At 62.4% G+C, this 56991-nt stretch carries 54 protein-coding genes (2 of these 54 cut by a window edge); 28 read left to right on the forward strand and 26 right to left on the reverse strand.

Annotated features, from left to right (window positions below; translation table 11 throughout):
* The 4 genes in view from RWK44_RS12495 to RWK44_RS12510 are tightly spaced (each overlapping or abutting the next) and all read left to right on the forward strand, a layout consistent with a single transcriptional unit that may run on beyond the window.
* A protein-coding gene (locus RWK44_RS12495) for an ABC transporter ATP-binding protein (RefSeq protein WP_221988762.1) crosses the window boundary here: on the forward strand, nt 1–359 show its final stretch. The gene continues 697 nt to the left of window position 1, outside the view; the window shows 359 of its 1056 coding nt (coding positions 698–1056); its start codon lies beyond the left edge, outside the window; the stop codon is at nt 357–359.
* Nucleotides 359–1138, forward strand: a complete 780-nt coding sequence (locus RWK44_RS12500) for a glycerophosphodiester phosphodiesterase (RefSeq protein WP_316028850.1) — start codon at nt 359–361, stop codon at nt 1136–1138. Before RWK44_RS12495 ends, RWK44_RS12500 begins: the two co-directional genes overlap by 1 nt.
* Nucleotides 1122–2126 (forward strand): LacI family DNA-binding transcriptional regulator, encoded by a 1005-nt coding sequence (locus RWK44_RS12505; protein WP_025398536.1) that lies wholly within the window; start codon nt 1122–1124, stop codon nt 2124–2126. Before RWK44_RS12500 ends, RWK44_RS12505 begins: the two co-directional genes overlap by 17 nt.
* Nucleotides 2126–2935: an inositol monophosphatase family protein gene (locus RWK44_RS12510; protein ID WP_316028851.1), complete on the forward strand. Its 810-nt coding sequence runs from the start codon at nt 2126–2128 to the stop codon at nt 2933–2935. The genes RWK44_RS12505 and RWK44_RS12510 overlap by 1 nt, the downstream gene beginning before the upstream one ends.
* A 49-nt stretch (nt 2936–2984) precedes the next feature.
* Here RWK44_RS12510 and RWK44_RS12515 read toward each other — a convergent pair whose 3' ends face one another.
* The 11 genes from RWK44_RS12515 to RWK44_RS12565 all read right to left on the reverse strand — a co-directional run bounded on the left by RWK44_RS12515 (nt 2985) and on the right by RWK44_RS12565 (nt 16010).
* Nucleotides 2985–4640: a sensor domain-containing diguanylate cyclase gene (locus tag RWK44_RS12515; protein WP_025398538.1), complete on the reverse strand. Its 1656-nt coding sequence runs from the start codon at nt 4638–4640 to the stop codon at nt 2985–2987.
* A gap of 181 nt (nt 4641–4821) precedes the next feature.
* Nucleotides 4822–5685 (reverse strand): glycerophosphodiester phosphodiesterase, encoded by an 864-nt coding sequence (locus tag RWK44_RS12520; protein ID WP_170269305.1) that lies wholly within the window; start codon nt 5683–5685, stop codon nt 4822–4824.
* Between the two features lie 71 nt (nt 5686–5756).
* On the reverse strand, nt 5757–6851 hold the full coding sequence (locus tag RWK44_RS12525) for an aminotransferase class V-fold PLP-dependent enzyme (protein ID WP_316028852.1): 1095 nt from the start codon (nt 6849–6851) through the stop codon (nt 5757–5759).
* A gap of 11 nt (nt 6852–6862) precedes the next feature.
* Entirely contained in the window at nt 6863–7642 is a 780-nt protein-coding gene (locus RWK44_RS12530; protein WP_316028853.1) for an ABC transporter ATP-binding protein, read from the reverse strand.
* Nucleotides 7639–8433 (reverse strand): ABC transporter ATP-binding protein, encoded by a 795-nt coding sequence (locus tag RWK44_RS12535; protein ID WP_316028854.1) that lies wholly within the window; start codon nt 8431–8433, stop codon nt 7639–7641. Before RWK44_RS12535 ends, RWK44_RS12530 begins: the two co-directional genes overlap by 4 nt.
* Nucleotides 8430–9263, reverse strand: coding sequence for an ABC transporter permease (locus RWK44_RS12540; protein WP_316028855.1), 834 nt, complete (start codon nt 9261–9263; stop codon nt 8430–8432). Before RWK44_RS12540 ends, RWK44_RS12535 begins: the two co-directional genes overlap by 4 nt.
* Nucleotides 9260–10249: an ABC transporter permease gene (locus RWK44_RS12545; protein WP_316028856.1), complete on the reverse strand. Its 990-nt coding sequence runs from the start codon at nt 10247–10249 to the stop codon at nt 9260–9262. Before RWK44_RS12545 ends, RWK44_RS12540 begins: the two co-directional genes overlap by 4 nt.
* 40 nt (nt 10250–10289) lie before the next feature.
* Nucleotides 10290–11912 (reverse strand): ABC transporter substrate-binding protein, encoded by a 1623-nt coding sequence (locus RWK44_RS12550; RefSeq protein ID WP_316028857.1) that lies wholly within the window; start codon nt 11910–11912, stop codon nt 10290–10292.
* Nucleotides 11913–12053: 141 nt separating this feature from the next.
* Complete coding sequence (locus tag RWK44_RS12555; RefSeq protein WP_131665836.1) at nt 12054–13451, reverse strand: LLM class flavin-dependent oxidoreductase; 1398 nt, start codon at nt 13449–13451, stop codon at nt 12054–12056.
* Nucleotides 13452–13467: 16 nt separating this feature from the next.
* Nucleotides 13468–14529: an ABC transporter permease gene (locus RWK44_RS12560; protein WP_316028858.1), complete on the reverse strand. Its 1062-nt coding sequence runs from the start codon at nt 14527–14529 to the stop codon at nt 13468–13470.
* Complete coding sequence (locus tag RWK44_RS12565; RefSeq protein ID WP_316028859.1) at nt 14526–16010, reverse strand: sugar ABC transporter ATP-binding protein; 1485 nt, start codon at nt 16008–16010, stop codon at nt 14526–14528. The genes RWK44_RS12560 and RWK44_RS12565 overlap by 4 nt, the downstream gene beginning before the upstream one ends.
* A 235-nt stretch (nt 16011–16245) precedes the next feature.
* Between RWK44_RS12565 and RWK44_RS12570 the strand changes: the two genes are divergently transcribed.
* Together RWK44_RS12570 and RWK44_RS12575 are read left to right on the forward strand one after the other, a co-directional pair.
* A complete protein-coding gene (locus RWK44_RS12570) occupies nt 16246–17292 on the forward strand; it encodes a substrate-binding domain-containing protein (protein WP_316028860.1) in 1047 nt (348 codons plus the stop codon).
* A 78-nt stretch (nt 17293–17370) separates the two neighbouring features.
* On the forward strand, nt 17371–18579 hold the full coding sequence (locus tag RWK44_RS12575; protein ID WP_168283000.1) for an acyl-CoA dehydrogenase family protein: 1209 nt from the start codon (nt 17371–17373) through the stop codon (nt 18577–18579).
* 79 nt (nt 18580–18658) lie between these two features.
* Here RWK44_RS12575 and RWK44_RS12580 read toward each other — a convergent pair whose 3' ends face one another.
* Nucleotides 18659–19876, reverse strand: a complete 1218-nt coding sequence (locus RWK44_RS12580) for an SfnB family sulfur acquisition oxidoreductase (protein ID WP_316028861.1) — start codon at nt 19874–19876, stop codon at nt 18659–18661.
* A 321-nt stretch (nt 19877–20197) separates the two neighbouring features.
* Between RWK44_RS12580 and RWK44_RS12585 the strand changes: the two genes are divergently transcribed.
* Nucleotides 20198–21532, forward strand: a complete 1335-nt coding sequence (locus RWK44_RS12585) for an LLM class flavin-dependent oxidoreductase (RefSeq protein ID WP_316028862.1) — start codon at nt 20198–20200, stop codon at nt 21530–21532.
* Between the two features lie 66 nt (nt 21533–21598).
* Here the strand turns inward: RWK44_RS12585 and RWK44_RS12590 are convergent, their stop codons facing one another.
* Complete coding sequence (locus tag RWK44_RS12590) at nt 21599–22693, reverse strand: substrate-binding domain-containing protein (RefSeq protein WP_316028863.1); 1095 nt, start codon at nt 22691–22693, stop codon at nt 21599–21601.
* Nucleotides 22694–22909: 216 nt separating this feature from the next.
* Here RWK44_RS12590 and RWK44_RS12595 point away from each other — a divergent pair, with 216 nt between their 5' ends.
* The 16 genes from RWK44_RS12595 to RWK44_RS12670 all read left to right on the forward strand — a co-directional run bounded on the left by RWK44_RS12595 (nt 22910) and on the right by RWK44_RS12670 (nt 38565).
* Complete coding sequence (locus RWK44_RS12595) at nt 22910–23944, forward strand: Gfo/Idh/MocA family protein (RefSeq protein WP_316028864.1); 1035 nt, start codon at nt 22910–22912, stop codon at nt 23942–23944.
* An 11-nt stretch (nt 23945–23955) separates the two neighbouring features.
* Nucleotides 23956–24858: a sugar phosphate isomerase/epimerase family protein gene (locus tag RWK44_RS12600; protein WP_221946728.1), complete on the forward strand. Its 903-nt coding sequence runs from the start codon at nt 23956–23958 to the stop codon at nt 24856–24858.
* 62 nt (nt 24859–24920) lie between these two features.
* The gene (locus tag RWK44_RS12605) at nt 24921–26153 is read left to right on the forward strand and encodes an ABC transporter substrate-binding protein (RefSeq protein WP_221946729.1); all 1233 of its coding nucleotides are present in this window, start codon (nt 24921–24923) and stop codon (nt 26151–26153) included.
* A gap of 261 nt (nt 26154–26414) precedes the next feature.
* Nucleotides 26415–27317, forward strand: coding sequence for a carbohydrate ABC transporter permease (locus RWK44_RS12610; protein ID WP_003552007.1), 903 nt, complete (start codon nt 26415–26417; stop codon nt 27315–27317).
* Nucleotides 27314–28141, forward strand: a complete 828-nt coding sequence (locus RWK44_RS12615; protein WP_131665825.1) for a carbohydrate ABC transporter permease — start codon at nt 27314–27316, stop codon at nt 28139–28141. Before RWK44_RS12610 ends, RWK44_RS12615 begins: the two co-directional genes overlap by 4 nt.
* A complete protein-coding gene (locus tag RWK44_RS12620; RefSeq protein ID WP_222000232.1) occupies nt 28138–29208 on the forward strand; it encodes an ABC transporter ATP-binding protein in 1071 nt (356 codons plus the stop codon). The genes RWK44_RS12615 and RWK44_RS12620 overlap by 4 nt, the downstream gene beginning before the upstream one ends.
* Nucleotides 29209–29462: 254 nt before the next feature.
* Nucleotides 29463–30485 carry a LacI family DNA-binding transcriptional regulator gene (locus tag RWK44_RS12625; protein ID WP_222000233.1) on the forward strand — a complete coding sequence of 341 codons (1023 nt, stop codon included), beginning with the start codon at nt 29463–29465 and terminating at the stop codon, nt 30483–30485.
* 38 nt (nt 30486–30523) lie between these two features.
* Nucleotides 30524–31477: an ABC transporter substrate-binding protein gene (locus RWK44_RS12630; protein WP_168282988.1), complete on the forward strand. Its 954-nt coding sequence runs from the start codon at nt 30524–30526 to the stop codon at nt 31475–31477.
* A complete protein-coding gene (locus RWK44_RS12635; RefSeq protein WP_131665813.1) occupies nt 31474–32295 on the forward strand; it encodes an ATP-binding cassette domain-containing protein in 822 nt (273 codons plus the stop codon). The genes RWK44_RS12630 and RWK44_RS12635 overlap by 4 nt, the downstream gene beginning before the upstream one ends.
* A complete protein-coding gene (locus RWK44_RS12640; protein ID WP_131665812.1) occupies nt 32292–33296 on the forward strand; it encodes an ABC transporter permease in 1005 nt (334 codons plus the stop codon). The genes RWK44_RS12635 and RWK44_RS12640 overlap by 4 nt, the downstream gene beginning before the upstream one ends.
* Nucleotides 33293–34372 carry a phosphotriesterase family protein gene (locus RWK44_RS12645; RefSeq protein WP_168282986.1) on the forward strand — a complete coding sequence of 360 codons (1080 nt, stop codon included), beginning with the start codon at nt 33293–33295 and terminating at the stop codon, nt 34370–34372. Before RWK44_RS12640 ends, RWK44_RS12645 begins: the two co-directional genes overlap by 4 nt.
* A gap of 36 nt (nt 34373–34408) precedes the next feature.
* Nucleotides 34409–35182, forward strand: a complete 774-nt coding sequence (locus RWK44_RS12650) for a glutamine amidotransferase (protein ID WP_131641842.1) — start codon at nt 34409–34411, stop codon at nt 35180–35182.
* 35 nt (nt 35183–35217) lie between these two features.
* On the forward strand, nt 35218–36060 hold the full coding sequence (locus RWK44_RS12655) for a BtpA/SgcQ family protein (protein WP_316028865.1): 843 nt from the start codon (nt 35218–35220) through the stop codon (nt 36058–36060).
* A gap of 2 nt (nt 36061–36062) precedes the next feature.
* Nucleotides 36063–36710: a TenA family protein gene (locus RWK44_RS12660; protein WP_168282984.1), complete on the forward strand. Its 648-nt coding sequence runs from the start codon at nt 36063–36065 to the stop codon at nt 36708–36710.
* A gap of 23 nt (nt 36711–36733) precedes the next feature.
* A complete protein-coding gene (locus RWK44_RS12665) occupies nt 36734–37627 on the forward strand; it encodes a ribokinase (RefSeq protein ID WP_316028866.1) in 894 nt (297 codons plus the stop codon).
* A 104-nt stretch (nt 37628–37731) separates the two neighbouring features.
* Nucleotides 37732–38565: an inositol monophosphatase family protein gene (locus RWK44_RS12670; RefSeq protein ID WP_316028867.1), complete on the forward strand. Its 834-nt coding sequence runs from the start codon at nt 37732–37734 to the stop codon at nt 38563–38565.
* A gap of 150 nt (nt 38566–38715) precedes the next feature.
* Here the strand turns inward: RWK44_RS12670 and RWK44_RS12675 are convergent, their stop codons facing one another.
* The 6 genes from RWK44_RS12675 to RWK44_RS12700 all read right to left on the reverse strand — a co-directional run bounded on the left by RWK44_RS12675 (nt 38716) and on the right by RWK44_RS12700 (nt 45280).
* Nucleotides 38716–39189 (reverse strand): chemotaxis protein CheW, encoded by a 474-nt coding sequence (locus RWK44_RS12675; RefSeq protein WP_131665805.1) that lies wholly within the window; start codon nt 39187–39189, stop codon nt 38716–38718.
* On the reverse strand, nt 39189–40979 hold the full coding sequence (locus RWK44_RS12680) for a methyl-accepting chemotaxis protein (protein ID WP_131665804.1): 1791 nt from the start codon (nt 40977–40979) through the stop codon (nt 39189–39191). The genes RWK44_RS12675 and RWK44_RS12680 overlap by 1 nt, the downstream gene beginning before the upstream one ends.
* Before the next feature lie 319 nt (nt 40980–41298).
* Nucleotides 41299–42387, reverse strand: coding sequence for an ABC transporter ATP-binding protein (locus tag RWK44_RS12685; protein ID WP_316028868.1), 1089 nt, complete (start codon nt 42385–42387; stop codon nt 41299–41301).
* A 33-nt stretch (nt 42388–42420) separates the two neighbouring features.
* A complete protein-coding gene (locus tag RWK44_RS12690) occupies nt 42421–43248 on the reverse strand; it encodes an ABC transporter permease (RefSeq protein ID WP_168272300.1) in 828 nt (275 codons plus the stop codon).
* Complete coding sequence (locus tag RWK44_RS12695; RefSeq protein WP_316028869.1) at nt 43245–44135, reverse strand: ABC transporter permease; 891 nt, start codon at nt 44133–44135, stop codon at nt 43245–43247. Before RWK44_RS12695 ends, RWK44_RS12690 begins: the two co-directional genes overlap by 4 nt.
* Nucleotides 44135–45280, reverse strand: a complete 1146-nt coding sequence (locus RWK44_RS12700; RefSeq protein WP_316028870.1) for an extracellular solute-binding protein — start codon at nt 45278–45280, stop codon at nt 44135–44137. Before RWK44_RS12700 ends, RWK44_RS12695 begins: the two co-directional genes overlap by 1 nt.
* 187 nt (nt 45281–45467) lie before the next feature.
* Here RWK44_RS12700 and msrA point away from each other — a divergent pair, with 187 nt between their 5' ends.
* Complete coding sequence (gene msrA / locus RWK44_RS12705) at nt 45468–45977, forward strand: peptide-methionine (S)-S-oxide reductase MsrA (protein ID WP_316028871.1); 510 nt, start codon at nt 45468–45470, stop codon at nt 45975–45977.
* Between the two features lie 6 nt (nt 45978–45983).
* Here msrA and RWK44_RS12710 read toward each other — a convergent pair whose 3' ends face one another.
* A complete protein-coding gene (locus RWK44_RS12710) occupies nt 45984–46856 on the reverse strand; it encodes a LysR family transcriptional regulator (RefSeq protein WP_316028872.1) in 873 nt (290 codons plus the stop codon).
* A 97-nt stretch (nt 46857–46953) separates the two neighbouring features.
* On the opposite strand from RWK44_RS12710, the gene RWK44_RS12715 reads away from it, so the two are divergent.
* The gene (locus RWK44_RS12715; RefSeq protein WP_168282968.1) at nt 46954–47739 is read left to right on the forward strand and encodes an SDR family oxidoreductase; all 786 of its coding nucleotides are present in this window, start codon (nt 46954–46956) and stop codon (nt 47737–47739) included.
* A gap of 27 nt (nt 47740–47766) precedes the next feature.
* Entirely contained in the window at nt 47767–48465 is a 699-nt protein-coding gene (locus tag RWK44_RS12720; protein ID WP_168273666.1) for a ribonuclease activity regulator RraA, read from the forward strand.
* A 260-nt stretch (nt 48466–48725) separates the two neighbouring features.
* Here RWK44_RS12720 and RWK44_RS12725 read toward each other — a convergent pair whose 3' ends face one another.
* Genes RWK44_RS12725 through RWK44_RS12750 form a run of 6 tightly spaced genes read right to left on the reverse strand, consistent with a single transcriptional unit; the run spans nt 48726 to nt 55958 of the window.
* Nucleotides 48726–50015 (reverse strand): amidohydrolase family protein, encoded by a 1290-nt coding sequence (locus tag RWK44_RS12725; protein WP_131665795.1) that lies wholly within the window; start codon nt 50013–50015, stop codon nt 48726–48728.
* Between the two features lie 26 nt (nt 50016–50041).
* Nucleotides 50042–50986, reverse strand: coding sequence for an ABC transporter permease (locus RWK44_RS12730; protein ID WP_131665794.1), 945 nt, complete (start codon nt 50984–50986; stop codon nt 50042–50044).
* Nucleotides 50983–52032, reverse strand: coding sequence for an ABC transporter permease (locus RWK44_RS12735; RefSeq protein ID WP_222061962.1), 1050 nt, complete (start codon nt 52030–52032; stop codon nt 50983–50985). Before RWK44_RS12735 ends, RWK44_RS12730 begins: the two co-directional genes overlap by 4 nt.
* Nucleotides 52022–53554 carry an ABC transporter ATP-binding protein gene (locus RWK44_RS12740; RefSeq protein ID WP_131665792.1) on the reverse strand — a complete coding sequence of 511 codons (1533 nt, stop codon included), beginning with the start codon at nt 53552–53554 and terminating at the stop codon, nt 52022–52024. Before RWK44_RS12740 ends, RWK44_RS12735 begins: the two co-directional genes overlap by 11 nt.
* On the reverse strand, nt 53551–54963 hold the full coding sequence (locus RWK44_RS12745) for an amidase (RefSeq protein WP_316028873.1): 1413 nt from the start codon (nt 54961–54963) through the stop codon (nt 53551–53553). The genes RWK44_RS12740 and RWK44_RS12745 overlap by 4 nt, the downstream gene beginning before the upstream one ends.
* 8 nt (nt 54964–54971) lie before the next feature.
* Nucleotides 54972–55958, reverse strand: coding sequence for a BMP family protein (locus tag RWK44_RS12750; protein WP_131665790.1), 987 nt, complete (start codon nt 55956–55958; stop codon nt 54972–54974).
* Between the two features lie 218 nt (nt 55959–56176).
* Between RWK44_RS12750 and RWK44_RS12755 the strand changes: the two genes are divergently transcribed.
* Nucleotides 56177–56806: a CDP-alcohol phosphatidyltransferase family protein gene (locus tag RWK44_RS12755; RefSeq protein ID WP_221986563.1), complete on the forward strand. Its 630-nt coding sequence runs from the start codon at nt 56177–56179 to the stop codon at nt 56804–56806.
* Nucleotides 56803–56991, forward strand: the 5' end (the start) of a protein-coding gene (locus tag RWK44_RS12760) for a lysophospholipid acyltransferase family protein (protein WP_131665788.1). The gene runs 432 nt beyond the window's last position; 189 of the gene's 621 nt are visible here — the first part of the coding sequence; it begins with the start codon at nt 56803–56805; its stop codon lies beyond the right edge, outside the window. Before RWK44_RS12755 ends, RWK44_RS12760 begins: the two co-directional genes overlap by 4 nt.

Here is a 56991-nt window from a genome sequence, read left to right on the forward strand (position 1 = left end):
TCGGCAATCCGCCGATCACCTTCCTGCGCGGCGTCGTGGACAAGGGCGCCTTCACAATCCCGCAAAGCGAGATCCGTGTGCCGCTGCCGGATACTGTTGGTGCCGCTGACGGCACCAAGCTGATGCTCGGCGTCCGGCCGGAGCATTTTACGCCATCAGGCGATATCGCCGTGCCGGGCAAGGTCACCTTTGCCGAAACGCAGGGCCGCGAAAACCTCTACGACGTGGCTCTTGCCGGCGGACCGCTGCTGCGCTCGATCCAGCCGGTGCGCAGCGATATCCATGTGGGCGACGACGTCCGCTGGGCGATCGACAGCCGCGGCGTGTTCATCTTCGACGAAAATGGCAGGAGGCTCTGATGACCTGCGATTTCTCGGCATTTTTCGAGCGTTACGGCTGGCCATTGGGCAAGGGCCGGCTTCCCTTCTGCATCGGCCATCGCGGCGCCAGCGGCCATGAACGCGAGAACACGATCGCTGCTTTCCGCCGCGCCGCCGAACTCGGCGCGGAAATGTGGGAGCTCGACACGCAGCTGACCAAGGACGGCGTGGTCGTCGTCTCGCATGACGATCACCTCGAGCGCGTCTTCGGCATCGACCGCCGCATTTCCGAAATGACGGCGGCAGAGCTCGCCGGTCTCGACGGCGTCGACGTGCCGAGTTTTTCGGAGGTGGCCGCGCTCGGCCGCGAGACCGGGACCGGTCTCTATGTCGAACTGAAGGCACCTGGGACCGGCATGCGCTGCTGGCAGCACCTTGCCGAGATGAACCAGCGTTTCGCCTGTCTCGGCTCCTTCGACACGGCACAGGTGCGCGAACTTAGCGACGCGGCCTGCGATTTCCCGCTTTCGGTGCTGATCCGGATCAGCCACGATCCGCATGCGCTCGGCGACGAGGCCGGCGCCGATATCCTGCATCTATGCTGGGAGAGGGCAGGCGAACGTCCGCAGGATCTGGTGACCGACGCGCTGATGCGCCGCGCCTTCGATGCGGGCCGCGAGATCGTGCTCTGGCACGAGGAACGGCCGGCCATTCTCGATGACCTCATGAAGCTTCCGGTTCTCGGCATCTGCACGGATCTGCCCGATCTGATGCGGCCATCGGCGGTCAAGGAAAAAGCAGTTGGCAGACAAGGATAAGGGACCGCGCAAGGTAACCTCCTTCGACGTGGCGCGCGTGGCCGGCGTCTCGCGCGCTGCCGTGTCGCGCGCCTTTACGCCGGATGCCAGCGTTTCGCCGAAGACGCGCGAAAAGGTCTACCAAGCCGCCAAGGAACTCGGCTACCGGGTGAACTATCTTGCCCGAAGCCTCACCAACAAACGCTCCGATCTCGTCGGCCTCGTCGCCGCTGGCCTCGACAATCCGTTCCGCACGCTGCAGATCGAAAATCTGGCAAGAGTGCTGCTTGCCCGCAATTTCCGCCCCATCCTGCTCCCGACCTCGCCGGAGGCCGATACCTCGACGGTCATCGGCCAGCTGCTGCACTACGCCGTCTCGGGCGTCATCGTCACCTCGGACGCACCGCCGACCGAGATCTGTGAACAATGCGCAGCCGAGGGCGTGCCGATCGTGCTGATCAACAAGGGCAACGACATTCCCTTCGTCGACCGCATCATCTCCGACGACGACATGGCCGGCCAACTCGCCGCCACCCACCTGATCGACAGCGGCGTGCGAAAGCCCGCCGTGATGGCCGCGCCCGCCATATCCTACACGGCGCGGCGGCGTAGCGAGGCGTTCGTCGCACGCTGCAAACAGCTCAGCGTCGAGCCGGAATTTCTGCATATCAAAATCAACGACTACCGAAGCGGCTATGAAGCGGCCGCCGAACTTGCCGCGTCCGGCATCGACGGACTGTTTTGCGCCAACGACTACATGGCCTGCGGCGTCATCGACCGCGTCATGCAGGGCCGCGGCCGTGATGATGCGCCGCCACTCTCCATCATCGGCCATGACGACATTCCTCAGGCGAGCTGGACCGCTTACGATCTCACGACCATCCGCCAACCCTGCGACGTCCAGGCCGAAAAGACGGTCGACCTGCTGATGAGCCGGATGGCTGAGCCGGAGCTGACGGCGCGTGTCGAATTCACGCCTGTGACACTGATCAGAAGAAGGACCGCCTGATGAATGCCGCATTCGATGCCGCCGCCATCCGCGCACGGGCGGAGGTCGCGATTACCGTTGCCCTCGAGGCCGGACGGGAGACTGCCCGGTTCCGGCGCGACTCGAATTTCGGAACGCTTGCCGTCGAAAACAAGGGATTGCAGGATTTCGTCACCATCGCCGACAAGAATGCCGAGCAGGCGATCCGTGACGGACTGCTCTCGCGTTTTCCGGATGATACTTTCATGGGAGAAGAGAGCGGCGGAAGATCGGGCGAGGGCGGCAGCTGGGTCGTCGATCCGATCGACGGCACGACCAACTATATCAGGGGCTTCCGGCACTGGGGCGTCTCGATCGCCTTCGTCGCCGGCGGCAAGGTGGAGATCGGCGTGGTCTACGACGCCGCCGGAGACAAAGTGTTTCACGCCGTGCGCGGCGGCGGCGCCTTCAAGGACGGGCTTCCGGTGCATGCGGCTGCGACCGCCGATCCGGCCAATGCGCTTGTCATTCTCGGCCATTCCCGCAAGACGAGCTTCGACGACCATCTCGCGCTCTCGCGACGGCTCCACGAACGCGGTATGGATTATCGCCGCATGGGCGCGGCCGCGATCGACCTCGTTCGCGTCGCCGAGGGGTCTGCCGATCTCTACTACGAACGCCACCTCAATGCCTGGGACATGCTCGCTGGCGCGCTGATCGCCGAAGAGGCCGGCGCGATGGTGGCGATGCCGCCGGTCGACAGGCTGCTTGCGCAGGGCGGGCCTGTCATCGCCCACTCGCCAGGGCTTGCCGGCGAATTCGCGTTCATCCTCGACATTGAGGGGCTATAGATACACCGTCCCAGAGACGCGATCCGCCCGAATGGCGAAACTGCGAGCGCTACCCAACAACGCGATTGCGACCGCTCTTTTTCGCCGCATAGAGATTCTGATCGGCGATCGCCAAAATCTCGTTCGGAGACTTGGCAGACAGGGTACCGGCAACACCTATGCTGATCGTAACGTGCAGCCCGTTGCAGATCTCGGACCAATCCCACTGTTCAATGGCCGAACGCAGCTTTTCGCAGACATCGGCCGCACCTCGGGGAGCGCCGGCGAGCAGGACGACGAATTCCTCGCCGCCAAAGCGAACTGCCTGATCGGTAATTCGCAACTGGCTGCGCAATATGGCCCCAATGGTACTCAGGACCCGGTCGCCGATCATGTGAGAGAAGTTGTCGTTGATCGACTTGAAGTGGTCGACATCCAGCATCGCGATGGAATGTGGACGCTTCTCAGACGTCAGTTCCTGAAAGCGGCTGTCGAGATATTTGCGGTTATAGAGCCCGGTCAGCGTGTCCAGATAGACGGCACTGGCAAGGATATCGGTTTGCTCCTGCAATTTCTGATAGGAGGCCTCCAGCGTTTCCGCGCGCTTCGTCTCCGTTTCGGCGACTTCCTTAAACCGCCTGGTTTCATAGTAGATTTCCGCGAGACGTGCGCGCTGCTGGGTTCTCTCGGCGCTATTGCGCAAATAGGCTTGGTGGTATTTTTTATGTGCCGCCAGCGCCGGATCGAACTGTCCCAGCCCCTCATAGGCCTGCGACAGATAAAGATAGATCTGGATACAGGAATCGAAACTGCCGCCGGCGTCGATCAGCTCCACCGCCTCGAGCAGCGGTGACAGGGCTTCTTCGAATTTTCCGGAATTGTTGTAGATCTGGCCCAAGGTGTAGAGATATTGCTGCCTGTCCCTGACATAGCTGTTTTCTTGGAATAACCGGTAGCGGACCATGCACTGGAGCGCCTCGTCATGCTCGCCCAGGTGGCTGTGGAACTCGGCTTTATTGCCGAGACAGATGCGAGCAGCCCAGCTGTCACCGGTTTCAGTTGCGATGTCGAGCGCCTGTTCGGTCAGTTCCAGCGCTCTCACCAGCATCTGGCGTCCTTGTCCCGGCTGGCCTAGCGCCTCCGCGATATATCCGCCTTCCGAATGAGCGCCGCCGAGATTGATCAGCCACCAGCATTCATAGGTCTTGTTGCCGATCGATCTGGCGAGTTCGACGGACCTCTCGCTCATCAAGATGGCCCGGTCGGGCTGCTTGTTGTACCAGAAGATAATTCCAATCACGTTGGTCGCTAGGCTTTGCGCTTTCGGATCTGCTGTCTTGTCGGCCAGATCAAGCGCGCGCGTCGCTTCTTGGATCGCTTCCTCCGGCAAGCCCAATTCCAAGAGCAACCATCCGAAATACGCCCGGGCACAGGATTCTTGTTTGGGCTCCCCGCTCAATTTCCAGAAGTCTACCGCCCGGCGGACATGCGTCAGTCCAAGTTCGGCTTTGCCGATTTGAAAACAGTACCAGGCAATGTCAGTATCGCATTGAGCGGCGAGCCGATCGTCGCCCCGAGTCTTGGCATCAACCAGAATTTCGCCGGCCAGTGTGAGTGCCTCAAGCGAACGGCCTGTACAGCCAAGATGCCACGCGTCCTGCAAGTTGGAATTTGCTTGTCGAGTAATTGTATCGGCATCAACAACTTGCATTTCGGACACCAACATTTGTCTGCTGGCTATGGATAGCATCAGAAGTTTAAAATGATGCAAACTGCAAAAACATGCAACAAACCCCAGAAACAGGGTATCGAAACCTCTCACACCTTTCGGCATGATGCAACAATTCGAAGTGCTGCAGCGTCCTTTGCGCATCTCGAAAAGACGCGCGGTGCTGTAAGCCGGCCGGTTAATCCGCCATGCGGCGGCGCCAGGCACGTTCGGTCCCCGGCGCCTCATCGGTGGTGATCTGATCCGGTTTCAGCGCCATCAGCGCCGAAAAGCTCCGCCATTCTTCTTCGCTGAAACCGGCCTCCGAATCCTTCAGGGTGAAGGTCCAGGCATCGACACGTTTGCCTTCGTCCTGGCAGAGCGCGATCATATCCAGCCCCGCATTGGCGGCATCAAGGATCAGCGGCCAGTGCAGATAGATCGTGTCCGGTTCGGTCGGGCCGCTGAGGTCGGCGCGCAGTTCCGTCTCGACCGCCTTCCAGCCGTTGGCCATCCTGATATCGTAGAGCTTGTTGGTCGGATCGATGCCGCGCAGGAGATGGGGAAGCTTCTCCTTGACCGCGACGATGAGGTCGAGACTGTCGCCACTGACGATCACCGAGGCTGTGATATCGCGGAAATGCGTGGTCAGATGCGCGACGCCCCTGGCGCCGATCGCTTCGTAGTCGTCCTTCATGTCGAATTGCAGCAATGCGGCTGGATGCGCCGATTGCATCATGGCAGCGAGATCCTCGCTGAGGATCAGCGGCCGGTCGCCCTCCTGCATCCTGATATCGCTGAGGTCACTGACGCTCTTTTCGGCGACCGGTCCATGTCCTGTCGTCTCGCCTTCGAGTTCCTTGTCGTGCAGCACGACGAAACCGCCGTCGGCGCGCACGCGCAGATCGAGCTCCATCGAGGCGCCCGCCGCAAAGCCCTCCGCCATCACTTCGGCTGAGAACAGCGGGTCGGAAAACCGCTTGCGCAGGCGGTGCCATTTCAGGCGGGTGCGATGCCCCTCATGCGAAATCTCCAGCCCCTGCGCATCCAGCAATCTCGTCATCTGCACCAAGTCTCCGCGATGCCACATTCCTGCCCTGACGAACCGTGATGATCAAGAGCCGAATACGGTTTTCATCGGCTATAGGCCGAGGATATCGCTTCCGAAGCGGCAGCGATATCCGAGGGATGGCCGGCCTGCCTGAGGGCCGCGCCATACGCCACGACATTCGAGAGCACCGTCTGGAATGCGGCGCGCGGACCAGTGTGGTTCAGCCGCACGAGACGGGCCAGCGCGGTTCCGACGCCTTCGCTCAGCTCGACCCCGAGCTGCCCAGCGGCTGCGATCAGCGCGGCAGGCGCCAGCGCCTCCGGCACCGGTACCGCCGTCACCAGGTTCGAAGCCCTTGCTGCAGGGACCCATGCCGGGGCTCCGAGTGCGGCAAGCCCCGCCCGTGTCGCCGATGACGCCAGCGCATGACGGGCGACGACATTCTCCAGGCCTTCGGCCTCGATGCGGTCGAGCGCCGTCTCCAGCGCGAAGAATTCCAGCGGCGCCGGTGTTCCCGGCAGGCTACGCCGGCCGCCGTCGATCCAGCTCTTCAGATCGGCCAAAGACAAGATCGACTCGCGCGGGGCGCCGTCTCTGAGGATCAGATCCCAGGCGCCGCCGCTGACCGAAATTGCGGACACGCCGGCCGGGCCGCCGAGCGCCTTCTGTGGCCCCATCACCGCGATGTCGATGCCGAGATCGCCCACATCGAACTGATGGCCGCCGACCGAGGCGACCGCGTCGACGACGGTGACGATGTGGCGAGCCCGGGCAAGCGCCAGTATTTCGGGCAGGGGGTTGAGAATGCCGCTCGCGGATTCGGCATGAACCAGCGCCAGCACATCGATGTGAGGACCGGCGTCGAGCGCTTTTGCAACGGCTTCGATCTCGATCGGCAGGCCCGGCTCGGCGACAACATCCTCTACCGTCGCCCCACCCCGCCGCAGCCATTGCCCGAACCAGCCGCCATAGGGGCTGGTGATGATGTTGAGTGCTGAAAGGCCGGGGCGCGCAAGGCTGACCGCCGCCGCCTCCAGCGCCACCACCGCTTCTGCCTGCACCAGCACTATGTCGTTGCGGCTGCGCATGATACCGCCGATCCTGTCGGCAAGGACGGCGTAGCGCTCCGCGGGATAGGAGGGCACGCCATGCAGTGGATTCCAACCAAGATCGGACATGGATACTTCCTTCAGCAAGGATCGGTCACGAGACGGGGGACAGCGGCAACGAGTGCGCCGGCGGCCGCCGATTGCGGCGCAGCAACGACCGCCGCTGCCGGTCCGGTCTCGACGATCCGTCCGCCATCCATAACGGCGATGCGGTGGGAGACGGCGCGCACCACGGCAAGATCGTGCGAAATGAACAGACAGGCAATGCCCTGTTTTTTCTGCAGATCGACCAGAAGCTCCAGGATCCTGCCGCGCACGGTCACATCAAGCGCCGAGACCGCCTCATCGAGCACCAGCAACGAGGGCCTCGTCGCAATCGCCCGCGCAATCGCCACACGCTGCCGCTGGCCGCCGGAGAGTGCCCGCACCGGACGGCCGGCATGATCTGCGGTGAGGCCGACCCGCTCGAGCAGATCGACGATCTCCCCAGCGCGTCGGTCTTTTGCGACGCCGTGGATGCGAAGCGGATCGTCGAGTACTGTACCAACGCTCGCCAACGGATTGAAGGCGGCGAGCGGATCCTGAAACACCATCTGCATACGCGCCCGCCGGCGGCGCAACGGCGCACCATTCAGCGAGAGCCAATCCTCTCCCTCGAAGCGAATCGAGCCGGCATCGGCAGCAACAAGCCGCAGCAGAATGCGCGATAGCGTCGATTTCCCGCTGCCGGAGGCGCCGACGAGACCGAGCGTTTCCCCGGCCGCGATGGTGAGCGACACATTATCGAGGGCAGCAATCCGGCGTCCCGCAGAAGAAAAGCCTTTCGACAGGTTTTCGATGGAAAGCAGCCTGTCGTTCATGACGGCACCTCTGCGATCAGCGGCGGCGTCGCGAGGTCTCGATGGCTGGCGATCAGGGCGGCGGTATAGTCGCTCTTGGGCGCCGAAAGCACCGAACGGACGGGGCCGGCCTCGACCAGCCTCGCATTGCGGAAGACGGCGATGCGATCGACGAAGCCGGAGGCCAGCGCGATGTCGTGGGTGATGAAGAGCAGCGTCATACCGTCCTCGCGCACCAGCCCGTCGAGCAGGCGGACGATCTCGGCCTGGACGACGACGTCGAGCGCGCTGGTCGCCTCGTCGGCAATCAGCAGCGCCGGTCTCGCGGCGATGGCTGCGGCAATCGCCACGCGCTGACGCTGGCCGCCGGAGAGCTGATGCGGAAAGGACCGCATCGCCTTGTCGGGCTGCGGTATCCCTACCCGCTCAATCAACTCCTCGGCCCTGACATAGGCCTGTTTCCAGCTGAGGCCGAGATGGCGCCTGGCGCCCTCGGCGATCTGCTCGCCGATCGTCAAAACGGGATTGAGGCTGGAGCCCGGATCCTGGAAGACGAAGCCGAAATCGCGGCCTGGGCGGGGCGGATGGCCAAGTCCGGGCCAAAGTATCTCGCCGCGGACTGTCGCTCCCTCCGGCAGCAGACCGGCAAGCGCGCGGGCAAGCGTGCTCTTGCCGGAACCGCTTTCGCCGATGATCGCCAGCCTTTCGCCGGCGACGATATCAAGGTCGATATGGTCTAGCGCGGCCGCACCGCTGCTGCCGCGCCCATAGGTGACCGAAAGCTGTCGCAGGCTCAAAAAAATCCCGCTCATGCCGCCCTCACGCCATTGTCGCCAAGCGCCTTGCCCAGACCCTCGCTGAAGAGATGTACGCCGAGCACGGTCACGGCGAGTGCCGCACCCGGTATGACCGAGAGATAGGATGCCGAACGCAACACGCTGCGGCCCTCGGCGATCATCGAACCCCAGGTGGCGATATTGGGGTTGCCCAGACCCAGGAAGGAAAGCGCTGCCTCGGTGAGGATCGCACCGGCGACGATGGTGGCCGAAAGCGCCAGCACCGGCGGCAATGCGTTCGGCAGGATTTCCCGGAAAGCGATTTCGGCCGGATGCATGCCGATCACCCTGGCCGAGGCGACATAGTCCTGCTCGCGGATCGCAAGCACCTGCGCTCTCGTCACCCGCGCCGGATCGGCCCAGGTGCCGAGTGCGATGGCAAGGACGACAATGGGCGTCGACACACCGATGGTGCTGACGAAAGCGAGGGCGAGCAGGAAAGCCGGCACGATCTGGAAGGCGTCGACCACGCGCATCAGCGCCTCGTCGACGAGCCCGCCGGCAAAACCGGCCGCAAGGCCGACGCAGAGCCCAAGCACCATGGCCGCAAACGCCGCCGCCAGGCCAACGGCAAGCGAGGTCCTGGCACCATAGAGCAGGCCCGCCAGCACGTCGCGGCCGAGACGGTCGGTGCCGAGCGGAAAACCCGGATCGGCGAACGGCGCCAGCAGGGCGTGGCCGGCAATTTTCAGCGGATCGCCCGGCGAAATAACGGGGGCGAGCAGCCCGGCCGAAAGCAGGACGAGAAGGATCGCAAGTCCTGCAGCACCTTCCGGCGTGCGCAGCAGTCGCCGCAGCCAGCTCATGCGCCGCCCTCCGATGCGCCGATGCGCGGGTCGAGTGCGGCATAGACGAGATCGACGAGGAAATTGACCGAGATGACCAGGACGGCGCTGGTGACGATGATGCCCATCAACAACGGCGCGTCACGGCCGTTGACCGCCTCCTGCGCCAGCCGCCCGAAGCCCGGGATTGCAAAGATGCTCTCGATCACCACGCTGCCGCCGAGCATGGCCGCCGACTGCAGTCCGAGCATGGTGACGAGCGGTAGCAGCGCGTTGCGCGCGACATGGCGCAGCACGATCCGGCTCCGCGACAGGCCCTTGGCCCGGGCGAAGAGCACGAAATCGAGCTTCCAGGCCTCGGCCATGCCGCTGCGCATCACCCGCAGGAACAAGGCGAGATAGATCAGCGCCAGCGCGCCGACCGGCAGAACCAGATGATCGGCGATATCGAGCGCGCGCGAAAACCCTGTCTTGCCGGAAGCGATCGTCTCGACGCCGGCGATCGGAAACCAGCGCAACTTCACCGAAAAGGCGATGCTCAGGACCAGGCCAAGCCAGAAGCTCGGAATGGCATAGACGATCAGCGAGCCGATCGACAGCAGCCGGTCACGCAGACCGCCCGGCCGCGCCCCGGCAAGGATACCGAGCGTCGAACCGAGGCCGAAGGACAGCGCCGTCGCACTGCCCATCAGCAGCAGCGTATTGGGCAGGCGTTCGGCAATGAGCGCACCGACCGGCCGGCCGAAGGCGACCGACCAGCCGAGATCGAAGCGTGCGAGTGAGGAAAGATAGAGCCAGAGGCGAGCGAACATCGATTGGTCGAGGCCGTAGCTCTCGCGCAGCGACTGCCTAAGTGCGGCATCGCCACCACCGATCGAGCCGAGATAGGCGTCGACGGCATCGCCCGAGGCGGATTCAAGCAGGAAGAAGGTGAAGATCACCACGATCAGCAGCACCGGAATGCTGCTGATCGCCCTGCGCCTCAGGAGGATGATGGCTCGTTTCACGCCTGACAGGGCCTCTGGAAGAGAATTGCCGCCGATCCTATCACGATTGCAACGCGGTATCGCCCCAGTTCGAAACGGCCCAGCGCGGGTTGTTCGAGACGTTGAGCACGGTGTCGCGCGCAACGGTGATGAAGCCCCATTCCGCAACGTTGATCAGCGGGAGGTCGGCGACGACCAACTGCTGGAACTTGCGGTAGAGATCGGTGCGCGCCGCCGTGTCGACAGTCTCCGAAGCCTGCTTGATGATCTTGTCGAGCTCCGGATTGACGTAGCCGCCCTGGTTGGAGAAGGGCACGCCGGCTGGCGTGCCGGACTGGACGAGAATGGTGGTGGAGATCGCCGGATCACCGCGGAAGACCGGCGGACCGACGGCGAGGTCGAAGTCGTGGTCGGTATAGACCGCTTTCTGGTGCGCGGCCGCATCGGCATTGACGATCTCCGCATTGATGCCGATCACCGCGAGCGCCTGGCGAAGGTAATCGCCGAACTGCCGGGTCTCGTTGAAATAGGGCGCGGGGCGAAGCTTCAGCGTAAAGCGGTTGCCGTCTGGCCCTTGTTTGTATCCTGCCTTGTCGAGAATGTCGTTGGCGGCCGCAGGGTCGAACGCATAGGTCGCGACATCGGGTGTATAGAACTCCGGCGCATTCTTCGGCACCGGGCCGGTCGAGGCGGCGGCATAACCGAGGAAGATCGTGTCGACCACGAATTTCTTGTCGATCGCCTGGGCGATCGCCTGCCGCACCCTGAGGTCGGCCAGTTCCTTGCGGCGATGATTGATCTCGACGACGAGCTGGTAGGTCAGGGCCTCATAGCCCTTCGAGATCACCTTGATGCCGGCGACCTTCGAAATACGGTCGAGATCGGCGAGCGGCACCGCGGAGAAGGCGGCAAGCTGGATTTCCTCTGCTTCGAGTGCTGCACCCGCCGACTCGCGATCGGGCAGCACCCGGAAGATGATCTCGTCGAGTTTCGGCTGTTCCTTGTCCCAGTAATTCTCGTTGCGCGTCAGCCGGTAATATTCGCCGGGCTTGTGTTCGGCGAACTTGAACGGACCGGTGCCGATCAGTGTATTGTTAGCCGGGTTGGTGGCGATATCGGTACCGTCGAAAATATGTTTGGCAACGACGCTGGTCACGACAGGCAGGGCGTTGCGGATGAGCTGGAACGGCGTCGGCTTGGAGAAGCGGAAGATGGCGGTGTAATCGTCAGGCGTATCGACGGCTTCGAGATTGGCGAAAACCAGGCGGCCCAGATTCTGCAGCGGCTTCCAGATGTTGAGCGCGGAGAAGGCGACATCGACCGAGGTGAACGGCTTACCATCGTGCCAGGTGACGCCGTCGCGCAGCTTGAAGGTGACGGAGAGGCCGTCATCCGAGCCCTCCCAGGAGGTGGCGAGGCGCGGTGAAAGCCCGTCCTTGCCGTCGAACGACGCTTCGGCGAGCGGCTCGATCACCTTGCTTGCGACGAAGAAGACGCCGTTCGAAGCGACGATGGCAGGATTGAGGTTCTTCGGCTCGGAATCGGCCGCAACGATCAGCCGGCCGCCGCCGCCCGGGGTGGTCTGCGCGGTCTGCGCAAGCGCCTGCCGGGCGAGCGCCGTCGAGGCAAGCAGCAGAACAGTGCCCTTCACCAGCGTGCGCCGCGAGATAGATGATACGGTCATGACCCCCTCCTGATCTGTGAACAATTCGCCGGACTATATTCGAAGCGAAAAGATCATTGCGACAGATATTAAATTCGAATGCCCCGGCCGGGCGAGATATTTTTCCAACCTGCGCGCATTCGCCCGAGCAATCACTGCCGGTCAGCCGCCGGCGGCAAGCCTGACCGGTTCTCCCGCCAGGTTACGGTAGGCAGCACCCGGATGCGGGGCAACGAGACGCGGTCCCGCACGCCCAAGCTTTTCCCGCAGCGTTCCCTTGACATAGTCGGTCTTGTAGACGCCCCGCTTCTGCAGTTCCGGCACCAGCAGATCGACGGCATCCTCGAAGCTTTCGGGCGTCACGGCATAGGCGAGGTTGAAGCCGTCGACATCGGTATCCTCGATCCACTCCTGCATCAGATCGGCGACCGTCTGCGGCGAGCCGACGAAAACAGGGCCGAAACCGCCGACGCCGACCCAGTCGGCCATTTCGCGCACCGTCCATTCCTTGGTAGGATCGATGGTGGTGAAGGTCTCGACAGCCGATTGCACCGCATTAGTATGGCGGTGCCGCAGCACCTCGTCCGGTCCGAACTGGCCGAAATCGATGCCGGTCCAGCCGGAGATCAGCGTCAGCGCCCCTTCGAAGGAGGCGTATTTGCGGTATTCGTTGAACTTCCGCTGCGCCTCCGCATCCGTTTCGCCAAGAACCACAGTCTGCAGATTGAAGGCAAGGATTTCGCGCGGGTTGCGGCCGAAGCGTTCGGCCGCCTCGCGGACATTGGCGACGTAACGCTTCAGCACCGGCTTCGACGGGGATGCGACGAAAATGCATTCGGCATGGGCGCCGGCGAAGTCCTTGCCGCGGCTGGAGGCGCCGGCCTGGTAGAGCACCGGCGTGCGCTGCGGCGAGGGTTCGCTCAAGTGAATGCCGGGCACGTTGAAATGCTTGCCGGAATGGCGGATCGGGTGGACTTTGTCAGGATGGGTGAAGATACCGCTTTCCCGGTCGCGGACGATGGCGCCGTCCTCCCAGCTTCCCTCCCAGAGCTTGTAGCAGACCTCGAGATATTCCTCGGCGAGGTCGTAGCGATCGTCATGCTTGGTCTGTGCGGGCTGGCCGATATTGAGCGCGCCGCTATTGAGATAGGAGGTGACGATATTCCAGCCGACGCGCCCCTTGGTCAGGTGATCGAGAGTCGAGATTCGGCGGGCGAAAGTGTAGGGATGCTCGAAAGAGAGCGATGCCGTCAGCCCGAAGCCGAGATGCTCGGTCTCGTAGGCCATGGTGGGGATGAGCTGCAGCGGGTCGTTGACCGGCACCTGCGCCGAATGGCGAAGTGCAGCATCGACATTGCCGTTCAACACATCGTAGACGCCGAGCACGTCGGCGATGAACAGCCCGTCGAACCTGCCGCGTTCCAGCGTCTTTGCCAGATGCACCCAATAGTCGAGATCCTTGTAGGTCCAGGACTTGTCACGCGGATGGCGCCAGAGCCCTGGCGACTGGTGTCCGACGCAATTCATATCGAAGGCGTTCAGCCTGATTTCGCGGGTCATGTTCTCTTCCTTGGAATTAGGGATTGCTACGGCCGAGGCCGTAGGTCAGCGCCAACGCGCCGACGAGCACGGCGCCCTTGACGAAATCCTGGGTGTAGTAAGGGGCGTTCAGCATGGTGAGGCCGTTCAGCAGCACGCCGACGAAGACGGCGCCGGCAATGGTGCCAAGCACGTTTGGGCGGCGCAGGTTGAAGACGGCAAAGCCGATCAACGCGGCAGCGACCGAATCCATCAGCAGCGAGCCGCCGGACGAGATATCACCACGCCCGACGCGGGCGGCGATGACAATGCCACCGAGCGATGCCAGCGTGCCCGATAGCACATAGGCGAGCGTCTTCAGCCGCACCGTCGAGGCGCCGGCAAGACGGGTCGCGACCTCGTTGCCGCCGGTCGCAAACAGCAATCGGCCGATGCGGGTGCGTTCAGTGAGAATGAAGAGTGCGATGGCGACCACCGCCATCAGCACCACCGAAACGGGCAGGGTGCCGAAGATGCTATAGCGGCCGATCAGCAAAAAGGCGGGGTCGTAAGCGCCGGTCGCCTTCGACCCGTCGGGCAGGGTGAGGCCGGCCGAAATCGATCGGCCGGCGGTCGGGATCAGCTGCAGGCCGGAAAGCAGGAACATCATCGCCAGCGTCGCCAAAAGATCCGGCACCTTCAGGCGCACGATGAGGAAGGCGTTGACGAGGCCGACCAGAGCGCCAAAGGCGAGCACCAGCGGTACCGTCGCATAGGCATCAAGATGCCAGACGATCATCGCATAGCTGGCCGCCATCACGCTGGATGCGGCGACTGCGCCGATCGACAGGTCGAAACCGCCGACCGCCAGCGTGACGGTGACTCCGGCGCCGAGAATGGCGACGACGGACACCGCCTGCAGGATGCTCATCAGATTGGCGATATTGATGAAGGCGGGCTCGGCGACGGTGAAACCGACGACGAGCAGCGCAAGCAGGATGAACACCGCGCCCGCCCGGAGGAACGCCCCGAGTGCTGCAAGACGACCGCTATCGGCTTGCGGCGACGCCTTTGGCCGGGCACTTGCCTGTGGAAGAGTGTCGTCGTCGATCGTCGTCATGCGGATATTCCCTGAATGGCGGAGGCAAGAGCGGCCCCCTCTGCCGCGGGCCTCAACACGTGGCGGTCGATGACGAGGATGCGATCTGCCACCTCATAGGCTTCCTCCGGGTCGGAGGTCGCAATCAGCGTCGCCCGATCCCTGCGGGCGCGGATTGCCCGGATGATGTCATGACGGGCGCCGACGTCGACACCCTGGAAAGGTTCGTCGAGCAGCAGCAGCCGGCTCGGTTCCGCCTCCCAGCGGGCGATCACCGCCTTCTGCTGGTTGCCGCCGGAGAGCGACCAGACCGAGGCGAGCGGGCCCGGGGCCTTGATACCGAGACGAGTGATCGCCTGTTCGGCCTCGCGTCGTTCACGGCCGCCGACAAGGAAACCGCGCGGATACCATTTGCCAAGATGCGGCAGGCTGATCGTCGCCGACAGCGAATGGCCGGGCCATGCCGGCGGCATCAGCGAAGAACGATGACGGTCTTCGGCCGCCATCGCCACACCTGCGGCGATCGCCTCGGCCGGACCTTTCGGCCGGTAGGGCCGACCGCCGAGGAACATCGCACCGCCGGCAAGCGCCGCCACCCCGAAGATCGCCGACAGCAGCCGGCTCTTGCCGGCGCCGAGCACACCGGTCACCGCCACCACCTCGCCCTCATGCAATGACAGATCGAAGGATGCGGCCTCAGAGAGCAAGCGGGCATTGCGCATCTCGAAAATCGCCGGACCAATCGCAGGCCGCGCATCCGGCCGGGCCGCATCTAGTCTGCGGCCGATCATCGTCTCGATGGCGCTCGAAAAATCGATCGGCCGCGAGAAGGTGCCGACGACGCGGCCGCCGCGCATGACGAGCGCGCGGTCGGCGATGGCTTCGAGATCGGCGGTGCGGTGCGAGATATAGAGGATCGCCAGGCCCCGCTTGCGAAGCTTCAGCAGAATATCGAAGAGGCGGCGGCTTTCCTCTCCGGAAAGGCTCGCCGTCGGCTCATCGAGGATGAGGAGGTCGGCACGGTTGGCAAGCGCCCGGGCGATCGCCACCAGCTGCCGATCGGCGCTGGCGAGGTCCCCGAAATCACGGTCCAGCGGCAGGCTAAAGCCGGCGGCATCGAGCATGGACTGCGCGGCACGGCGGATGCCGGCGCGCGAGACGAAGAAAGGTGTGCTGCGGTCGGCGAGGCGATTGAGCAGCAGCGCGTCGGCAACGGTCAGACCGGCCGCGCCGACGAGATCCGTCGACTGATGCACCGTGACGACACCGGCCCTTGCCGCTTCGGCCGGGCTACGCGGCGCAAAGTCGCGGCCATCGAGTCTGACCATGCCGCCATCGGCCGGAAGCACGCCGGAAAGGATCTTGACCAGCGTCGATTTGCCCGCGCCGTTTGCGCCCATCAGCGCCACGATCTCGCCGCGTTCCATAGAAAAATCAGCGCCGGCAAGCGCCCTCGTCGACCCGAAACTGCGGGTGATATTGTCAATGTGAAGAAGCGGCATCGATAAAGGTCCGGGACTGCAATCGAAGCCGGAGTGTGCCCTGTCTGGGCGGTCGAACTCCAGGCACGGCTTTTCCCGGCGAACCGCCCTCGGGAAACAAAGAATCTCCCACAGCCCATAAAATCGGATCATTTAATCTACTAAAAACATAGATATTATATCTAATAATCCGATGCGTCGCGAGGGCTGCCAGACCTGTCAGACGACGCTCCCGATTGCTAAAAGGAACGCGACGATGAAATCCCTCGCACGGCTCGCACTGTCTGCCGCCGTCATTCCGTTCATTTTCATTCAAGGCGCAAAAGCCGACGGTCTGTCCGGCGCTCCCGCCCCTTTCGACAAGGGCGGCGTTAAAGTAGCACTGATCAGCTACATCTCGGCCGGTGACTTCTTCCAGGCCTATCAGGCGGGGGCTGAAGCCCAGGCCAAGGCGCTGGCTATCGACCTGCGCATCTTCCCCGGCCGGCAGGATGCCGCCGAGCAGCGCGAGCAAATCCTGCAGGCGATCAATCTCGGCGTCTCCGGCATCGTCATCGACCACGGTCTGCCGGAATCGCTCGGCGACGTCGTGCAGCAGGCGCTCGACAAGGGCATCAAGGTCGTGGCCTTCGACGTCAACCTCAACAACCCCAAGATTCCGCAGGTGGAGCAGAGCGATCACGAACTCGCGTCACTGGCGCTCGAGCAGGTGGTGAAGGACAACGGCAACAGCTTCAGCGCCGGTTATGTCTATGTCGCGGGCTTTGCGCCGCTCGACCGCCGCAACGAAGTCTGGGACAAGTTTAAGTCGGACAATAAAGGTGTGGTCGAAAAGGCCCGTTTCGGCAATGTCAGCGACACGACGGCGACTTCGACCGCCGATCAGGCGAAGGCCGTGCTGACCGCCAATCCCGATATGTCAGTCGTCTTCGCCCCCTATGACGAGTTCGCCCGCGGCGTGAAGCTCGCCGCCAACGATCTCGGCATAGCAAGCAAGCTCAAGATCTATTCGGCCGACGTCTCGACGGCCGATATCCAGGAAATCACCGAGGAAGGCAGCCCTTGGGTCGCGACCGTCGCGACCAATCCTGCCGTCGTCGGCGCCGTCTCCATTCGCGCCGCAGCACTCGAAATTGCCGGGCAGACGGTTCCCCACCAAATCACCGTGAAGCCGACGCTTCTGACGCAAGAAAGCCTGCGCGCAGCCGGCGTCAAGACGATCGAGGAGCTGGCCGAAAGGATCCCGGCCTTCAGCACGAGCGATGCGGCGACCGCCAGCTGGATCCCGGACAAGCTGTTCTGAGAACTCGCACTTCGATCCTTCCGGCGGAAGCGTGCGGCTCCCGCCGGATCATCTTTTTGGAGAATTGGAGTTCCGCCCATGAGCCAATCCAATGTCATCTTCGCGGCCAGCCGAAATCCGACGCGCGAAGACCTCTTTGCCCGTGCCGAGGAGATCTCTGCCGACCTGTCGCGGCGCGCCGCAGACCTCGACCGCGAAGGCCGTCCGCCGCTCGCCGAGATCGTCAAATTGAAGAATGCCGGGCTGCTCAATGCGCTGCATCCCACGCAAATCGGTGGCGGTGGCCTCGATTGGGTCGACGGGCTGAGGCTGGTGCGCATTCTCGCCCGTGGCGAGAGCTCGATCGGCCAGCTGCTCGGCTACCACTACGTCAACAGCCAGTACATCTATTGGGCGCTTGATGCGGCGCGCGCTCATGCGCTGGGCAGCGATACGGTCGCCAGGAACCTCTATTGGGGGGCGTCCGTCAATCCGCGCGATCCCGGGCTGGTGCTCACCCGTCGCGGCAACGGCTATGTGCTGAACGGACGCAAGTCCTTCTCCACGGCGGCTCGGGTCTCCGACTATATCAATGCCAACGCGACGCTCGACGACAAGATCGCCAGCTTCGCCGTGCCGACCAATCGTCAAGGTTACGTCGCCAACGACGACTGGGACAATATCGGCCAGCGCCTGTCGGACAGCGGCAGCGTCGAGTTTCGCGACTTCCCCGTCTACGAGGAGGATTTCGTCGGCGCGCCGGCTGCACCCGACGCAGCACCTCCGGTGCTGTCGACTTTCAATACGCCGTTCATCCAGCTGGTCTTCGTCAATTTCTATCTCGGCACAGCGGAAGGCGCGCTCAAGGCGGCGGTCGATTACGTCCGCAACACGACCCGGCCGTGGATCACCTCCGGTGTCGAGCGGGCTGCCGATGATCCCTATATCCTCGAACGCGTCGGCGAATTCACCGCCGCGCTGAAGGCTTCGGCGGCCCTTGCCGACAGTGCGGCAGCCGCCGTGCAGGCGGGCCTTGCCCGCGGCCGCGACGTCACCGCGCGTGAGCGCGGCGAGGCGGCGGCGGAAGCCTATGCCGCCAAGGTCCACGCCACCCATGTCTCGCTCGACATCACCTCGCGCGTCTTCGAGCTGACGGGCGCGCGCTCGACGGCCGACAAATACCGTTTCGACCGGTTCTGGCGCAATGTCCGCACTCACACGCTGCACGATCCTGTCTTCTACAAGGCGAAGGAAGTCGGTGAATTCGTGCTGAACGACAAGATACCGGAGGTCAGCCTCTATAGCTGAGGCGGCCATCTTTCATCAAACGCAAAATCTCCACTGCCGGCACCGGCAGTGGAGTTTTCGGTTGGAAGACGGGGAGATTTCAGAGCGCGCCGTTCTTCGGCGGCGTTACGCCGTTCAAATGGTAGTTGCCGACGACGTGATATTTCCAACGCACGGGATCGTGCAGCGTATGGGTGCGGGCATTGCGCCAGTGGCGGTCGAGGTTGAGGCCTGTTTGTACCGACGAGGTTCCGGCAAGCTCAAAAAGCGTATTCGAGGCCTCGAGCGCCACTTCGGTCGTCAGCACCTTCGCCGCAGCGACTGCCAGCGTGGCCGCGATCACCTTTTCCTCCGTCGTCTCGACCTGCGCGGCATCGACCTTGTGCCCGGCGCGCTCCACGAGAGCCGTTGCGGCTTCCAGCCGGATGGCGATCTGGCCGACCTTGGCGATCGTCAGCGGATCGTCTGAGGCACGCTCAAGGCCGCTATCCATCCAGGGGCGCGATTTCGTCCTGACGAACTCCAGCGTTTCGGCAAAGGCCGCCCGTGCGATACCGAGATCGACGCCGGCATGGATGATCTGCCCAACGGAGCCGATCGTCGTCGGCCGCTCGAAGCCCTTGTGATGGAAGACCACGGAATCGGCGCTGACATAAACATTGTCGAGGATCGTCGTGCCGCTGCCGGTGGTGCGCTGGCCGAAGCCGTCCCAGTCGTCGACGATCTCGACACCTTCGGTGCCCTTCGGCACGAAGGCCATGGTCAGCCGATCCTCCGGATCGAGCGCGAAGATGGTGATCCAGTCGGCGAAGAGGACGCCGGTCGAATAGAATTTGCGGCCGTTGATCCGGTAACCCGGACCGTCGCGGGTGATGCGCGTATTGTAGTGGCCGACCGTCTTGGTGCCGCGCTCGGATAGCGCATTGCCGAAACGGTCGCCGGCGAGCACCCGGCCGAAGAAATAACGCTGCTGCTCCTCGCCGCCATCGGTTCTAAGCGCCTCGAGAATATAGAAGTGGTTCTGCGGGATCTGGCCGATCGAGCCGTCCGCCTCCGACAGGATCGCGGTGATCTCGGCAAGCACGGCGTTGGAGACGTCGAGGCCGCCATATTGCGCCGGCACGGTGATCGCCAGAAGGCCGGACTGGGCGAGAAGATCGAGTTCGCTAAAAGGCAGGATCCTGTCGGCATCGCGCTCGGCGGCGCGTGCGTCAAACTGCGCCGCCAATCTGCGGGCGGTGGCGATCGCCTCCTCCTCGCTGCCGATACGGTCGGCCACGGGCCGGATCTGGTCTGCTTGCCTCAGCACGGTGTTCATCGATGTCTCCATTCCTGACGGCCCTATCGGTGAAAGAAATCGCGCGCCGAGATAAGAGTACAAATTCTATAGATGTGATAGAAAATGAAAAGTGTTTGCTTATCGGCTTCTGGCTGCCGCGATTAGTGGCTCAGTCGGGCGGTTCTGCGAAAACGTGGCCGGAAAAGCGCCGAAATCGCTACCGGAAATTAGCGGAGCCGGCCTCGATTTGAATTAGGCGAGTTCTTACGTAACCGATATCCGATGCGTCGCTGCAGCGGCTTCAGACAGAACGCCCAATGCGGGGCAGGCGGCCGCCTTGCCCGATCCATGAGGAAAGTCATGACCCCACGGCAGTTGCGCCTCGGCGCCTTCATGCGTCCCGTTAGCCTGCATACCGGTGCCTGGCGCTATCCCGGTTCTTATCCTGACGCCAATTTCAATTTCGCCCATCTGAAGTCCTTCGCGCAGGCGCTGGAGCGGGCGAAATTCGACGCCTTCTTCATGGCCGATCACCTTGCCGTGCTCAACATGCCGGTCGAGGCACTCAGGCGCAGCCACACCGTGACCTCCTTCGAGCCCTTCACGCTGCTGTCGGCACTGGCGGCGGTGACGGAGCGTATCGGCCTCGTCGCGACCGCGTCCACCACATTCGACGAGCCCTATCACATCGCCCGTCGTTTCGCCTCGCTCGACCATATCAGCGGCGGCCGCGCCGGCTGGAACATCGTCACGACGTCCAACCCCGACGCCGCCCTCAATTTCGGCCTCGACGAACATGTGGAGCATGGCGAGCGCTATCATCGCGCCCGGGAATTCTACGACGTGGTAACCGGGCTCTGGGATAGTTTCGCAGACGATGCCTTCATCCGCGATCGGGAAAGCGGCCTGTTCTTCGATCCGGAAAAAATGCATGTGCTCGGCCACAAGGGCGAGGAGCTCAGCGTGCGCGGACCGCTCAATATCGCCCGGCCGCCGCAGGGCTGGCCAGTCATCGTCCAGGCCGGCCAGTCGGACCCTGGCCGCCAGCTTGCTGCGGAGACCGCCGAAGTGGTCTTCTGTTCGCCGCGCGATCTGGCCGCGGGCAGGGCGCTTTATGCCGATATCAAGGGTCGCATGGAAGCGATCGGCCGCAACCGCGACCACCTGAAGATCCTGCCTGCCGCCTTCGTCATCGTCGGCGACAGCATCGACGAGGCCCGCGCCAAACGCGCCACCCTCGATAGCCTGGTGCATTACGACAGCGCCATCGCCTCGCTTTCGATTGCGCTCGGCCATGACGCTTCCGGCTTCGCTCCCGACGCACCGCTGCCGGCCGATATTCCCGATACCAATGCCAGCAAGACCGGCAGGGCACAGGTGCTGAAGCTTGCGGCGGAAGAAAATCTGACGGTGCGTCAATTGGCGCAACGTTATGGCGGTTATGCCGGCCTTGCCTTCGTCGGTACGCCGGCAAGCATTGCCGACGAGATGGAGCGCTGGCTTGACGAGGAGGGTTCGGACGGTTTCAACGTCGTCTTTCCCTATCTGCCGCAGGGTCTCCTCGACGTCACCGAACGGCTGGTTCCCGAGCTGCAGCGCCGCGGCCTGTTCCGCAGCGAATACGAGGGCACGACGCTGCGCGAACATCTCGGATTGCCGCGGCCGGAGAACCGGTTCTTTCCTGCTGGCACGTGAGGCACCGCTACCGGCCGCTCGACCCTTCGTGCGGCGGAAACGCAATCGTATCGAGGAGGAATCCCATCAGAATTCGACGGTCCTGTTGTCGAAGCTCAACCGAGCAGGCTCAAACTCCTTTTCGCCCGTCTTGGGATCGAACGCATCGCTTTCGCCCGGCATCAGTTCGAGGGGCCAGATGATGTTGCCCCCATCGCCTGGATAGAACTCCCGATAGACCGGCATGTTGGCGAGAAGCATCCGGCCGAGCGCGACGCCGAGATCGTAGAGCGAGATGCGGAAGCAGCTCAGCGACGGCTGCAGGAACCGTGCGCGCGGAGCGTCTCGGAAGCCGATCACCGCAAGGTCGCGGCCGGGCATGACGCCCGATTCCATCAGGCGGCGGTAAAGGCCGATCGCCATCAACTCGTAGATCAGGATCACCGCCGTCGGCCGCTCTTCGAGCAGCAGCAGCTCATGGGCCGCCTGATAGCCGCCCTCTTCGCTCGACCTGACGCGGATGACGAGTGACGGGTCGAAGGCAATGTCGTGCCGTTCAAGCGCCCGGCGATAGCCGTCGATAAAGAGATAGCCGAGGTTGGCCTCGCTCGACGGCGCTGTGATCGCGATCCGGCGGTGGCCCAGCGCGATCAGCCGCTCGACGGCATGGTCGGCCACGCCCTCGAAATCGAGATCGATCCAGGGGACATTGCTGGCCGAAAGGCTGCGGCCGAGCGCGACGAAGGGGATCTTCCCCCGCGATAGAAAGTCGATGCGTCGGTCGACGCGCTGCGTGTCCGAGATGATCATCGCATCGACGATGCGCCGCGCCACCATCCGCTTCAGATATTCGTGCGGGTCCTCGTCGCTCGGACAGGGCAACATGATGAGGTCTAGCTTGTGGCGGGAAAAGACGCTCTGCAGGCCGCTGGTGACGCCGAGGAAGAAGTTGTCGGCGTTCTCGACCGTCTCCTTGCTGGATTCGATCATCAACCCGATGACCTTCGTCTCCCCCTGCCTCAGGCTCCGCCCAGACTGGTTGGCGACATAGCCGAGTTCCTCGGCCGCCGCCAGCACCCGCCGGCGGGTTTCCTGATTGACATCGGGCTTGCCGTTCAGCGCGCGGGAGACCGTGCCGATCGAGATATTCAAGTGTTCGGCAAGCTGGCGAATCCCCTTCATCGCTGACGATTTTCCCCGGAGCATGATGCCGAAAAGTGGGCGCGGTTTTCGGACGACATCATGCTCCATTTCTTTAATTCAGATCCGTCCGGATCTGGGGCCCGTAATTTCGCATTTGGCGTCTATTGACACCGCAAAATGTTTTCGCCTACAGTCGTAAACGTTTACGGAGTGTGTGTCACGAGGAGAGTTGACACCGTTCCCCTGGAGGAAGTCGTGAAATTCGATGCCATTCTGTGCGGGTGCGGAGCTATGTCCAAAGGTTGGTTGCGCGCCATTGCTTCCAACCCTCTGCTGGCCGACTCCATCACCATCGTCGGCCTCGTCGACCTGAACCGGGAGACGGCGGAAAAGCTGGCCGCGGAGTTCGGCCTTGAAGGCGCCGTCATCGGTTCGGACTTGCCCGACGTCATCGCAGCCACAAAGGCCGACCTGGTCTTCGACATCGTCATTCCGGCCGCGCGCTATGACGTCGTCTCCACCGCACTCAAGGCCGGCTGCCATGTGCTCAGCGAAAAGCCGATGGCGGCCTCGCTTGCAGAGGGCGCCGCGCTGATCGATCTTGCCGCCGAGACCGGCCGCATCCACGCCGTCATCCAGAACCGCCGCTTCATATCAGGCGTCAGGCGCCTTCGCCGCTTCGTCGAAAGCGACGCGATCGGCGAACTCACCGGCATCCATTGCGACTTCTTCATCGCGCCGCATTTCGGCGGCTTCCGCGAAGAGATGGACAACGTCCTGCTTCTCGACATGGCGATTCACACTTTCGATGCGGCGCGCTACGTCGCCGACAGGAAGCCGCTCGCCGTCTATTGCGTCGAGCGCAATCCGAAGGGTTCGTGGTACCGGCACGGCGCGTCGGCCAATGCCATCTTCGAATTTTCCGACGACATCATCTTCACCTACCGCGGCTCCTGGTGCGCCGAAGGCGAGCGCACCAGCTGGGAAAGCCTATGGCGTCTCGTCGGCTCGAAGGGAACGCTCACCTGGGATGGCGAAGAGAATTTCAAGGCGACTGTTGCTGGCGAAGCGCCCGGCCTTCTACGCGGCTCTGCTGCCGTAAACGTTCCCGGTCCGGAACATGACGAAGAAACCCACGGCCACGCCAGCGTCATCGCCGACTTCATCGCGGCGATCAGCACTGGCAGACGGCCCGAGACGGTCAATTCCGACAATATCAGAAGCCTTGCCATGGTCTTCGGCGCAATCGAAAGCGCCAAAACGGGCAAGCGCGTCGAAATTTCAGCATAGGATGACGTGACGTGAGCAACCCTGCAAAATCCATTCGTATCGGCACCATGGTCAGCGGCAACAAGGGCGATGCCGCCACCCGCATCGGCGAGATCGCCGGCATGGGCTTCGAAAGCTTCGAACCCTTCTTCTGGCAGTCGACCAAGGGCCAGGACCTTGCCGAGCTCGGCAAGCGCTGCCTCGATGCGATCGGCGACCGCGACATCACCATCTCGACGCTCGGCATGTTCGGCAATCCGCTGGAAGAGACCGCGATCGACCTCGAGACGCTGCAGGGCTGGAAGAACTGCATCGACAATGCCCATCACTTCGGAGCCACCTGCGTTGCCGGCTTCACCGGCCGCATCCGCGGCAAGCCGCTGACAGATAGCCTGCCTCGCTACAAGCAGATCTGGAGCGAGCTTGCCAAGCGCGCCGCCGACAAGGGCGTCAAGATTGCCTTCGAGAATTGCGCCATGGACGGCAACTGGGCAAGCGGCGACTGGAACATCGCCCACAATCCCGATGCCTGGGAACTGATCTTCAACGAGACGCCTGACGATAATATCGGGCTGGAGTGGGAACCGTGCCATCAGATGGTCTATCTGATCGACCCTTTGCCGCAGATCCGCAAATGGGCGCACAAGTTCTTCCACGTCCACGGCAAGGATGCGACCATCCGCTGGGAGGTCATCAAGGAACACGGCATCTTCGGCAAGGAGAAGTTCGTCTTCATGCGCACGCCGGGCTTTGGCGACAGCAACTGGACCGACATCATTTCCGAGCTGCGCCTTGCCGGCTGGTCGGGCTCCATCGATATCGAAGGCTGGCACGACCCGGTCTATCGAGACGCGCTTGAAATGACCGGCCAGGTCTATGCGCTGAACCACCTCAAGCATGCCCGGGGCGGCGAATTCGTCGTCGATCCGGTCTGATGATATCGTGGCCGGCAAGGAGGAATTGCCGGAAACGGGGATAACCACAAAGGAGGAGAATCATGGCTATCCGCAAATATGCAATTCTGGGCGCTCTGGCGCTTGCAGGCATCTCGATCACCGGCCTTTCGGCCAGGGCCGAAGACGTCACGCTGACGCTCTGGTCGCTGGACAGGGACATCCAGCCAGCGCCGAACCTCGTCAAGGAGTTCAACGCCCAGAACAACGGCATCAAGATCGAATACCGCCTGATCCAGTTCGACGACGTCGTCACCGAGGCCATGCGCGCTTATGCAACCGGCCAGGCGCCCGACATCATCGCCGTCGACAATCCGGAGCATGCGCTGTTCTCGTCGCGCGGCGCTTTCCTCGATCTCACCGACATGATCTCCAAGTCGACGGTCATCAAGCCGGCAAACTATTTCCCCGGACCGCTGAAATCCGTGGAATGGGACGGCAAGTATTTTGGCGTGCCGAAGGCGACGAACACGATCGCGCTCTACTACAACAAGGACATGTTCAAGGCGAAGGGCCTCGATCCGAACAAGCCCCCGCAGACCTGGGACGAACTCGTCGAGGATGCGCGCAAGCTGACCGACCCCGCCAAGAACGTCTACGGTCTCGCTTTCTCGGCCAAGGCCAATGAGGAAGGCACCTTCCAGTTCCTTCCCTGGGCTCAGATGGGCGGCGGCAGCTATGAGAACATCAATGCCGACGGCGCGGTGAAGGCGCTCGAGGTCTGGAAGACGATCATGGACGAGAAGCTCGCTTCTCCGGATACGCTGACGCGCGGCCAGTGGGATTCGACCGGCACCTTCAACTCCGGCAATGCGGCAATGGCGATCTCGGGTCCCTGGGAACTCGACCGCATGAGCCAGGAAGCGAAGTTCGACTGGGGCGTCACATTGCTTCCGGTTCCGAAGGAAGGGGCTGAGCGCTCCTCGGCCATGGGCGACTTCAACTGGGCGATCTTCGCCACCAGCAAACATCCGGCCGAAGCCTTCAAGGCGCTCGAATATTTCGCCTCGCAAGACGACAAGATGTTCAAGAATTTCGGCCAGCTTCCGGCGCGCTCCGACATTTCGATCCCGGAAACCGGCCAGCCGCTGAAGGATGCCGCCCTCAAGGTCTTCCTTGAACAGCTGAAATACGCCAAGCCGCGCGGCCCGCATCCGCAATGGCCGAAGATCTCCAAGGCGATCCAGGACGCTATCCAGGCAGCACTGACCGGCCAGATGAGCCCGAAGGACGCGCTCGACCAGGCAGCCGACAAGATCAAGGCAGTATTAGGCTAGTTGGCGTCGAGCCAGCCTCTTGCTCCCCCTTCTCCCCAACGGGGAGGAGATGCCCAACGGGCAGATGAGGGGGGGGGTGAGGAGCAAAAGCGACGAACGCCCTGAGCGACAAGCGAAGGGCAGTATGTGCCGCCCCTCATCCGACCCTTCGGGCCACCTTCTCCCCGCTGGGGAGAAGGGATAACTCAACCATTTCCTCCCGGCAGGGGCCGTCTTCCGCATCATGCGCCAGGCGGCCCCGTTCGGAGTATCGGAGGACCCATGAAGAGGATCCTGATGAGCGTCAGGGACGGCCGCGGTTTCGATATCGTACTGGTCGCTTTCCCGCTCGGTTTTCTGTTCCTGATGGCAGGGCTGCCGCTGATCTACAATGTCGTGATGAGCTTCCAGGAGGTCGACATGTTCAGCCTCGGGACCTTCTCGCGTCCCTTCGTCGGCTTCAAGAATTATACCGACCTCTTCGCGCAGCCGGAGACGCTGCCGATCCTCTACAACACCGTCATCTTCGTCGTCGGCTCCATCGCCGGCCAGTTCCTGATCGGCTTCGGCCTGGCGCTGTTCTTCTGGGTCAATTTTCCCGGCGCCTCATGGATGCGCGGCCTGTTCCTGGTCTCCTGGGTGATGCCTGGCCTCGTCGTCGGCGCCATCTGGAACTGGATTCTGTCGGGCGATTTCGGCGTGTTGAATTTCATTCTGAAGGAAAGCGGCATCATCTCCGGCAACATCTTCTGGCGCTCGGACCCGCATTATTCGCTCTATGCCGTCATCATCGCCAATGTCTGGCTCGGCACCTCGTTCAACATGATCCTGCTTTCCGTCGGTCTTGCCGGCATTCCGGCCGACCTCTACGAAGCGGCCGAACTCGACGGCGCCAACGTCTGGCAGCGCTTCTGGACGATCACGCTGCCGATGATGCGCTCGACCATCGGCGCCATCATCGCGCTCGGCCTGATCTTCACCTTGCAGCAGTTCGATCTTTTCGCCGCGATTACATCGGGCGGGCCGAACAATTCGTCGAATGTCACGCAATACTGGGCCTGGGATCTCTCCTTCCGCCAATACGACTTCGCCAAGGGCGCGACGATCTCCGTCATCATGATCGTCTTCGTCATGTTCGCGTCCGTCGTCTATGTCCGGTCCACACGCCACGAGGTGCGCGGATGAATACGACGAACCGCGACCGGCTGATGCTCGCGATATCGATCGTCATGGCGGCGATCTATCTGTTCCCGCTCTACTGGATGTACATCACCGCGCTGAAAAGCGGCTCGGAGATGTTCGCGACGCCGCCGAGCTTCTGGCCGACCTCGCCGCAATGGGGCACCTATGCCGCGGTCTGGGAAAGCCGCAACATGGGCCGCTACCTCTGGAACTCACTGCTCATCGCTCTTGGTTCCGTGGCGCTGATCACCCTGCTCGGCGTCGGCTGCGCCTACGTGCTTGCCAGGTACCGCAACGTCTGGGTGGATATCGGCTTGTTCCTGATCCTGATGTTGCAGGTGCTGCCGGCCTCGCTGATGATCACGCCGATCTTCGTCGGCTTCTCGCAGATCGGCCTGCTTTCCACTCCGCGCCTTGCCGTCATCATCGCGGTCGCGGCAAAGAGCATGCCTTTCTTTGTCATCCTGGTGCGCGCCACCTTCATGAGCGTTCCCCAGGAACTGGAGGAGGCGGCACTCGTCGACGGCAATTCGCGCGTCGGTGCCTTCTTCAACATCGTGCTGCCGCTCGCTCGCAACGGTATCCTGGTCAGCGCCATCCTGATCTTCATGCAGGCCTTCGGCGAATTCGTCTATTCAAAGTCGATGATCCAGGCGGCCGAGCTTCAGCCGGCAAGCGTCGGCCTCAATTCCTTCATGGGGCCGAACACTAACGAGTGGAACAACATCATGGCCTACGCCACCATGTATGTGACGCCGATCCTTGCCATCTTCGTTCTCTTGCAGCGCCGCATCGTATCCGGCCTCACCTCTGGAGCCCTCAAATGACCACACAGATCGAGCTCAGAGGCGTCAACAAATATTACGGCGCCTTCCACGCCCTGAAGAATATCGACCTCTCGATCGCCAAGGGCACTTTCGTTGCCCTCGTCGGCCCGTCCGGCTGTGGCAAGTCCACGCTGCTGCGCTCGCTTGCCGGCCTCGAAAGCATTTCGTCGGGCGATCTCAGGATCGCCGGCGAACTGATGAACGGCGTGCCGCCGCGCAAGCGCGACGTCGCCATGGTGTTCCAGTCCTATGCGCTCTATCCGCATATGACCGTCGAGGAAAACCTGACCTACAGCCTGCGCATCCGCGGCATCGCCAAGGCCGAGGCCAAGAAGGCCGCCGAGGACGTGGCGGCGACGACAGGTCTTTCGCATCTCCTGAAGCGCTATCCGCGCGAGCTTTCCGGCGGTCAGCGCCAGCGCGTCGCCATGAGCCGCGCCATCATCCGCCACCCCAAGGCCTTCCTGTTCGACGAGCCGCTGTCCAATCTCGATGCTGCGCTGCGCGTCCACATGCGCAAGGAAATCCGGTCGCTGCACGACCGGCTGCACGCAACCTTCGTCTACGTCACGCACGATCAGGTCGAAGCGATGACGATGGCCGACCATGTGGTGGTGATGCGCGACGGCATCATCGAACAGCAGGGCGCGCCGCTGGACCTCTACGACCGGCCGGCGAACCGGTTCGTCGCCGGTTTCATCGGTTCGCCGGCGATGAATTTCATTCCCGCGGTCGCCGCGGAAGACGGCAAGAGCCTGATCCTGGATTTCGGCGCGGTGAAGCAGACGCTTGCGATATCACGCGCCATCGAACCCGGCCGTAAGCTCATCGCCGGCATCCGGCCAGAACATATCGGCGTCGTCGCGCCCGGGCATGGTAGCTTTGATGTGCCGATCGCCTTCGTCGAATCGACCGGCTCGTCGACCTTCATCGTCGCGGCCACCCAGCCGGAGCTGACGATCGTCGAGACGCGGCGCGACAGGGTCAAGGCAGGAGATATGATCGGGCTTTCGATCGATCCGACCCAGATCCATCTCTTCGACGCGTCGACGGATCACGTCATATAACGGCAGCAGCCTGTCGGCTTGGAATTGTCATAAAATCGAACCGGATGACGCTGTCGAGTCAGATCTCGAAAGCATCGCCGGCGATTGGCTGCGCGCCAAGCTCGACCCGACGATCGCCTGACGGCCTGTCCAGTCGAGCTCGATCGGATCGCAAGAAAAACAGATCCCACACGATCAACGCTGTTGACAACGGAGAGCAATCGATATTGTCTTGTAAAGCGCTTTACTAAACCGCTTTACAACAGGTCCGGTCAATGGCCAAGGGAACGACACCAAGCTTGAAGGATGTTGCGGCGGCTGCCGGCGTGTCGGTCACCACCGTGTCGCGTTTCGTCAACGGCAGCCTCGACCTTCCCTTTCAGACCAAGAAGCGCATCGAGGATGCGATCAAGACGCTGAACTACCGGCCGAACCCACATGCGCGCCGGTTAAGCAGGGGGCGTTCGGACACGATCGGCCTCGTCGTACCCGATATCGCCAATCCCTTCTTCGCGACACTCGTCGCCGCCGTCGAGCAAGCGGCCGATGAAAAGAAGCTCGCGGTCTCATTGCACGCGACGCTCAACCGGCCGGGGCGCGAGATCGAATATCTGCAGCTGATCGAGCGCAATCACGTCGACGGCCTGATCTTCGTCACCAACCACCCCGACGATGGCGCGCTTGCCGCACTCATCAACGGCAGCGGCAAGGTCATCATCGTCGATGAGGACATTCCCGATTCGAAGGCGCCGAAGCTGTTCTGCGACAATGAGCAGGGCGGTTATCTCGCCGGCCAGCATCTGGCCGAGCAAGGCCATCGCCATGTCCTCTTCATCGGCGGCGACGAACGCATGATCAGCGCCCGCAGGCGTTATGACGGCCTGTTGAAAGCGCTGAGGGAACGGCATGGCGACGAGGCCAGGGCCGATCGATATGCCGGCGAATATACGATCGAATACGGCCGGGCGGCGGCGCTCGACTATCTCTCCGGAGACCGAAAGGCGACGGCGATCTTTGCCAGCTCCGACGAGATCGCCATCGGGCTGGTCGAGGTCTTCAGAAGCCAAGGCGTCTCAATCCCTGCTGACATCTCGGTCATCGGCTTCGACGATGTCGGTCCGCTTCATCTCTTTGCGCCGCCGCTGACCGCCATCCGTCAGCCGGTGCGCCAGATCGGAAGACGGTCGCTGGAGCTGCTTCTGGAAACCAATTGGCACGAGTGGAAACCATCCGCTTCGGAAGAACTCCTGCCTGTCGAAATCGTGGTGCGGAACTCCGTTGCGCCGCCTGCGAAATAATAATCAGCAACGTCAAAAAACCAAAAGAGGATGAGAACATGACACTGAATTTGACAAGACGAACGATGATCGCAGCCGCCGGCTTTACGGCATTGACCTTCATCGGCCTGTCCGGCGCTACGGCTCAGGAAAAGAAGACCATCGCGCTGGTGCAGATCAACCAGCAGGCGCTTTTCTTCAATCAGATGAATGAGGGCGCCCAGAAGGCGGCCGATGCCGCCGGCGTCAAGCTGGTGATCTTCAACGCCAACAACGAGACGACCGCGCAGAACAGCGCGATCGAAACCTACGTCCAGGAAAAGGTCTCCGGCCTTGCCGTGGTGGCGATCGACGTCAACGGCATCATGCCGGCGGTCAAGCAGGCGGCCGATGCCGGCATTCCGGTCGTTGCCATCGACGCCATCCTGCCGGATGGCCCGCAGAAGGCGCAGATCGGCGTCGACAACGCCGCGGCCGGCGCCGACATGGGCAAATACTTCCTCGACTACGTCAAGGCGAACATGGGCGGCAAGGCCAAGCTCGGCGTTGTCGGTGCGCTGAACTCGTTCATCCAGAACATCCGCCAGGAGGGCTTCGAGAAGACCCTGAAAGGCGTCGACGGCATCGAGATGGCCGGCGTCGTCGACGGCCAGAACATCCAGGACAACGCCCTTGCGGCGGCTGAAAACCTGATCACCGCCAATCCCGATCTGACCGCGATCTACGCCACTGGCGAGCCGGCCTTGATGGGGGCGATCGCCGCCGTCCAGAGCCAGGGCAAGCAGGATAAGATCAAGGTGTTCGGCTGGGATCTGACCGCCGAAGCCATTGCCGGCATCGATGCCGGCTTCGTCGTCGCCGTCGTCCAGCAGGATCCGGCCGCAATGGGCGGTGCCGCCGTCGACGCGCTCGTCAAGGCCTCGGCCGGCGAAGCCGTCACCAAGACGATCTCGGTGCCGATCACCATCGTGACCAAGGAGAATGTCGAGCCATACCGGGCCGTCTTCAAATGATCGGCAACGGACAGCATGATATCGCTGTCGCCGGTTCCGGAGGGGTCGCACCCTCCGGAACCGGAACATCCGGCAGCACCCGATCCGACCCGCGCATCTCGCTGCGCGGCATCCGCAAGTCTTTCGGCTCACACCAGGCGCTGCGCGGCGTCGATCTCGACATCTTCCCCGGCGAATGCCTGGGCCTCGTCGGCGACAATGCCGCCGGCAAATCGACGTTGACGAAAATCATCTCGGGAACCTACATTCCCGATGCCGGCACGATCACCATGGAAGGTGAGGAGGTCCGCTTCTCCGGCCCCGCGGACGCGCGTGGGCGGAACATCGAAATGGTCTTCCAGGATCTCAGCCTCTGCGATCATATCGATGTCGTCGGCAATCTCTTCCTCGGCCGCGAGCTCAGCCGCGGGCCGTTTCTCGACACCAGGACGATGCTGACCGAAGCGCGCAAGATGCTGGATTCGCTTGAGATCCGCATTCCGAGACTGACCGGCAAGGTCGCCCAGCTCTCCGGCGGGCAGCGTCAGGCGATCGCCATTGCGCGCGCCGCCTCGTTCAAGCCGAAGGTGCTGATCATGGACGAGCCGACGTCTGCACTTGCCGTCGCCGAGGTCGAGGCGGTTCTAGCCCTGATCAACCGCGTCAAGGCGAACGGGGTTTCGGTGATCCTCATCACCCACCGGCTGCAGGATCTCTTCCGGGTCTGCGACCGTATCGCGGTGATGTACGAGGGCACGAAGGTGGCCGAACGGCAGATCGGCAGCACCAATCTCGAAGATCTCGTCAGGCTGATCGTCGGTGAAGGAGCCAGACAATGACGGCTTATACGGAACGCGGCCACGGCTCGCGCGTCGCCGATTTCTTCGGCGAACACGCACAGGTCCTGTCGATCGCCATCTTCTTCCTCGCCTGCATGATCTTCTTCTCGATCGGCAGCGAAACCTTCTTCACGCTCGGCAACATCCTGAACATTGTGCGGCAGGCTGCTCCCATCCTGATCGTCGCCATCGCCATGACCTTCGTCATCATCACCGGTGGCATCGATCTTTCGGTCGGCTCGCAGGTCGCGCTCGTCAATGCGGTCGCGGCGATCGTCATGGCGATGGGTGTTCCCTGGCCGTCCGTGGTCATCGGCATGATCGTGCTCGGTGGCTTCATGGGCCTGGTTCAGGGCTGGTTCACGGCCTATCAGGGCATTCCGGCCTTCATCGTCACGCTTGCCGGCCTCTCGATCCTGCGCGGCCTGGCGCTCTATCTGACCCAGGGCTATTCCATCCCGATCAAGGATGCGCCGGGCTTCTTTGCGCTCGGCCGGGGCGAAATCCTCAGCTTCCCGATCCCTGCGGTCATTGCCGTCGTCATCGCCATTCTCGGTTACGTCGTCATCACCGCGACCAAATATGGCCGGCAGGTCGTGGCGGTCGGCTCCAATGCAGAGGCGGCTCGGCGTGTCGGCATGCCCGCCAAATGGATCATCGCCTCGGTCTATATCATCTCCGGCATCGCCTGCGCGGTCGCCGGCCTGCTGATTGCCGCTCGCCTCGGCTCCGGCTCGTCCAATGCAGCCGTCGGTTTCGAGCTGCAGGTGATTGCGGCCGTGGTGCTCGGTGGAACGTCTCTGATGGGCGGACGCGGCACCATTCTCGGCACGGTATTGGGCACGCTGACCATCGCCGTCATCGGCAACGGCCTGATCCTGATGCACATATCGCCGTTCTTCACCCAGATCGTCACCGGCGCCATCATTCTCGTCGCCATCTGGCTGAACACGCGCATCTTCACGGCCAATTTCCATTTCCGGCTGGGCAGGAAACGATGAGCGAGCAGACAGCAGAGAGCTTGTCCGAAGCGCATGTCCGATCCGGCAAGGTGATGACCGTCACCGGTCCGATTTCGGCGGATACGCTCGGCGTGACGCTGATGCACGAGCATATCCTCAACGACTGCCGCTGCTGGTGGCACGCGCCGAAGACACCGGAACGGCAATATCTCGCCGAAAGCTTCGTCTGCATGGAGATCCTCGGCGAACTCAAGCAGGATCCCTTCGTCAACAAGCACAATATCACGCTCGACGACGAACATCTGGCAATCTCCGAGCTCAAGGACTTCGCAACAGCCGGCGGCCGCACGGTGGTGGAGCCGACCTGCAAGGGCATCGGCCGTAATCCGCTGGCGCTTCAACGCATCTCGAAAGCATCCGGTCTCAACATCGTGATGGGGGCGGGTTATTACCTCGGCTCCTCGCATCCGGAAGGCGTCGCCGCGATGAGCGTCGATGACATCGCACGGGAAATTGTCCGCGAGGCGAGGGAAGGCGTCGACGGCACCGGCGTTAGGATCGGCCTGATCGGCGAGATCGGCGTCTCCTCGGATTTCACCGCCGAGGAGGAGAAATCGCTGCGCGGTGCCGCACGCGCGCAGGTGCTGACCGGACTTCCGCTGATGGTGCATCTGCCGGGCTGGTTCCGCCTCGGCCACCGCGTGCTCGACGTGGTGGCGGAAGAAGGAGCGGATCTCCGCCACACCGTGCTTTGCCACATGAACCCGTCGCATGACGACATTGCCTATCAGAGCGAGCTGGCGGAGCGTGGCGCCTTCATCGAATACGACATGATCGGCATGGATTTCTTCTATGCCGACCAGCAGGTCCAGTGCCCGAGCGACGAGGAGGCGGCGCGCGCGATCGTGCGTCTCGTCGAGGCCGGCTATCTCGACCGGATTCTCCTGTCGCACGATGTCTTTCTGAAGATGATGCTGACGCATTACGGTGGCAATGGCTACGCCTACATCCTTCGCCACTTCCTTCCCCGTCTTCAGCGGCACGGCCTCGACAAGACGGTTCTCGACGAAATGATGCGCAGCAATCCGCGCCGCGTCTTTCATGCCGGGGCCTAGCTCCATCAACTCAATCGATCACAGGTAACGCAGACCATGACCAAGAAAATTCTCCTTGTCGGCGAGAGCTGGGTCAGCTCCGCCACACATTACAAAGGCTTCGATCAGTTCGGCAGCGTCACCTTCCATCTCGGTGCCGAACCGCTGGTGAAAGCGCTTGCCGGCAGCGCCTTCGAGCTCACCTATATGCCGGCGCACGAGGCAGTGGAGAAATTCCCCTTCGATATGGCGGGGCTCGACGCCTATGACGCCATCATCCTCTCGGATATCGGCGCCAATTCGCTGCTGCTGCCCCCGGATGTGTGGCTGCATTCGCGCACTGTGCCGAACCGGCTGAAGCTTTTGAAGGCGTGGGTGGAAAAGGGCGGCGGCCTGCTGATGGTCGGCGGCTATTTCTCCTTCCAGGGCATCGACGGCAAGGCGCGCTGGCGGCGCACGCCAGTCGAAGACACGCTGCCCGTCACGTGCCTTCCTTATGACGACCGCGTCGAAATTCCTGAAGGAACCGTTGCCGAGGTGGTGAGGGCGGACCATCCGACGATGCAGGGCCTTGAAGGCGCCTGGCCGGTGCTTCTCGGCGTCAACGAGGTCGAAGTACGCGACCGCGCCGATGTCGAGGTCGTCGCCCGCCTGCCGCAGGATCAGGGCGGCCATCCGCTGCTCGTCGTCGGCACGCATGGCGCTGGGCGGACGGCGGCCTGGACGTCGGATATCGGCCCGCACTGGCTCTCGCCCGCTTTCTGCGAATGGGAAGGCTACGGCCGGCTCTGGAAGAACATCCTTGGCTGGCTCACCGAAAAGCAGGCGTAATTTCAGCACGCGCCAGGAATTGGAAAGGGAATGACATGCAGGAAATTTCGGACAGGCCGTCCAACGCCATCAGGGACGTCTTCGGCAGGGACAAGGTTCTGATCGGCATGATCCATTGCCCGGCCTTTCCGGGCGCGCCGCGCTACCGGGGGGCCGCGATGGATGCGATTTACGACGCGTGCATGCGCGACGCCGAAGCCTGCGTGGAAGGCGGCCTGCATGGGCTGATCATCGAAAATCATGGCGATGTACCGTTCTCGAAGCCCGAGGATATCGGCCCTGAGACGACAGGCTTCATGTCCGTAGTCACCGACCGGGTCGCGCGCGCGGCCGGCATTCCGCTTGGCGTCAACGTGCTGGCCAACGCGCCGATCCCGGCTTTTGCCATCGCCATGGCCGGCGGCGCCAAATTCATCCGTGTCAATCAATGGGCCAATGCCTATGTCGCCAATGAAGGCTTCATGGAGGGCAGGGCCGCCGAAGCCATGCGCTACCGCTCGCTGCTCAGGGCCGAACACATCAAGGTCTTCGCCGACAGCCACGTCAAGCATGGCAGCCACGCCATCGTCGCCGACCGCTCGATACAGGAGCTGACACGCGACCTTGCCTTCTTCGATGCCGACGGCGTCATCGCCACCGGCCAGCGGACCGGCAATTCGGCAACAATGGAGGAGATCGAGGAGATCGGCGCGGCGACACACCTGCCGCTGCTCGTCGGCTCCGGCGTCAACAAGGACAATATCGTCGATATTCTGAGCCGCACCAATGGCGTCATCGTTGCGTCTTCGTTGAAACACGGCGGCGTCTGGTGGAACCCGGTCGATATCGAGCGCGTGCGCGCCTTCCGTGCGGCAGCCGAACCAGGTCTGGAGGGGTGAGCATGGCGGCAGAGAGCCTTTCGGCCCGCATCCTGCGCGAGAACGACGCTGTCCTTGGCGCGATGCTGAACCATCGCTTCGTCGAGGACGTAAAAAACGACAGGTTGAGCAAGGAGGCTTTCGAGCGTTATCTCGTCTATGAAGGCGCCTTCGTCGACAGCGCCATCTCGATCTTTGCCTATGCGGCGGCGACCGCCATGACGATGACGCAGAAGCGCTGGCTGATCGCGGTTCTCGATGCGCTCGCCAACGAGCAGATCGCCTATTTCGAGCGCACCTTCGTCAGCCGCGGCATCGATCCCTCGTCCTTCGACACCGGCATCGCCGAGGTCGAGGCCTTTCGTGCCGGCATGCTGGAGATCGCCCGCCAGGGCGGATTCCTCGACACAGTCGCGGCGATGTTTGCGGCCGAGTGGATGTATTGGACCTGGTCGAAGGAAGCGGCGACCCGTCCAATCAGCGATCCGTTGCTGAAGGAATGGATCGACCTGCATGTCGATCCGAATTTCGCCGCGCACGCGCAATGGCTGAAAAATGAACTCGACATGACAGGAGAAACGCTGGAAGAGGATGAAAAAGCGCGGCTCAGCGCGATCTTCGGCCGGGCGATGCAGCTCGAGATCGATTTTCACGATGCGCCTTACCTTTAGCCTTACCTTGCGAAAGTGGATGCATGCGCGCCTACATAGTCGGTAACGTCGCCATCGACGAAACCATCGCCGTCTCCGAACTTCCCGTTATCGGCGCCTCCATCCTCGGCAATGCCGGGGGTAGCGATCTCGGCGGCAAGGGCACGAACCAGGCGGTCGTCATGGCCCGCTGCGGCGTTCCGACAACACTGGTGGCGCCCGTCGGCAGGGATGCGAGGGCCGATACGATACGCCATTACCTCGCGGATGAGCCGCTTCGGAGCGAACTGATCGAAATGGAAGATGCATCGAGCGACGTCTCGATCATCTTCCGGCTGCCGGGCGGCGAGAATGCCATCGTCACGACGACGGAATCGGCGCAAAGCCTGTCCCTGTCCCATGTCAGGCGGATCCTCTCGACGGCCGGTTCCGGCGATCTGATAATACTACAAGGCAACCTCTCCGACCGGACGACGCGCGACATTCTCGAGCATGCGAGAGCGATCGGCATGGTCACCGCTTTCAATCCCTCGCCGGTGCGCGCCTATTTCTCCGATCTTTGGGGATTGATCGACATCGCCTTCCTGAACAAGGGCGAGGCGCTGGCCCTGGCGGGAACGACGGGCAGGGATGCTGCCGAATATCTGCTGAGCCGCGGACCGCGCGAAATCGTCCTGACGCTGGGCGGCGACGGCGCGACGCTGGTGAACCGGCACGGCAGCGTCGAAGTGCCCGCCCAGGTCTGCGATGTTGTGGATACAACGGGCGCAGGCGATACCTTCATGGCCGCAGCACTGTCATCCTGTGCGCTGCGCGGGCAGCGGCTGGACAGGTTAGCCATCGAACACGCAGTTGCGGCCGCAGCCATCACCGTCTCAAGACATGGAACAAGAAAGGCGTTTCCGACCATTTCCGAACTTGAAGCGATCCTGAGATAATCCGCTCGGCATGGGCGCGCTTCATAAAACCATCATCGGCCTCTGCGAAGGGATGAGCTCCTCGCGATTCACTCCGTCATATCAGCAGCATCCGGACTTTTCTCATGACATCACCCTCGATTTCCGCGCGTCTTTCCCCGATCGCATCGCCCCGTCTCGTCGTGCTCGCCGAAACGGTATTGAAGGCGGGCGAAACTGCCCGCGGCTCCCTGCGGCGGCGCACATCCCAGGAAATGCTCACCAAGGCGCCGCGCGACTATCAGACCGAGATCGATGTCGCCGTCGAGCGGATCATCGTCGACGAGATGACGAAGGCCTTCCCGGACTATGCCATCCAGGGCGAGGAAGCCGTCGGCAACCGCACGGCGGGTCCGGAAACGCCTGTTATCTACATCGACCCGATCGACGGCACGACCAATTACGCCTGGGGCATTCCGCATTTCGGCATGACGATCTCGATCGTCGAAAGCGGCAGGCTCGTCATGGGCGTCGTCTATGATGCCATGCAGGACGAGCTGTTCAGCGCCGAGATCGGTGGCGGCGCCTATCTGAACGGCGAGCGTATCCGCTGCGCCGATGTCGGCGACATCGAGAACGTGCTTGTCGGCGCCGGTCTGCCGATCCCCGGCCAGGTCACAGCGGTTGCGGAAGAGACCTATTTCGAAGCCGTCAAACGCCTGATGGCGAATACGGCGGGTGTGCGCCGCCTCGGCTCGGCAGCCCTGTCGATCGCCTACGTCGCTTGCGGCCGCCTGGACGGATTCTTCGAAGACGGGCTCGCGATCCATGATTTTGGCGCCTCGGCGCTGATGGTCGAAGAGGCGGGCGGCATCGTCACCCGTTTTTCCGGCGCTGAGGTTGTCGGAAAGAGCGATATCCTGGCCGCCAGCAAGGCGCTGCATCCCTGGCTGCTGGAAGGCTTTCAGATCAAGACGTAACCGGCGCATTCCGGTGCAATTATCCCGGTTTCGCATAGGCGAATGCCACGCCGACAACTGCGTTGGCGCGGTGCTAGAGGATGATGCCTATGGGCGGATTTCGGATGACATCATGCTCTACTCTTTGATTTGAACGCCGAACCGGGACGACTAAGCGGCCAATGCTTCGTCATCGTCAGCGAACATCCTGGTCAAGCTGAGGAAGCAAATCATCCCAGACTGGTGAGTGATAATTCCTTCACAGTATGAGCGGTCCGGCGAACTGACAATCTCTGGAGCCTGTTGCAGATCATCGGCGTTGATCGAAAGCATATCGGTGACCTGATCCACCATAAGGCCGATCGGTTTGCCGTGAACTTCAGCGACCACGATTGCGCTGCGTTCGGTCGCTTCCGACGAAGGCATCCCCAGCTTGCGACATAAGTCGATGGTGGGAATGACGACGCCTCGCAAGTTAATGATGCCGACCATTTCCGGCGGCGCGTGCGGGATGGGCGTCGAGGCCGCCCATCCACGTATCTCTCGAATGGAGGTGGTTTCGATACAGAAGCTCTGACCATGTAATTGGAATGCAATGATTTCGAGAGACGTGCGTCCATCGCGATTTTTGGATGTCGACGCCATCAAAACTCCTCCCAGCTATCGCCGCCTTTGAGCGCCCCATTCCCGCTGAATGCTCGGGCAACCTTCGCCGTCATCTGACGGGCTGGCGACGGCATAGCCCGCAAATGCCGGTCGGCTGCAACCGGGACGGCGCGAGGTGCACCGGCACCTGTCCCGATGTTGAACTGACCGAGGAGATCGAAGAGCTGATCTGCTTCCTTGGCAAGGCTATGCGCCGCGGCCGTCGTCTCCTCGACCATGGCGGCATTCTGCTGTGTGCCCTGGTCCATCGTATTGACGGCGGTGTTGATTTCCTTGAGACCCGTTGCCTGCTCTTTGGAGGCTTCGACGATGGCGCCGACATTACCGTTCACCTGGACGACCTGGGTCACGATTTCCTGCAATGCCTTGCCTGTGTTACCAACCAATGTGACACCGCTTTTGACGTGTTCGTTCGAGGCGTTGATCAGCTCCTTGATCTCCTTTGCCGCCTTGGCCGATCGCTGGGCGAGTTCGCGAACTTCCTGAGCGACGACGGCGAAGCCCTTGCCAGCGTCGCCGGCCCGGGCCGCTTCAACACCGGCATTGAGCGCCAGAAGATTGGTCTGGAATGCGATCTCGTCGATCACGCCGATAATGTTGGCGATCTCGCTGGCGGACTTTTCGATCTTGCCCATCGCGTCGACGGCTTGACTGACAATGTTGCCAGAATTTTCCGCGTTCTCCTTGGTCTTGCGAACAAGCTGCCCTGCTTCCTGGGCGCGGGAACTGGAATCAGCGACGGTGGTCGTGATCTCCTCCAGCGCAGCGGCCGTCTCCTCGACGGAAGCAGCCTGCTGCTCGGTACGCTTGGACAGATCGTTCGAGGCAGATTGTATTTGTTGCGATGCCGCAGCGATGGCGCCAGCATTCTGCGAGATTGTCTGCAATGTAACGCGAAGCTTGGATGAAGCGTCGTTAAAATCAGCGCGCAGCTTCTCCAAGGCGGGCAGGAAGGGCATGGCGATGGTCTGCATCAGATCGCCCTCCGACAAAGCCTTTAGCGCTCCCGCGAGCTGGTCGACATTTCCGACACGCGTGGTGACATCGGTCGCAAATTTGACGACCTTGAACACCTTGCCGTTCATGTCGAAGATCGGATTGTATGATGCCTGGATATGGACCTTCTTGCCGCCCTTGCCGATGCGCAAGAACTCATCCGCAACAAATTCTCCCGCGGCAAGCTTCGTCCAGAACCGACGATAATCTTCACTGTTGCTATAGCTTGGCTCACAGAACATCGAGTGATGTTTGCCCTGGATTTCCGCCAGCTCGTAGCCGAGTGTCGTCAGGAAATTCTCATTTGCGGTGAGAATATCGCCTTTCGGAGTGAACTCGATGACTGCCTGGGCGCGCGAGATGGCGTTCAGCTTACCGCTATCTTCGGCCGCCTTGAGCTTCTGCGCGGTGATATCGGTCGCGAATTTGACGACCTTATACGGCTTGCCTCCGCTAGAGACCGGGTTGTAGGAGGCCTCGATCCAGACCTCCGTGCCGCCCTTGCCGATGCGCTTATATTGCCGTTGATCGAACTGGCCGCGCGCTAGTTTTGCCCAGAAGTCTTTGTAGTCGGAGCTGGCTGCCTCAGCCGGATCGACAAAGAGGCGATGATGTTGACCGACGATCTCGGAAAACTGATAACCGAGCGCCCGGCAAAAGTTTTCGTTCGCGGTGATGATTGTACCGTCCAGCTTGAACTCGATGATCGCCTGAGACTTGCTCATCGCTTCGAGAACGGCCCTTGCATCGGCGCCTGCGCCAAATCCCAACATTCATTCCTCCATAGTTTCACAATGGCCAATTATCGCAGGCGGGAAGCATCAAATACCATCACTTTTGATAGGGCCAATTCTTAAATGAAGACATTTATAATATGTAAATGTACTAATGCATTCGCGTAAAATTCGCGCATTTCTGTTTGAATTGTTTCAGATAATCAAAATGGCGGTCGCCCGGCACAACCACGGATACATAAAAAGCCCATGGAAAACGCAGAATAAACTTTAACTTTAGTTCGAAACACCGACCTGGTATCAGATCACACGGCGCGAGCCGGCACAGTCAACAGCTTGAAGTGCCGCTCATGCCGAATCAAAGGCATGTATTCGACTTGATTCGCTCACCGGCGTACTGCGGCAGGATCTGCAACTCGGAATGGACAAGCTCGTTGTGACGGAAGATAAAAAAGCGGGAGAAGCACGGCTCGACCCTCATCCCGGCCCGGATCCGATCGTCCGGCGCCACCATCGCCTTCAAACGGGTGCCGTCGGCAAGATCGACATCGACCATCTTGTGGGTGCCGAAATCGACGATGCGATGGACTGTGGCGGCATCGACCCGGTCCGAGGAACGGATCGTCAGTGCTTCCGGGCGGGCGGCCAGCGTCACCGGCCCATCCTCGACGGGAACCGCAAGCGGGAACAGCGGATGCTCGCAGACGCCGTTTCTGATGCGGCTCTGGACAAAATTCATCGAGCCGATGAAGCCGGCGACGAAGGCTGTCTGTGGCTGCCGGTAGATGGTGCTCGGCGGCGCGATCTGTTCGGTGCCTCCGTCGCGCATGACGACGATGCGGTCGGCGAGCGCTAAGGCCTCGTCCTGGCCATGGGTGACGAAGAGCGTGGTGATGCCGAGGCGCTGCTGGATATCGCGCACCTCCTCCCGCAGCCTTTCGCGTAAGTGCTGGTCAAGGCTGGCGAAGGGCTCGTCGAGCAGAAGGATCTTCGGCTCGAGCACCAGCGAGCGGGCAAGGGCGACGCGCTGCTGCTGGCCGCCGGAGAGCTGAGTCGTCATCCGCCGCCCGTAATCAGCGAGGCCGACCAGAGCCAAAGCATCCTCGACACGCTGGCGGATTTCCGCTTTCCGCAGCCGGCGGAGCTTCAGGCCGAAGGCGATGTTGTTGAAGACATCCATGTGCGTCCAGAGCGCATGGCTCTGGAATACCATGCCGGTCGGGCGTCGCTCGGGCGGCAGCGTCGTCACATCCTTCGCGTCGATGCGGATCGTTCCGCCGCTCGGGCGCTCGAAGCCGCCGATCATCCTGAGAAGCGTCGACTTGCCGGAGCCGGATGGACCGAGCAGGCAGACGAGTTCGCCGTCGCCCACTTCGAGCGAGAAGTCGCGAACGGCAAAGGTGGTCCCGAACAGCTTCGAAACGCCCTCGATCGAAAGATGTGCCATTTCAAACCCTTCCCTGAATTGACGCGCAAGTCTTCACGCGCCGAAGCCTCTCGCAAAGGCGCCGGTGCCGATCACCCGGCGTGCAAACATCAATGCGATGAAGGACGGCACCCACAGCATGACTGACAGTACGGCGCCGTATTGCACGACGATCTGATTGTTGATGAAGCTGATCATCAGCACCGGCATGGTGCGAACCTGAGGCGCGCCGATCAACCAGGCGCCTTCGGTTTCGTAGAAGGTGCCGACGAAGGTCAAAAGCAGTGCGGCTGCTATCGTCGGTCCGGCCTGCGGCAGGGTGATCGACCAGAAGACGCGCAGCGGCGTGGCACCGGCATCGCGCGCCGCCTCTTCCATGCGCCGGTCGACATTCTGGAAGGCTGCGACCGGAATCCAGATCATCAGCATCAGCGTGCCGACAAGCTGGATCAGCACGACGCCCCAGAAAGTGCTGATCAGGCCGAGCTGCAGGAAGATGCCGGCAATGGCAACGAGCAGGCCGAATTTCGGGAAGGCATGCGATGCGAGGAACGACAGGAACAGGATGTTCCTGCCGGGAAAACGCATGCGCGCGAAAGCATAAGCGGCGGGAAGGCAGATCACGGCGGAAAGAATAGTCACCGTCGTCGTCAACCGCAGGCTGAGGAAGAGAGCGTCCCAGACATCCGGGCGCGCCAGCGTCTGGCCCCAGAAACGCAGGCCGAACTGCTGCGGGATCACCGATGGATAACGCCAGACTTCGGTGAAGGCCCATGTTCCGACGACGATCAGCGGTAGCGCGATAAACAGCGTCAGCAGGCAGGCGAAGAGCAGGCCGATCCAATCGAAGCGAAGACCCGTTCCCGATCTGCCGGCATTCATGGCTGAGCCTCGCGGTTGCGGGCGATCGACCTGATGTAGAGGATGCCGAAGACCAGGCAGAAGCCGAAGGTGATGACGGCCTGGGTCATGGCGTTCAGCGGGTCGTTCATGTCGGCGAAGGTGCGCTGCATGAACGGCCCCATCATCTCCGGCGATGCCGAGCCCAGCACATAGGGCAGGGTGAAGGCGGAGAAGATGCCGAGCACGGCGAAGGACGCGGTGACCAGTAGTGAATTGCCCATGCGCGGCAGGATAATCGAGAGGAACACCCGGAGCGGCCCTGCGCCGACATCGCGTGCGGCCTCGATGGCGCTGTTCGAAACGGCGGAAAGCCCCGCCGTCAGCATCAGCACCGTCAGGGGAAGATTGTCCCAGACGAGGCCGATCACCGGCCCCCACGGCGTCAGATAGGGCGTGCGCAGCTTGGGCAGGCTGACGGCGTTCAGCAGCAGGTCGACGGTGCCGTTCGGCCCGATCGTCCTGATCAGCGCATAGGCAAGGATGATCGACGGCACGAACATCGGGAAGATCGCAAGAGCCTGCACATAGGCGGCAAGGCGTCCTTGCGAGAACCGGAGGTAAAGCGCGATCGGAAGGCCGATCGCCAGAAGCAGAATGCCGCAGACGGCGGTGGTCCAAAGCGTCAGCCACAGATTGCCGAGGCTGTAGCCATCGGTGAAGAAGAAGCGATAGGAGGCAAGCGAGAATTCCGTCGCGCCGTCTGGGCCCCGAACGAAGATCGTGCCGACGACCGCCGAAAAGATCGGAAAGACGATCAGCCATGCGAGCAGGAGGACCGGCAGGGCAACGAGGAGGAGCCCGATGGAACTCCCCCTGTTGATGGGCCGGTGACGGCGCAGAACCGCCGGCGCAGCGTCAGTGGACATCAGGTGCGGCTGATGCTTGGCGCAACATTGCGGTACCAGCCGTCGGCGATCGCCTTTTCCCAGTCGCCACCCGGGAAGGTCGGAATGGTGGCGGGAATGACGTCGGCATATTTCTTGCGAAGATCGTCGGAGATGTGATCCCAGGAGACGGCAGGGAAGCCGCCGATATTGGTGATGATCGCCTCCTGCATTTCCTTCGTCAGCATGAATGCGGCAAGCTTCAGCGCCGCATCCTTGTTGGCGCCGTTCGAGAACACGGTGATGCTGGAGAAGCCGCCGCAAAGGGCGAGATCGCTAAGCTGCACAAGGCCGGTCGTATCAGGCAGTACGCCCTGGGAGATCGCCTGCAGCACCTGATCCGACCAGACCGGCACCATGGTGACGACACCCTGGGCGAGGAGCTGGATCGACTGGGTATTGCCTGATGTATAGGCGCCCTTGTCATAGAGCGCCGGGGCGAGGTCGTTGAGGATCTTCCAGGCCGGCGTCAGCGTCTCAGTGGCGAAGTCGGCGCTGAAATTGTCGATCTTGAACTTCTTCGGATCGCGGCCGTTCGCCTCATGGATCGCGCGGCGGACGAAATTGCCGCCCGAACCGCCCTTGTCGGGTCTGTTGTAGATGAACTGGCCCGGATTGGCCTTGATCCACGCGGCGAGCTGATCCCAGCTCTTCGGCGCATCCTTCGGATCGAGCTTGGTCGTGTCGTAAGCGAGCAGCACCTGCGAACCGCGATAGGGAAGGGAGTAGGGGGTATCGAAGGCAAGCGGGTTGATATGGTCGTAGCCTTCGATGTTCTCGGCGGAGAATTTGACCCAGAGCCCGGCGTCGATGCCGCCGGACGGCAGGCGCGGATCGAACTGTTCGAAAAGATCGGCCTGCGGATCGGTCTTCGTCTTTAGCGCGGCGAGCGCACGGTCGGCGATGGCGCGCAAGCCGTTATTGTCGCCGGCATCGGTCACCTTCAGGGCAACACCCGGATGCGCCTTTTCGAAGGCCGGGCGGATGGTGTTGTTCCAAAGGTCTACGATGTTGGCATCCGAACCGCTGTAGAGGTCGATCGTGCCGGCCGCAGCCGATGCGAAACGCGGAAGAGCCAGCAGACCGGCTGCAGCCGACGATGTGATCAGAAATTCACGTCTATTCATAACCCGTCTCCATCAGGTGTCGAGGCTCAGCCTCCGCAGGATTGTCCAAGGCTTTGCTAGCGCCGGCGCGTAACATCGACATGACAGGATCGGACGTATCGGCAGGGAAATTGCACAGCTGTGCTGATTGCGCCGTGTGGAAATCGGCGGCAGGAGATACTATCTCTTGCGGAAAAGGAGATATCCAATGACCGAAGAACGTGCAGTCCTCGCCGGTGGTTGCTTCTGGGGCATGCAGGACCTCATCCGCCGATACAAGGGCGTGATTTCGACCCGCGTCGGCTATACCGGCGGCGATGTGCCGAATGCCACCTACCGCAACCACGGGACCCATGCCGAAGCGATCGAAATCATCTTCGACCCCGCTAGGATCAGCTATAGGGAAATCCTCGAATTCTTCTTCCAGATCCACGACCCGAGCACGCGCAACCGCCAGGGCAACGACGTCGGCATGAGCTACCGCTCGGCGATCTTCTACTTCACGCCTGAGCAGGAGCGCGTCGCCAGGGATACGATCGCCGATGTCGATGCATCAGGCCTGTGGCCCGGCAAAGTCGTTACCGAAGTTGTACCGGTCAGCGATTTCTGGGAGGCAGAACCCGAGCACCAGGATTATCTGGAGCGGATTCCGAATGGCTATACCTGCCATTTCGTCCGGCCCGGCTGGAAACTGCCGGTCCGCCAGAAGATCGCCTGAAATTGATCAGGCTCCCATCGCCGCGCGGCTGGTTTCCAGAAGCGCGGCGACGAGGTTTGCCCGTGGCGAGGATCGCGTCACCACGATGCCTACGGTGCGCACAGCGGACGAGCGGGGCAGGGGCAGCTTGACGACATCTAGTCCCGCTGGCCAGGGCGGCGCCCAATCCGGCACGATCGAGATTCCGAGACCGCGGTCTACCATCACCGCGATCGCCTCCAGCGCGTCGAGCTCATAACGCTCGACCGGATGGATGCCGGTCTCGCGCAGATATTCGTCGGCGATGTGACCACCCCACTGGTTGCGGTCGTAGCGGATGAAGGGCAGGGTCTTCAACAGTTGGAGCGGATCCGCCCCCTCACGGTCCCGCGGCGCGATCAACACCAGGGGTTCCTGGCGCAGCTTGTTGAAGGTTAGCGTCTTCTGCATCGGAAATCGCGGTTCGATGATGAAGGCCGCATCCAGCCCGCCGTTCAAAACCTCGGCATAGAGGTCCATCGACGCGCCCGGCTTGAGGAAGATCTCGATCAGCGGATAGTCCTGGGCGAGACGGTGGAGAATGCCGGGAACGAGACCGGTCAGCGCCGTATTGATCGCCCCGATCCGCATCTCGCCCGAAATCGTCGCGGTACCGGCCATCGCCTTCAGGTCGCGTGTATCGCGCACCAGATCACGGCAACGTTCGAGAATGGCAAAACCCGCTTCCGTCGGCCGCATCACGCGGCCGGAGCGCACCAGCAGCCGCACCCCGAGTTCGGCCTCCAACGCGCGGATGCGCTGGGCAACAGCCGCAGGCGTGAGGTTCAGCCGCTGGGCCGCCTCCGCCAGCGAGTGCCGCTCGGCAACGACAATGAAGGTTTCGAGAAAGCGGGTGTCCATCGATAGTTTTTCTATCTCCTGAACGAAGCAGAAGCCATATTTTATTTACGATCCATTGCTCCGAAAGATGGCCAGACCCTATGAGGAGATGGATGAAATGGATTTCGGCCTGAAAGACAAGACGGCCCTGGTGCTTGGCGCCGGCGGCGGACTGGGCAGCGCGATTGCCGTCAAGCTTGCGCGCGAAGGCGCCAGAATTGCCACGGCGGATATCGATCTCGCCGCCGCTGAGAAGACCGCGGCTGCGATCGAATCCGAAGGTGGCAAGGCGCTGGCACTGCAATGGGATCTTGCCGATCTCGGTTCGATCGATGCGCATGTCGCTGCAATCGAGCGCAAATTCGGCCCCGTCGATATCCTCGTCAACAATACCGGTGGCCCACCGCCGACCACTGTCTCCGGCCAGGATCCGACGGTCTGGAACCAGTATTTCCAGAGCATGGTACTCTCGGTCATCGCCATTACCGATCGTGTGCTGCCTCAGATGCGGGCGCGCAAATGGGGGCGCATCGTCACTTCGACCTCGTCGGGCGTGGTCGCGCCGATCCCCAATCTCGGCATTTCGAACGCGTTGCGCCTGTCATTGGTCGGCTGGTCGAAAACGCTGGCGCGCGAGGTCGGACGCGACGGCATCACCGTCAACATCGTCCTGCCCGGCCGGATCGCAACCGGCCGCATCACCTTCCTCGACGAGCAGAAGGCCAAACGCGAGAATCGCTCGATCGATGATGTTGTCGCTGAGAGCACCGGCAGCATTCCGCTCGGCCGCTATGGCCGGCCGGAAGAATATGGCAATGTCGTCACCTTCCTGGCGAGCGAGCCTGCCTCCTATCTCACCGGATCGGTGATCCGCGTCGATGGCGGCATGATCCAGAGCATCTGACAGAAACCGAGTTGGAACCGATACCCGATGGCCCTCAGCGCTGAAGCAATAGCAACCCTCAAGACCGTCTCGACGGCAACCCTGACGACCGTTCTTCTGAAGAAAGGCCTGCGGAACGTCTGGATCCGCGGCGCCGTTCCGCTAAAGCCCGGCCAGCCGCGCATCGTCGGGCCGGCCTTCACCCTGCGCTTCGTTCCGGCCCGCGAAGATCTGGCGACGCCGGCATCCTGGGCCTCGCCGATCTCGACACGCGCCGCGATCGAGGCGATGCCGGAAGGCTGTGTCGCCGTCGTCGATGCGATGGGCGTTACCGATGCCGGCATCTTCGGCGATATCCTCTGCGCCCGCATGCAGAAGAGGGGTGTCGCAGCCCTTGTCACCGACGGCGTCGTGCGCGACCTTGCCGGTGTGCTCGACACCAACCTGCCGGTCTGGTGCCGCGGCGTCGCAGCACCCCCCTCGGTCGCCGGCCTCACCTTCGTCGCCTGGCAGCAACCGATCGGCTGCGGCGGCGTTGCGGTCTTTCCTGACGACATCATCGTCGTCGACCAGGACGGCGCGGTGCTGATCCCGGCCGATCTGCTCGAGGTGGTGCTGGCGGAAGCGCCGGAACAGGAGCGCATGGAAGCCTGGATCATGACGAAGATCGAAGAAGGCGTGTCGCTGCCGGGCCTCTATCCGATGAACGCCGAAACCAAGGCGCTTTATGAGGCTTCGAAGAAGTAGCTTCCTGAATAGGGCGGATTGAAGGGCCGCGGCTTCGCGACCCCTCAATTTGTTGAAAGTCTCATTCTTCACTCGGCGTCATCCTCGGCCTTGTGCCGAGGATCTGCTAAGCCGGCCGTAGATACTCGGGACAAGCCCGAGCATGACGAAAGAGGAGTTGGCCGACTTGGTCAGCAGTCTGACGGGTCGCAGCTTTGCGGCCCTTTTCGCTGACTCCGATCCAAAGCTGCTCCCGCAAGCCGGTAAGCTTCCGTCGCACCTCAATAATGAGGCACGTAATCCAACCCGCCGTCGATCCGTGCCGGGCGCCCGTTGAGGAAAAGCTCCCCGATGCGCGGCGCCGAGCGGGCGATGATCTTGCCGCGGCGGATCACCGCCAGGCGGTTCGGCTTCAGCCGCAGCGCTTCCAGCGTGTCACTCGCCTGGAAGATGACGAGGTCGGCATTGCATCCCTTTTCGAGACCATAGCCTGCAAGCCCCATCGTTTTTGCCGAATTGACGGTCAGTGCGTCGAAGATCCTCTTCTTGTCCTCGATGCCGGCCATCTGCGCGACATGGATAGCCATATGGCCGACCTCCAGCATGTCGCCCGATCCCATCGAATACCAGGGGTCCATGACGCAATCGTGCCCGAAGGAAACATTGAGCCCCGCATCCATCAATTCCCTGACGCGGGTCATGCCGCGGCGTTTCGGATAGGTGTCGTGCCGGCCCTGCAGCATGATGTTGATCAGCGGATTGGGAATGACGTTGATCTCGGCCTCCGCCATCAGCGGAATAAGCTTGGAAACATAATAATTGTCCATCGAATGCATCGAAGTCAGATGCGAGCCGGCGACGCGTCCCTGTAGGCCGAAGCGGATGGTTTCTGCAGCCAGCGTCTCGATATGGCGCGAGAGCGGGTCGTCGGTTTCGTCGCAATGAATATCGACGGGCAGGCCACGATCGGCGGCGATGCGGCAGAGCGCCTCGACCGACGCCGTGCCTTCGCCCATCGTCCGTTCGAAATGGGGAATGCCGCCGACGATATCGACGCCCATGTCGAGGGCGCGGTTGAGCGCATCGATCGCGCCCGGCGAGCGGTAATAGCCGTCCTGGGGAAAGGCGACCAGCTGCAGATCGATATAGGGCGCGACCTTTTCGCGAACCTCGATCATCGCCTCGACGGTCACCAGCCTGGGATCGCTGGTATCGACATGGCTGCGAATGAAGAGCAGCCCCTGCGTCACCGCCAGGTCGCAATAGCGCAGCGCACGATCGACCAGTTCCTCCTTCGTCACGATCGGGCGCAACTCTCCCCAGAGCGCAATGCCCTCGAGCAGGGTGCCGGAGACGTTCATGCGCGGCAGGCCGAGCGACAGGGTGGCGTCCATGTGGAAATGCGGATCGACGAAGGGGGGGCTGACCAGCCGGCCGGTCGCGTCGATCTCTTCCTGCGCCTGCGCCTGGAGATTGGGCTCGACAGCGATGATCCTGCCGGCCTGAATGCCGATATCGATATTGTTTCGGCCATCGGGGAGATTTGCATTTCTGACGATCAGATCGAACATCGGAGCCTCATTGGATGTGGGCGGTTTCAGCGTTCGCCGCGGCGATAGGGCTGCATCAGCGCCTGTGGAACGCGGGCGCGGCGGGCCATGACGGCAAGGGCGGCAATGGAAAGGATATAGGGCGTCATCAGAAACAGCTGATAGGGCAAAAGCCCGCTCAGCGCGGTTTGCAATCGGAGCTGAAAGGCATCGAAGAAGGCAAAGAGCAGGGCGCCGAACAGCGCGCGGCCCGGCCGCCAGGAGGCGAAGACGACAAGCGCGATGCAGATCCAGCCACGCCCCTGCACCATGGTCGGGAAAAAGCTGTTGAACGCCGACAATGTCAGGAAGGCGCCGCCCATTCCCATCAGCGCGCTTCCTGCGATGACCGCGCCGTAGCGCACTTTCATCGGATTGACGCCCTGGGCCTCCGCCGCATGCGGATTCTCGCCGGTCATGCGGATTGCAAGCCCCACGGGCGTGCGGAAGATGATGTAGGCCATCAGCAGGGCGATCATGATCGCGAGATAGGTCGGCGCCGTCTGCGTGAAGAAGGCTGGCCCGATGAAGGGCAATGTCGAGAGACCGGGAATGGTGATCGGCTGGAACGGCACGATGGTGGGCGGAGTATTGGCAAGCGGCACGATCAGCCGGAAGACATAATAGCTGAAGCTGGAGGCAAAGAGCGTCACGCCGAGACCGGAGACGTGCTGGGAGAGACCGAGCGTCACCGTCAGGCCTGCATGCAGCAGACCGAAGACGCCGCCGGCGATTGCCGCGATCAACAGGCCGGTCCAGAGATCGGCCCCATGATACACGGAAAGCCAGCCGATCATCGCGCCGAAGGTCATGATGCCCTCGATGCCGAGATTGAGCACACCGGCGCGTTCGCACAGCAATGCGCCGAGCGTGCCGAAAATCAGCGGCGTGGCGATCCGCAGGATTGCCGCCCAGAGCCCGGCGGAAGCGATGATGTCGAACAGCTGCATCATCGCCGGATCCTGTATTGGGTAAAGAACAAGGCGATCAGCATCGTCAGCAGCGACAGCGCCACCGTGACATCGGCGATATAGGTCGGGATGCCGAGGCCGCGGCTCATACCATCCGCCCCCACGAACATGGTGGCCGTGAAAATGGCGGCGAAGACGACGCCGAGTGGATTGAGGTTGGCAAGCATGGCGACAACAATACCGGCATAGCCGAAGCCCGGCGACAGGTCGGTCGTCACATAACCCTTGACGCCCATGACCTCGATCGCTCCCGCCAACCCCGCAAGCCCGCCGGAGAGACAGGCGACCTTCACCAGCGTTCTACCGAGCGGGACGCCGGCGAAGATCGCGCCGCCGGGATTGAGGCCCGCTGCGCGCGACTGCATGCCGAACACGGTGCGGGACTGGACGAAATGGACGACGACCGCCAGCGCGATCGCGATCGCAAAGCCGATATGCAGGCGCGAGCGGGCGATCAGCTTCGGCAGCATGGCGTGATCGCTGACGGATTGCGACTGCGGCCAGCCGAAGGCCAGCGGATCCTTGAGAACGCCATCGATCAGCATCGAGACGAAGAGCACGGCAATGAAATTCAGCAGCAGGCTGGTGACGACTTCATCGACCGAGAAGCGCAGCCTGAGCCAGAGCGGGATCAGGATCAGCACCATCCCTGCAATGGCGCCGACCAGCAGCAGCAGCGGAATGAGGATGGGGGCGGGAAGATCGCCGAACAGTTTCGCGCTTGCCGCGGCAACGGCGATGGCGCCGAGATAGAATTGGCCCTCGGCGCCGATATTCCAGAGCCGCGCCCGAAAAGCGACGGCGGCAGCAAGCCCCGTCAGCATCAGCGGCGTTGCCCGCGTCAGCGTCTCGGTCGCCGACAGCCGCGAGCCGAAAGCACCGGTCAGGATGCGCCAATAGGCATCGAGCACTGGCGCGCCGGCGATTGATATCAGGATGCCGGCCAGCGCCAGTGCCGCGATGACCGCGATCACAGGGGTGACGATCAGCAGGTAAACCGGACGGTGCTCGCGGCGCTCAAATCGCATGGCCGGCCTCTGGGGTTTCCTGCCATTCGCCGGCCATCATCAGCCCCAGCCTGCGGGCATCGGCGTCTTCGGCCTCGACGGGCGGCGACAGGCGGCCACCGACGATCGCCTGTATGCGATCGGCAAGCGCGATCACCTCGTCGAGGTCCTCCGAGATCAGCAGCACGGCGGTACCCTGCCGGCGGGCTTCGAGCAGGCGTGCGTGCACGGCGGCCACGGCTCCTTCATCGAGGCCACGCGCCGGCTGCGCCGCGATCAGGATCCGCGGCCGCCGATGCAGATTGCGGCCGAGAATGAGCTTCTGCATATTGCCGCCGGAGAGCAGGCGGGTGCGGATGGCAGGGCCGCCGCCACGGACATCGAAGCCGTCGATAATTTCGCTCGCGAAAGCCATGCCCGCCTTGCGGTTGACGAGACCATGGCGCGAAAAGGCCGGCGATGCGAGGCGCTCCAGCACGGTGTTTTCCCAGATCGCCATTTCGCCGATCACGCCCTCTTCGTTGCGGTCCTCGGGTATGCGACCGATGCCGGCTTCGACGACATCCTCGACACTGAGATTGCCGATGGCTTCGCCAAACAGCAGAAGGTCGCCAGCGTTCCGCGCCAGCATACCGGAGAGAAAATGCGCCAGTGCCGCCTGGCCATTGCCGGAAACGCCGATGATGCCGAGGATCTCGCCCTGGTGAAGCCGGAAGCTGATCGATTTCAACCGGTCGACGCCGCCGATACGCACCGTCACATCGGCCGCTTCAAGGGCAACGGCACCCGGTGTCGACGGCTCGCGCACGGGCCTGGTCACGCGACGCCCGACCATCAGTTCGGCGAGTTCCGCCTTGCTGGTGTCCGACGCCTTACGTTCGGCAACCATCTTGCCGCCGCGTAAGACCACGATGCGGTCTGCAGCCGCCATCACCTCGTCGAGCTTGTGCGAGATGAAGATCAGCGACAGGCCCTGGCGGGCCATTTCCCTCAGCGTCGTGAACAGCCGTTCGGCCTCGATATTGGTCAATACCGCCGTCGGCTCGTCGAGGATCAGGATGCGGGCGTCGTTGTAGAGCGCCTTGAGGATCTCGACTCTCTGCTGCTCGCCGACCGACAGGTCGCCAAGGCGGGCATCCGGATCGACCTTGAGGCCGAAGCGCTCGGAAATTGTGAGCAGCTTCTTCCGCGCCGCCGACGTTCCCGAGCGCCAGGACCACAACCTTTCGGTGCCGGTCATGACATTTTCGAGAACGCTCAGATTGGGTGCGAGTGAAAAATGCTGATGCACCATGCCGACACCAGCGCGGATCGCCGCCCGCGGCTTGCCCTGCGGCACCTCCGTGCCTTCGATCAGGACTCGGCCGGCATCCGGCATGTAGTGGCCGAAAAGGATGCTCATCAGCGTGGTCTTACCGGCACCGTTCTCACCGAGCAGGGCCACGACCTCACCCCTTGCAAGCGTCATCGAGATATCGTCATTGGCGAGATTGTCGCCAAAGCGCTTGCTGACGCCGATAATTTCCAGCACAGGCCCGGTCATGACGGCAGTCCCGCGATGGGAAAACGATGCTGCCACCGCCCCTCGGCCTCCAGCCGGACGGCAAGCGACAGCAGGTGCGGCTCGTGACCCATCGGCGCCATCAGCTGCACCGGCAGCGGCATGGCGTGCTCATCCTGTCCGAAAGGCAGTGTCAAAGCAGGAAAACCCGAAATATTGGCGAGGCAGGCAAGCGGCGCAAATGCCGTCATCCGCTCGAGATGCAGATCCGTGTCGGCATGATCTGATGGAAAGGAACCGATCGCAAGAGGCGCGGAAGACAGCATCGGCATGACGATGCAATCGACCCTGTCGAACAGCGCCCAGAGCTTATGGCTCACCAGGACGGCCTCGTTCAGCGTGTTCCAGAGCGATGTGGCCGGAAGTGTCCGCCCGCGCGCCGCAAAGGCCTGCGTCAGAGGCTCGGCCCTGCTTTCATCAAGGGCCGCAACCTCGATGAGCGCCGCAAGGTTGACGGAGACGATATCGGCGAAGGCGCGACCACTGGCGGCGACGGCCCATTCGAAGTCGGCCCAGGTCAGTGGAACCATTTCGTGCCCGTCGCTCTCCAGCGCACGGGCCGCAGCCTCCACTGTTGCGAGCCGAACGCCCTCAGTCGGATAGACTGAGCCGGTATCGACAAGCAGCCCAATCCGCAAACGGCCGTTATCGCTATCAACAGGGGAGGGGTCAGGAAAAGGTCCTCGGGAATTGCCGCTCAGCCTGTCGAAAATCAGCGCGGTATCCCGCACCGAGCGGCAGACCGCGAGTTCGCTGGCGATACCGGCGAGATGGTTGCCGAAGGATGGCCCGCCCGGGATCGCGCCGCGCGTCGGTTTCATTCCGACAAGGCCACAGCAGGCGGCCGGCACACGGATCGAGCCGCCGGCATCGGTGGCATGCGCAATCGCGACGATCCCGGCGGCAACCGCTGCCGCCGCACCGCCGGAGGAGCCGCCCGCGGTTCGTGTCGGATCGAGGGGGTTGCGACAGACGGGCCCGATCGCCGGTTCGCTGGCGAGCGACAGGCCAAATTCCGGGCTCGTCGTCAGGCCGAACAGGCAGAAACCGGCGTCGCGGAAACGGGAGGCGAGATCGGAATCCGCTTCGCCGCCCTTTCTCTCAAACAGCCGGGAGCCGGCCGTCACCGGCAGCCCGGCGAATGGGCCGCCAAGATCCTTTGCCAAGGTCGGTACACCGGCGAAAGGCCGTACGGCAAAGCGACTGGGCGCGCTCCGCCGCTCCCGGTCGCGGTCCTCTGCCGAGACGAGGCCCATGGCGGCATCGAGATAGGCGATGGCGCCGAGCGGCTCCTGCCGCGCAGCCGCCTCAAGGGAAGCTTGCATCGCCTCCGCTGCGCTCAGGCTACCGCGCCTGATCGCTGCCGCCAGGTCTGTTGCATCGCCTTGCATGAGCCGAATTACTTCGGCTCGTCCATCATCTTCGGAACTTCGAAGGTGCCGGCCTTGATCTCCGCCCGTTTGGCTTCCATCGCAGCCTCGGCCTCGGCGGGCGCGACACCCTTCACGAAGACGATATCGCTGCCGCCTTCCTTCATCAGGCCGTAGGACGTGTAGTTCCGTCCGACCGGTTTTCCGGCAGCGACATCGGCGATCGCAGCGTCCAAGATCGGGCGGAAATACCACATGGCGTTGGCAAACACCGTATCCGGATAACGCGGCGTATAGTCGATCAGCGAGCCGACCGACTTGATGCCGCGTTCCTTGGCGGCATCGGCTGTGCCGATACGCTCGCCAAATAGAATGTCGGCGCCGGCGTCGATCTGGGCAAGACCGGCTTCGCGGGCCTTCGGCGGATCGAAGAAGGTGCCGATGAAGGAGACGAGGTGTTTTGCGTCCGGGTTGACCGCCTTGACGCCCGCCGCGAACGCATTGATCAGCATGTTGACCTCGGGGATCGGAATGGCGCCGACCGACCCGACGACATTCGACTTGGTCATCTTGCCCGCCAGCATGCCAGCGAGATAGGCGCCGTCATGGTTCCAGGTGCCAAAGACGCCGAAATTGTCGCCGGCCTGCTCGCCGCTCGAACCCAGCACGAAAGCGGTGTCGGGATAGTCGGTCGCGACCTGCCGGGCCTCTTTCTCCACCGCATAGGCCTCGCCGATGATCAGCTTGTTGCCCTGTTCGGCATATTCGCGCATGGCGCGCGGATAGTCGGTGCCGGAGACTCCTTCGGAGAAGACATATTCGATCACGCCTTCCTTGGCCGCGTCCTGCAGGGCCTTGTGCAGACAGGAGTTCCAGGCATTTTCGACCGGCGACGCATGAATGCCGGCAACCTTCAGCGGCGCAGCCGCCCTTGCCAGCGGGGCAAAGCCGCTGACCCCAAGCGCAATGCCGGACGCGATCACTGCCCGGCGTGAAATCAGCATATCTTTGGTCATTGAATGTTTCCCCTTTTTTACCATTTGGTTCAAAAATCATAATAGCGCCCAAAAATGTGTCAAGCAGCAAATAGGCTTAAAAATCAGGCTGTTCGACCCACACTCGCCGCCGGCTCGTCGAGGCGCGGAGACTATGGGGCTGGATTTACAAGGTGTTATGTCTTGGCGCGGCGACGTCGGCAGGATATGCAAGGATCATTGGGGTTGGGGGACATAAAATGGGGGAAGAAGAGGGCGCCTCGCGGCGACCGATCGCGAGCCGGTCGTCGTCCTGGGCTATCGGCCTCAGCGCATGGCTGGCGCGCAGCGGCGCGACACCGAACGGCATTTCGCTTTTATCGGTCGTATTCGCGGGTATAGGCGCAGCACTCATCGTTTTCACAACACATCCGATTGCCATGGTTTGTGCCGCTATCTCGGTGCAACTGCGGCTCGTCTGCAATCTGCTGGACGGAATGGTCGCGATCGAAGGCGGCAAGAAAACCAAGAGCGGGCCGCTCTACAATGAATTCCCCGACCGGGTCGCCGACAGCCTGTTTCTCGTCGCGGCCGGCTATGCCTGCGGCTTTGGCTGGCTCGGCTGGCTGGCTGCGCTGCTCGCCGCACTCACCGCCTATATCAGGGTCTTTGGAGGATCGGTCGGTCTTCCCCAAGACTTCAGCGGTATCATGGCCAAACAGCGCCGCATGGCGGTGCTGACGGCGGGCCTCCTCGCCCAGAGCGTCGAGACGCTGGTATCAGGCGGCCACTGGTCGCTAATCCTGGCATCCGCGGTCACCGCCGCCGGCAGCCTTGTCACCTGCATCACACGCACGATAACGCTTGCCCGTTCCCTGGAGAGACTATGATCGCGCTCGTCCGTCGGCTTCTCGTGCTGTTCGTCCGTATCCTGGTCGGCGCCCGAAGCGAGTGGCGCGGCTGTGCGCCCGATCCCAGCCGCCGCATCTATTTCGCCAATCACAACAGCCATATCGATACCGTCGCCGTCATGGCGGCCCTGCCATATCAGGTGCGCCGGATGACCCATCCGGTT

It is taken from the genome of Rhizobium sp. 25PS6 (assembly GCF_032464655.1).
In the GTDB taxonomy this organism is placed as follows: domain Bacteria; phylum Pseudomonadota; class Alphaproteobacteria; order Rhizobiales; family Rhizobiaceae; genus Rhizobium; species Rhizobium laguerreae.

Coding starts and splice junctions, on each gene's coding strand:
- RWK44_RS12500 (WP_316028850.1), top strand. CDS start 359: ATGACCTGCGATTTCTCGGCATTTTTCGAGCGTTACGGCTGGCCATTG.
- RWK44_RS12510 (WP_316028851.1), top strand. CDS start 2,126: ATGAATGCCGCATTCGATGCCGCCGCCATCCGCGCACGGGCGGAGGTC.
- RWK44_RS12515 (WP_025398538.1), bottom strand. CDS start 4,640: ATGTTGGTGTCCGAAATGCAAGTTGTTGATGCCGATACAATTACTCGA.
- RWK44_RS12520 (WP_170269305.1), bottom strand. CDS start 5,685: ATGACGAGATTGCTGGATGCGCAGGGGCTGGAGATTTCGCATGAGGGG.
- RWK44_RS12525 (WP_316028852.1), bottom strand. CDS start 6,851: ATGTCCGATCTTGGTTGGAATCCACTGCATGGCGTGCCCTCCTATCCC.
- RWK44_RS12530 (WP_316028853.1), bottom strand. CDS start 7,642: ATGAACGACAGGCTGCTTTCCATCGAAAACCTGTCGAAAGGCTTTTCT.
- RWK44_RS12535 (WP_316028854.1), bottom strand. CDS start 8,433: ATGAGCGGGATTTTTTTGAGCCTGCGACAGCTTTCGGTCACCTATGGG.
- RWK44_RS12540 (WP_316028855.1), bottom strand. CDS start 9,263: ATGAGCTGGCTGCGGCGACTGCTGCGCACGCCGGAAGGTGCTGCAGGA.
- RWK44_RS12550 (WP_316028857.1), bottom strand. CDS start 11,912: ATGACCGTATCATCTATCTCGCGGCGCACGCTGGTGAAGGGCACTGTT.
- RWK44_RS12555 (WP_131665836.1), bottom strand. CDS start 13,451: ATGACCCGCGAAATCAGGCTGAACGCCTTCGATATGAATTGCGTCGGA.
- RWK44_RS12560 (WP_316028858.1), bottom strand. CDS start 14,529: ATGACGACGATCGACGACGACACTCTTCCACAGGCAAGTGCCCGGCCA.
- RWK44_RS12565 (WP_316028859.1), bottom strand. CDS start 16,010: ATGCCGCTTCTTCACATTGACAATATCACCCGCAGTTTCGGGTCGACG.
- RWK44_RS12570 (WP_316028860.1), top strand. CDS start 16,246: ATGAAATCCCTCGCACGGCTCGCACTGTCTGCCGCCGTCATTCCGTTC.
- RWK44_RS12575 (WP_168283000.1), top strand. CDS start 17,371: ATGAGCCAATCCAATGTCATCTTCGCGGCCAGCCGAAATCCGACGCGC.
- RWK44_RS12580 (WP_316028861.1), bottom strand. CDS start 19,876: ATGAACACCGTGCTGAGGCAAGCAGACCAGATCCGGCCCGTGGCCGAC.
- RWK44_RS12585 (WP_316028862.1), top strand. CDS start 20,198: ATGACCCCACGGCAGTTGCGCCTCGGCGCCTTCATGCGTCCCGTTAGC.
- RWK44_RS12590 (WP_316028863.1), bottom strand. CDS start 22,693: ATGAAGGGGATTCGCCAGCTTGCCGAACACTTGAATATCTCGATCGGC.
- RWK44_RS12605 (WP_221946729.1), top strand. CDS start 24,921: ATGGCTATCCGCAAATATGCAATTCTGGGCGCTCTGGCGCTTGCAGGC.
- RWK44_RS12610 (WP_003552007.1), top strand. CDS start 26,415: ATGAAGAGGATCCTGATGAGCGTCAGGGACGGCCGCGGTTTCGATATC.
- RWK44_RS12615 (WP_131665825.1), top strand. CDS start 27,314: ATGAATACGACGAACCGCGACCGGCTGATGCTCGCGATATCGATCGTC.
- RWK44_RS12620 (WP_222000232.1), top strand. CDS start 28,138: ATGACCACACAGATCGAGCTCAGAGGCGTCAACAAATATTACGGCGCC.
- RWK44_RS12625 (WP_222000233.1), top strand. CDS start 29,463: ATGGCCAAGGGAACGACACCAAGCTTGAAGGATGTTGCGGCGGCTGCC.
- RWK44_RS12630 (WP_168282988.1), top strand. CDS start 30,524: ATGACACTGAATTTGACAAGACGAACGATGATCGCAGCCGCCGGCTTT.
- RWK44_RS12635 (WP_131665813.1), top strand. CDS start 31,474: ATGATCGGCAACGGACAGCATGATATCGCTGTCGCCGGTTCCGGAGGG.
- RWK44_RS12640 (WP_131665812.1), top strand. CDS start 32,292: ATGACGGCTTATACGGAACGCGGCCACGGCTCGCGCGTCGCCGATTTC.
- RWK44_RS12645 (WP_168282986.1), top strand. CDS start 33,293: ATGAGCGAGCAGACAGCAGAGAGCTTGTCCGAAGCGCATGTCCGATCC.
- RWK44_RS12650 (WP_131641842.1), top strand. CDS start 34,409: ATGACCAAGAAAATTCTCCTTGTCGGCGAGAGCTGGGTCAGCTCCGCC.
- RWK44_RS12655 (WP_316028865.1), top strand. CDS start 35,218: ATGCAGGAAATTTCGGACAGGCCGTCCAACGCCATCAGGGACGTCTTC.
- RWK44_RS12660 (WP_168282984.1), top strand. CDS start 36,063: ATGGCGGCAGAGAGCCTTTCGGCCCGCATCCTGCGCGAGAACGACGCT.
- RWK44_RS12665 (WP_316028866.1), top strand. CDS start 36,734: ATGCGCGCCTACATAGTCGGTAACGTCGCCATCGACGAAACCATCGCC.
- RWK44_RS12670 (WP_316028867.1), top strand. CDS start 37,732: ATGACATCACCCTCGATTTCCGCGCGTCTTTCCCCGATCGCATCGCCC.
- RWK44_RS12675 (WP_131665805.1), bottom strand. CDS start 39,189: ATGGCGTCGACATCCAAAAATCGCGATGGACGCACGTCTCTCGAAATC.
- RWK44_RS12680 (WP_131665804.1), bottom strand. CDS start 40,979: ATGTTGGGATTTGGCGCAGGCGCCGATGCAAGGGCCGTTCTCGAAGCG.
- RWK44_RS12685 (WP_316028868.1), bottom strand. CDS start 42,387: ATGGCACATCTTTCGATCGAGGGCGTTTCGAAGCTGTTCGGGACCACC.
- RWK44_RS12690 (WP_168272300.1), bottom strand. CDS start 43,248: ATGAATGCCGGCAGATCGGGAACGGGTCTTCGCTTCGATTGGATCGGC.
- RWK44_RS12695 (WP_316028869.1), bottom strand. CDS start 44,135: ATGTCCACTGACGCTGCGCCGGCGGTTCTGCGCCGTCACCGGCCCATC.
- RWK44_RS12700 (WP_316028870.1), bottom strand. CDS start 45,280: ATGAATAGACGTGAATTTCTGATCACATCGTCGGCTGCAGCCGGTCTG.
- msrA (WP_316028871.1), top strand. CDS start 45,468: ATGACCGAAGAACGTGCAGTCCTCGCCGGTGGTTGCTTCTGGGGCATG.
- RWK44_RS12710 (WP_316028872.1), bottom strand. CDS start 46,856: ATGGACACCCGCTTTCTCGAAACCTTCATTGTCGTTGCCGAGCGGCAC.
- RWK44_RS12715 (WP_168282968.1), top strand. CDS start 46,954: ATGGATTTCGGCCTGAAAGACAAGACGGCCCTGGTGCTTGGCGCCGGC.
- RWK44_RS12720 (WP_168273666.1), top strand. CDS start 47,767: ATGGCCCTCAGCGCTGAAGCAATAGCAACCCTCAAGACCGTCTCGACG.
- RWK44_RS12725 (WP_131665795.1), bottom strand. CDS start 50,015: ATGTTCGATCTGATCGTCAGAAATGCAAATCTCCCCGATGGCCGAAAC.
- RWK44_RS12730 (WP_131665794.1), bottom strand. CDS start 50,986: ATGATGCAGCTGTTCGACATCATCGCTTCCGCCGGGCTCTGGGCGGCA.
- RWK44_RS12735 (WP_222061962.1), bottom strand. CDS start 52,032: ATGCGATTTGAGCGCCGCGAGCACCGTCCGGTTTACCTGCTGATCGTC.
- RWK44_RS12740 (WP_131665792.1), bottom strand. CDS start 53,554: ATGACCGGGCCTGTGCTGGAAATTATCGGCGTCAGCAAGCGCTTTGGC.
- RWK44_RS12745 (WP_316028873.1), bottom strand. CDS start 54,963: ATGCAAGGCGATGCAACAGACCTGGCGGCAGCGATCAGGCGCGGTAGC.
- RWK44_RS12750 (WP_131665790.1), bottom strand. CDS start 55,958: ATGACCAAAGATATGCTGATTTCACGCCGGGCAGTGATCGCGTCCGGC.
- RWK44_RS12755 (WP_221986563.1), top strand. CDS start 56,177: ATGGGGGAAGAAGAGGGCGCCTCGCGGCGACCGATCGCGAGCCGGTCG.